This window comes from Carboxylicivirga sp. M1479 (assembly GCF_007097485.1).
GTDB lineage: Bacteria > Bacteroidota > Bacteroidia > Bacteroidales > Marinilabiliaceae > Carboxylicivirga.
The window spans coordinates 57,672-115,342 of record NZ_VKDE01000008.1 but is presented as its reverse complement, the minus strand read 5'-3'; the positions used below and the strand labels follow the sequence as shown (position 1 = coordinate 115,342).

Here is a 57,671-nt window from a genome sequence, read left to right as displayed (position 1 = left end):
TTAAACAAACATTACCACCAATTTAGCTAAATGCGTTGCATTGAATAGAAAGTAAAGCAGTTATGGTCATAGTAAATAATTTTAGGGTATTGAATTCGCCTTCATGTAAAAGCGTTAAGAAAATCATTAAACGAAGCGTTAAAAAGAAAAGCTGTTTGAACGCAGTGAGTTCTTTTCTTTCAGTGAAGAGCAATGATTTTTAGTTTTTCCATGTCAGCGACGGCTTTTTTTGTTTCCGTTTTTGCAGCTGTAGGCAAAAATGAAAAGCCCGTCGGCTTGAGACATAAGTAATGTAAATAGGGAGCAGAATTAATTAGTCGATTATTAGTATTAAACAAACTTAAAGACACCAACAATTCATCTGTGAACACCTTATCATTCAAATGGAGCACCTAATCATCAACAGGAAACCTAAATCATCAAAATCTAGCCCTCCTGTTACTAAACCACATGCCCCTGTTAATGATTTGAACTTCCTGTTAGATACATCCACCTCCCTGTTAACTACATTCAGCCTCCTGTCACGGATCTTAGCTTCCTGTTGGAACTGACACTTATAAAAACGCAAAAAGCCTGGCAAAACCAGGCTTCAAGTGTGATACTTTATCTTATTCTAATGTCCGAATACATTGCTCAACTTTAATCCGGCATAAATAGTGCGTGGATTGGTTGGTCCATAAACATAAGCTGGATCACGGTCAATTCCCGAATCAAAATCATCCTGGTATGAATTGAAAATGTTTTTCACACCAGCAAATGCTTTAATTGGCAGGCCACCAATTTTAAGATCGTATTCTGCCTTAAGGCCTAAGTCAAAAAATGTTGGTGTAGTACGTATTACCCCAGGATCCTCATCTCCAATAACAATTGGTGTTTCGCCAGGTAAAAGTTCTGAACCATAATAGGCAATTTTCATCTTACCTGTATAAGTACCACTTGCAATCAAAGTTAATTTAGATGTTGGATTATAATCCAATGAGAAAAATCCATAATCATTTGGTGTACGTAAGAAATCACTTTCACCCAACTCAACTGCTTCACCATATTCGCTGCTTTGAGTTGTATAACCAGCACGTAAGTAAATTTTTTCGTTAGGTGTAGCTGTTAGCTCTAGATTAACACCTTTAACAACCGCACCATCCTCGGTATTACTTCGAACATATGTTGTAATACCTGTTTCTTCGTCAAATTCAGGAGACTTTGAAAAGGCATCATCCAAGTTGGTATAAAAACCCTCTACCAAAAGCCCCACATTCCATACACCAAATCGATGGTTAAAATCAAATGAAGTCATGTATGAATGACTTGTTTCTTGCTTTAAGTTAGGATCATTAGCATACACCACTTTTCGCGAGCCTGAAGTTTCGATATGTAAATCCTCATCAAATACCTGAGGCGCCCTGTAGCCCTGTGAGTAACTTACACGCCATTGCAAGGCTGGCATCACATCCCACAATAAATTAACTCGCGGACTAAACACATTGCCATCGTTATTGCCTTCTTTATGATCCAGGTCAGTAATTTCATAACGGTCAAAACGACCACCTAAAGACGCTTTAACAGGCCCTATCTGACGATCATACTGGGCAAATACACCGTATACATTTTTATTCTGATCAGTAATAGTGGTATTTGGTACGTGCTCAAAACCACCATCTGGTAATGGATTTGAATAATCAGGGTAGCCTAATTTCTGGTCAAACATATCATCGTGTACCAGTTCGATACCAGTAACAAGGCTGTTTTTTCCAAAATCTGTTTTGAATTGTGTTCCCACGTTATAAGTCAATCCGTCGGTCTGTCCATAATCCTGTAAGCTTTGCTCAGCTCCGTAGTACGATGCTCGATCAACATTTTGAGTAGAGCCGTATACCGACCACATGCTCCCTGTTCCAATAAATCGCTCGTACGTGGCAGCCACTGTCGTAATCTTATGATCCACGGCTTCTGAAATATCTGCTTCATGATGAGGAGAATCAAACATATTACCACCTCTTCGCTCCTCATTAATACGCATAAAATCAAGAGTCACTTTATTTCTGTAATCAATACGGTGGTATAAACGAGCACCCATTGTCAGGTTCTCAATTTGAGCTATCTCAGAAAAGCCATCATCATTCGCATCGTAAGGGTCTTTATCACGATAAAAACCATAAAGTGCTAAGCCTGTTCTTTTGTCATCGCTTACAATGGTAGTATTCATATTTACCGAATAGTCGCCTTGCGCTTGACCATCACCACCTAATCCCACCGAATTATACTGAGTTGTTAAGTCGTATGAGTTCGACATTGGATCTTTCGTAATCAAATTAATGGTACCAGCCACAGCGTTGCTTCCATACAAAGCGGAACCTCCACCCCTTACAACTTCAATACGCTCAATCATACTCGATGGAATTAGCTCTAATCCATAAACACCAGCCAGATTACTAAATACAGCACGGTTGTTAATCAGTACTTGTGAGTGAGCGCCATCCAAACCGTTCATACGTACTTGTGTAAAACCACAGTTTTGGCAATTATTCTCAAGACGCAGACCAGGCACATAATTCAATCCTTCTGCAATGGAAATGGCTTGTGTATTCTCAAGTAACTTGGGTGTTAAAGTATTTACAATAGTCGAAGCATCTTTTCGCTTCTTTTCGTTACGATCTGCAGTAACAACCACTTGCTCAAGTCCAAGAACATCGGTTTCCAATTCAAAATCAATATTGGATACCACACCATTTTTAAACGTAACAAGCTGTTCACTTGGCTTATACCCCATTGCTTGAGCTTTAACAATAAATTCTCCTTCAGGAATGTAGCCGAACCCAAATTCTCCTTGTATGTCAGATGCTGCTCCCAAGGTGGTATTATTAATAGTGATGGTGGCAAATGGTAAGGGGTTTCCCTCAGATGTAATAACACCTTGAATGCTACACATAGGTTCTGGTGGCGGGGTTTGCGCCATTACAAGTCCAGAAACAATAAAAAGGCTTAATAGTAATAAAGCTTTCGTTATACGATACTTCATTGTTAGATAGGTTTAATAATCTGTTATTAGATTATGAGTTAATATTAGGTTGTGTGATAATTGACAAAATGATTTTACAACTCTGCTTTAACCTTAGTCTATAAGGATAAAACAAGTCACTAAATACTTAATAAAGAAAGATTTACTATGCCACAGGAGGAGCCCTGCCAGCATTATTATTTAATAGGCAGTCTGATAATTGAGCCTTAACATCTATGCTAATTACCTCAAGATATATCGGTAAAATATCACTCAGAAGCTTAGGCTTCTCTTCTGCTAAAATATTTTGCAATTGTTGGTAAAAAGCAAAATCAGCTGATGCATGTGAATGACCATCACAACTAGGGTGCGAATGGCTATACACTTTACCGTCGATGGTATGTGTGTGATAAAATAAGGCATTGCTTGCTATTTGTGCAGCAAACAGCATAACCATGAGAATGGCTAGGCTATTTAAGACCTTTTGGTATTTTATATACTTATTTATCACGATGCAAAAATGAAAAAATTCTTTAATTCCGCCAATACCTACATTTGGGGATTTTGCATTGGAATGTTATGTCATTAATGAGTTCTATATTAAGCTTACAGATACTTTAATAATTAAGAGATCATTAATGAATCAGATTAATTCAGCATATAATTTATTGATACAAGCTGCTGTTTTTATCTTTTTTTCAGCCTAAAAATGCTTTTTACCTTGAACATTTTTAATACTCTGCTGTCTTTTTATTACGATTGATTGTCAGGTTTTAAAAAACTGATTTACTTTGCAGCGCTTTTCGACTAGTTGTCAGTTAGCATGAAGCATTGTCAGTAAATAAAAGTTGGCGCAATAATTGATAAGTGAGAAGCCATTAATAAGAAAATAATAACATACTAAATTTTATAAAATGGAAATAGGAAGAAATAAATTCGTTACCCTTTCCTACGAGTTACGCACAAACGGCACCGAAGGTGAAGTAATTGAAAAAACGGAAGCAGATGCTCCGCTTGGCTTTGTTTTTGGCGCAGGTAAAATGTTGGAGATGTTTGAAAACAAACTAGAAGGTCTTGGAAAAGGATCTGCATTTGATTTTGAACTAAAAGCAGGTGAAGCATATGGTGAAGTTAACCCAAATGCTATTGTTGAAATTCCAAAGAACATTTTTGAAGTAGAAGGAAAAATTGACGAGGAACTTCTTACTGTAGGTAACCACGTACCAATGCAAGACGCACACGGCAACCGTTTAAACGGTTTAGTTCTTGAATTAGGTGACGAAAAAGTTAAAATGGACTTTAACCACCCATTGGCTGGCGATAACCTTTTCTTTAAAGGTGAAGTACTTGAGGTACGCGAGGCTTCAGAAGATGAGCTTGTTGAGTCATGTGGTTCTGGAGGCTGTGGCTCTGAATCAGGTGGTGGCGGTTGCGGCGGTGGCTGCTCATGCGGATAATTTATCCATTAAGATATTTTTAAAAGGGAGGTGTTATTCATCTCCCTTTTTTAATGCCAAAGAAATCCATATTCAAATTATTTTGGTATTTATCAAACCAAGCACATAGTCAAGTGGAGGCTAATTACTTGTAAATAGTGTTTGGTTTTTCTAATCATTTTCTTTTTTAAACTGATAATCATCAGCTCAACTACTTCATTCCATTACAAAGAGTAGTACTAAAAACCTTTAATACCTTGGGCATTCACTTATAATCGCTTATTTTTGCGCATCATTTTTTAACAAACCATAAATATATTACATCATATGTCTGCAAATTCATTTGGAACATTGTTTAAACTTACTTCGTTTGGCGAGTCGCATGGCAAAGCTGTTGGAGGAGTTATCGAAGGTGTATTGCCCAATACTGTAATTGATGAAGACTTTATTCAAAATGAATTGGATAGAAGACGTCCGGGACAATCATCGATTACAACGCCTCGAAATGAAGAAGATAAAGTACAATTTTTATCAGGCATATTCGAAGGAAAAGCTACTGGTACGCCTATTGGCTTTGTTATTTGGAACAAAGACCAACGTTCCAATGATTATGGAAATATTGCAGATGTCTATCGTCCATCGCACGCCGATTATACCTACCAAAGTAAATATGGTATACGCGACTACCGTGGTGGCGGACGCTCATCGGCTCGCGAAACCATTGCACGTGTGGTGGCAGGTGCCATTGCCAAATTAATGCTTCAACAGCAAGGCATTACTATACAAGCTTTCACATCAAAAGTCGGTTCAATTCAGCTAAGTAAGGAGTATCAACAACTTGACTTGGCCAATACCGAAAGTAACATTGTGCGTTGCCCGGATACTGAAACGGCCAATGAAATGATTACTTATATTGATACTATTCGCAAAAACAAAGATTCTGTTGGAGGAGTAATAAGCTGTGTAATTAAAAATGCACCAGTAGGCCTTGGCGATCCGGTATTTAACAAGTTACATGCTACTTTAGGTCAGGCCATGCTATCCATTAATGCGGTAAAAGGCTTTGATTATGGTTTAGGGTTTGGTGCAACCGATTTACTAGGCTCGCAGCACAACGATGAATTTTACATGGATGGTGATCGGGTAAGAACAAAAACCAATCGATCAGGAGGCATACAGGGAGGCATCAGCAATGGTGAAGATATCTACTTTAATGTAGCATTTAAACCCATTGCCACCATATTAATGGAACAAAACACTGTTAACAAAGATGGTGAAGAGATAAAGTCAACCACCCATGGGCGACATGATCCTTGTGTATTGCCGCGAGCAGTACCAATTGTTGAGGCCATGGCAGCCATGACCATTGCCGATCATATACTGGTCAATAAAATGTATAAATAATATTATAGAAAAAGGCTGTTCCAACGAACAGCCTTTTTTATTGCTCATAACTTCTATCAATAATTAAACACTTAGCCCAACAACACACATTCCCCTATCTCCGATTCAACATAGGAAAACCATTTTAACAGAGGCGTTTTTATGGTAATAGTAAAGCTTTAGATAGTTTAGCAAAAGTTATTAATGGAATTATTCTCCAATTTAATCTAATAAAACCACCCGTTAGTCACAAAGACAAAACTTACACAGCAGAGCAATCATTGTTTTGTATTATATTCGTTTAATCTTTCCTAACAGGTTGTTTTCCCCTTGCCCCGTTCTTACACTCTTTCCAAAGTGAACGGGGCTTTTTTATTCCCAAAATGCTTCCTTACCAGGGTACATGTATTTGGCTTTAGCTACATTAGGCGGAAATAAATAATACTCCACAATCGCTTTACAACAAACCACTCCTTTTGAATTAACTATTTCTGTCTCAATCAGCGCTGACTTAGCATTCTTTTCTTTAAGCTTAGCTTTCACTTTCACCTGACCTCCCAACACATAAAGCGGTTTCAGGTACTCAACATCTAAACGTTTGGTAACTCCAGCCGTATCCAACATCGCGTATATATACCAACTGGCTATTTCGTCCAGCAAAGTTGCTTGTATTCCGCCATGTACAACATTGGTATAACCTTCAAAATTCGTGGTAGCATCCCAAAAGGCGACCACTTCATGATCTGAGGCATAAAACTCTAAATGGAATCCTATTTGATTATTGGGCGAACAGCCAATGCAATTATATATCTCGCCTTTTTGTTTAATAAACGGATTACTAATCTTTTTAAACCCTTCCATTATTCCTTTTTTACATTATGTAGACTAAAATATTGAAACAATCGTAAAAGATACCTGTTTTGTTAATAATTATTAGCATTTACATTCAACAACTAGCATGCGTTAGCGTTAAATTTCTATACTTTTACGAATACTTAAAATCTAATTTTATAATCGACTAATCAAGCTTACAAACTATGAGAAACATAGCATTAGTATTACTGATAATTACAGCTCTCGTGAGCTGTAACAATAAAAAGGCTCAGGTGGGCCTGCCAGATATCCCCGTTTACACAGCTAAAACTGAAAACATAGCTCTGCATAAAGAGTTTGTGGGTCAGACCTATGGATTATTTGATATTTCAATCAGAGCCAGAGTTGATGGCTACCTTGAGGGTATCCATTTTGATGAGGGAGGAAATGTTAAGAAAGGGCAATTGCTATATTCAATCGACCCTGCTCCATTAAATGCCAAAGTAGCTGAAGCGTTAAGTGTTGTCGCCCAAGCCAAAACAAACCTGGTTAAAACAGAGAGTGACTACAAACGTTACAAACCATTAGCAGAGACTAACGCCGTTAGTCAAAGTGATTATGATGCCGCATTAGCTAATTTTGGTGCTGCCAAAGCCTCATTGGAAGCAGCGGAAGCATCGCTTGATTATGCCAAAATACAACGAGGTTACACTAAAATATACTCTCCTATTAATGGATTAATTGGACGCTCGCAAGCTAAAGTAGGCGATTACGTTGGACGCGAACCAAACCCAGTGGTTTTAAATACTGTTTCTCGCCTAGACACGATTCTTGTTCAGTTTCACCTAACCGAACTGCAATATTTAAGCATCATTAATTTTGCAAAAGCCAGAGAAGCTGTAAAAAACACACGTGAACAACAAAAAGCAGAGGTAGAACTCTTTTTTGCCGATGGCAGTAGACACCCTTACCTAGGAAAGGTCGATTTCGTGGGTAGAAATGTAGATCCTACAACCGGAACGCTAATGGTTCAAACATCATTTCCAAACCCGGAAGAACTTGTTCGTCCAGGGCAATTTGCTAAACTACGACTGACAATTGAGAATCCTAATGATGTGGTTATAATTCCAATTAAGTGCCTTCAAGAGGTACAAGGGAAATACAACCTTTATGTGGTAGATGCAGAAGATAAAGTTGAATACCGTTCCGTTGAAATAGGACAAACTTTAATGGACATGGTAATAATTTCATCAGGCCTCAATGAAAATGAGCGGGTTGTTATGGAAGGTCTTAACCGTGTTCGTACGGGAATGAAAGTAGCACCAAAAGAAAAAGAGTTTAAATCTGTACGCAGTAATCAGTAACAATTATGGGAAGTTTTTTTGTAAGAAGGCCCATAGTGGCCATGGTTATTGCCATTGTAATTCTTATTGTAGGAGGTCTTTCTGCACTGCAATTACCAATGGAACAGTTTCCGGATATAACCCCTCCAATGGTTCAGGTAAGAGCCAATTATACAGGGGCTAACTCACTAAATGTAGAACAATCGGTAGCGACACCTCTTGAGCAGCAGCTTAATGGTGTTGAGAATATGATCTACATGAAATCAACCAATGCCAATGATGGCAGTATGGCCATTAACATTTCGTTTGAAGTGGGTACCGACCCAGATATGAACACCGTTTTTGCTCAAAACAGAGCATCGGCAGCAACAGCCAAACTTCCAGAAGAAGTAAAGCGCCTGGGCGTTACTACTGAAAAAAGTATGAGTAGTATTGTAATGGCTCTAGCCGTTTATAGTGATGGACGTTTTGATCAGGAATTTTTAGGTAACTACTCCATCATTAACATACAGGATATACTAGCACGTGTTAATGGTGTTGGTCGCGTACAAGTGATGGGCGCCAGCGATTACTCAATGCGAATTTGGATAAAACCAGACCGCCTGTCGCAGCTCAACTTGACCGTTCCTGAAATTACAGCCGCCATTCGCGAGCAAAACATAATCGTTCCTGGAGGTAAATTTGGTGCCGAGCCTGCCCCCGTTGGAACAGAACACACTTACACTGTTACCTTACCGGATCGTTTGGTAACAGCAGATCAATTCGGTGAGGTAGCTATTCGCACTAACCCCGATGGAAGCCAGGTACTATTAAAAGACATTGCAACCATAGAGCTGGGAACAGAAAGTTACAATTCCAACGCTCAGTTTAAAGGCCAGCCATGTGCACTGATCGCAATTTATCAGTCTCCAGGCACCAACGCCGTAACCATGGGAGAGGAAATTCTTAAAACCATGGATGAACTTGGGCTTTCATTTCCTGAAGGTGTAACATACGATGTAGCTCTAGATGCAACGGCTCCAATTACTGCCGGACTTAAAGAAGTAGCTATCACGCTGATTGTTGCTCTTATTCTTGTTATTTTAGTGGTATTCTTATTTATACAAGATTGGCGAGCAACACTTATCCCTACCGTTGCAATTCCAGTTTCTTTAATTGGTGCTTTTGCCATTTTTCCAATGTTAGGTTTTACTATTAACACTCTATCACTTTTAGGACTGGTTCTGGCTATTGGTATTGTGGTGGATGATGCCATTGTAGTAGTTGAAGCTGTGCAGGTGAATATTGAAAAAGGCATGAATAGCAGGGAAGCTACTATTGCTGCCATGAAAGAGGTTACTGCGCCGGTTATTGCAACCACTTTGGTGTTAATTGCTGTATTTATCCCAGTAGCATCAATGGGGGGAATAACAGGTCGACTCTATCAACAATTCGCTATTACGGTGGCAGTATCGGTTTGTTTCTCATCTGTCAACGCCTTAACATTGTCTCCTGCCTTGGCATCTATACTGCTGCGTAAGACAGAGCCTTCATCCGGACTGCTCGGACGGTTTTTCAGTTCTTTCAACAAGGCCTTTGACAAAAGCTCTGTCAAATACATGAAAATAACCAATATCGTGGCGCGTAAAATTACACGTAGCATGATTTTTATTGGTGCAACAGTAGTTTTAATTGTTGTGGTTGGCCGTTTCATTCCAGGTGGTTTTATTCCAGAAGAAGACCAAGGTTATCTTTTTGTGAATGTACAACTCCCAGATGCTGCCTCATTACAACGAACCCAGGCAGTAGTTGACGAAGTTGAAACCCTCTTAAATGGAGTAGATGAAATCAGCAGTGTTGCTTCTGTATCTGGTTACAACCTTTTGTCAGGTAGTATGTCTACCAACTCAAGTATCATTTTTGTAACCTTAAAAAACTGGAGTGATCGAAAACTTAAAGCAAACCAGATTTCTCAAAAGCTTAATTTTCTATTTTACAAAGGAATCAAAGAAGCTCAGGTGTTTTCTTTTGGTCCTCCTGCCATTCCAGGTTTAGGTAGTGGCTCTGGTTTTTCATTAATGCTGCAAGATAAACAAGGTAATACACCTCAATATCTGGCAGAAGAAACTGCTAAATTCATCGCTGAGGTGCAAAAGCGACCTGAAATCGCCAATGTATTTACTACTTTTAGAGCGAATGTGCCACAACGCCGATTAAATATTAATCGCGACAAGGCATTGAAAGCAGGTGTTCAGCTAAACGATTTGTACACCACAATCAGTGCTTTCTTAGGAGGAGCATACATCAATGATTTCAACCGTTTTGGTCGTTTGTACAAGGCCTATCTGCAAGCTGCTCCTGAGTTCAGGTTAAACGGCGACCAACTAGATATGTTCTTTGTTAAGAATAAAGATGGAGCAAGCTTGCCTCTATCATCTCTAGTAACCGTTGAAAAAAGTTATGGCGCTGACTTCACTAACCGATTTAATTTATACCGTTCAGTTGAATTATCAGGATCACCTGCTGAAGGTTACTCATCGGCACAAGCTCTGAGTGCACTTGAAGAGGTAGCGCAAGAAGTATTACCTCCAGGAATGGGGTACGAATGGGCTAACATGTCTTATCAAGAGAAAAAGGCTGGTGGATCAGGCAACATTGTTTTTGTTTTTGCCTTACTGTTTGTATTCCTCATTTTAGCCGCTCAATACGAAAGTTGGTCCTTACCTTTTAGCATTTTGCTGGGAACGCCATTTGCCGTATTAGGCGCCATGGTATTTGTTTTATTCGCACGTTTCATTAGTCCTAGTTTTGAGAACAATGTCTTTATGCAAATATCTTTGGTAATGCTCATTGCCATGGCGGCAAAAAATGCCATCCTTATTGTTGAGTTTGCCAAAATTAAGTTTGACGAAGGCTTAAGTCTATTTGATGCTGCCATCGAATCGGCACGCTTACGATTCAGACCTATTTTAATGACAGCCTTTTCTTTTATTCTTGGCGTACTTCCACTGGTAATTGCATCCGGGGCTGGAGCCGAAGCCCGTAAAGTAATGGGAATGGCCTTATTAGGTGGAATGACAATCGCAACAATACTTGGTGTGGTTATGTATCCGATGCTATTCGTATTCATTGGAAAAATAGCCAAATACGAAGAAAAAAGAGAGCTTGCTAACCAAACAAAGACGACCGATGAAAATGACTAAATACATTCTGTTTTTTACACTTGGAATACTGCTTGTTAGTAGTTGTAAAATGGGTAAAAATTATACGCGCCCAGAAATGGAAGCACCTGCTAGTTTCATGTTTGCGTACGGAGATACAACTTATAACGAAACTTTAAGGTGGTGGGATCTATTTAATGACCCTATTCTGGATACCCTAATAAATAAAGCACTTGAGAACAATAAGGATTTGTTAGCAACGGCTCAAAATGTTGAGGCAGCCCGCTTACAAATGGCTATTCAAAAAGCTGACTTGTGGCCTCAATTCAACTATTCAGGATCTGCGGGGAGAGGTAATTTTCAAGGATTTAAATTACCAGAACCCACCGGTAACTTCAGTGCTGTAGCACAAGCCAGTTGGGAAATTGACTTTTGGGGTAAACTTCGACGAATGAACGAATCAGCCAAAGCTCAATACTTAGCGTCGGAATATGGATTAAATACTCTGCGCTTATCATTGATATCAATGGTGGCTGCAACCTATTTTCAGGTAATGGAATTTAATACAAAAGCATTGATTGCACAACAAACATATGCTATTCGCGACAGTTCATACCTGATATTGAAAGAACGCTTTGAGGCAGGTATTATTCCTGCCATTGACGTCAATCATTCGCGTATTCAAAAGGCGATTGCAGCAACTGCCATTCCTGTTTACAAACGAAATGCTGCGCGTTCGGCTAGCCTTTTAAGTGTTTTAATTGGTGAAAACCCCAAAAGCATTGAGTTAGAAAGTAACCTAGATGCCTACACTGAGGTACCTGAAATACCAGCTGGTTTGCCTGCCGACATCCTTAATCGAAGGCCTGATATTTTAATGGCGGAACAACAGTTGGTAGCACAAAATGCATTAGTAGGAGCAGCACAAGCGGCACGCTTACCATCCATCAGCTTAACAGGTATGTTTGGACTGGCCAGCGATGACTTAAGTACGTTTGCATCTGGCGATCCCGCATGGAGTATTGGTGGTAGTCTGTTAGGCCCAATTTTCAATTGGGGTAAAAATAAAAACCGAGTAAAGGCCGAACGAGCAAGAGCCGAAGCAGCAGTGTATCAGTATGAGAACACGGTTCTTAATGCTTTTAAAGAGGTTGAAGATGCCCTTATTAACATCGAAACTTTAAAAGAAGAAGAACTAGCCATTCGGGAGCACGTTGAGGCAGCTGTAGAAGCCGCAACGTTATCAGGCGATAGATACGATAAAGGTATTGCTAGTTACATCGAGTTTCTTGAAAGTCAGCGACAAGCATTTGATGCTCAAATGTCGCAAACAGGTAATAAACAAGATTTGTTAGAAGCTTATGTAAAACTCTACCAAGCATTAGGTGGAGGCTGGAAATAAGCTTTAAATATTCAAATACTAAAAAAGCGTTGCTCATTTATGGGCAACGCTTTTTTTATGACAATTGTATGTGCAATTTAATTCAACAATCGCTTACTCTCCCAATTGGGATAAGAATTGTCGAACAGCATCCACCGACTCCAATTTAAAGTTGGCACTAGTACGTTGAATACCAACCTTAACTGTAACGGCCTCTTTTGGCAGTTCGGTAAACATGTATTCGTCAGTCCAATCATCCCCCATGGCAATGATGTGGTCAAAGTTCTCGTTATGAATAAACTGATTAGCAGCAATACCTTTATTAATACCACCACTTTTCACTTCAATAACCTTGCTACCCTCCATTATCTCCAGATTTAGGTTACCCACTAAATCCAGCAACTCATCTTTCAACTCATTGGCACGAATAAGGCTTTGTTCTGGCTCGGCTTTTCTATAATGCCACACGAGTGAATAATTCTTTTCTTCGATAAATGAACCTGGCGTACGATCAACAACACGCTCCAAAACCGGACGAATTATTGGCATCCAATCATTATTAACCTTTGTAATTGTTTGCCACTCTTCACCATGTTTGCGAAGCCAAACACCATGTTCGCATATCAAATTAATTGGCACATCAGCAAACCACTTTTCTAGGGTATAACGATCGCGCCCACTAATAATTGTAACGGTATTTCGCTCGTCGGCAATTAAACGATTAAGAATGGTATATAACTCCTCGTTTGGCGTTGCCTCTTGTGGATTTTTATGGAAAGAAGTAAGGGTGCCATCGTAATCAAGGAAAATAGCACGTTTACCCGCCTTCTTATATTTATCATTAATCTCAGTAAACACCTTATCGGTAATTTTCTTGACAAGAAACTCCTTTTGAATACGCTTAACATTCTCTAAAGCATTAACAAACTCACCCGCCCACTTAAACACCGAATAACGCTGAATTCGCTCCTGCAGAAACTTCATTCTTTCTTTCTGCTCGTCAATAGGCATTGTAAGGGCGGTATGCAATGCCGCTGCAATTTCATCTTCATTAATTGGATTAATTGTAATGGCCTCTCCCATTTCCTGCGCTACTCCCGCCATTTCACTTAATACAATTACACCCGTTTGATTACCCCTCGAAGCCACATATTCTTTGGCTACCAAATTCATTCCATCGCGCAATGGTGTAATCAATGCCACATCTGACATATTATAAAGTTCTACCAAATTCTCAAATGGCATAGCTCTGTAAAAATACCACACAGGGGTATAGTTAATATTCCCATAGGTTCCATTGATATTCCCAACAAGCTCATCTACTTCCTTTTTCAGGTTTACATACTCTTCTACCTGTCCACGGCTTGGCACCGCTAACATTATCAGAGTTACTTTACCATGAAACTCTGGATACTTCTCCAGAAACTTACGAAAAGCTTTCAAACGTTGAGGGATACCTTTTGTATAGTCCAAACGGTCGATGGATAATACTAATCGTCGATCGGGAGATGTCATAAAATACTTCTCAAGCTCCTTATGCAAGTCCGATCGCTCTTGAATTGTCTTATGCATAACCATGGTCGAAGTTTTCCTAAACTTCTCATAATCGATACCCATTGGGAACGAATCGGCTTTTATAATTCGATTACCTGCATGAATCTGGTTAAAAGCTATTTCATATCCGTATAGTCGACGAACAGAACTTAAAAAGTGACGTTCGTAATCGTAAATATGAAAGCCTAATAAATCAGCACCCAGCATTCCCTTCAATAACTCCATACGCCACGGAAGAATACGAAATACTTCATAGGAAGGAAAAGGAATGTGTAAAAAGAAACCGACCGTTACATTTGGTTTCACAGACTTGATCATTTCAGGCACCAAAAGCAATTGATAATCATGCACCCATACAGTATCTCCATCTTCAGCAACTTCTAATACGCGATCAGCAAATCGTTGGTTTACGCGCTTATAGGTTTCCCAATTCTCAGGTGAGTAATCAACATATTGGGTAAAATAATGAAACAAAGGCCATACTGTTTTATTACTAAAACCTTCGTAATACTCTAATATCTCTTGCTCACTTAAGGGTACTGTTACACAACTCTTTTCATCTAATAATTGATCAATTTTTGTCGATTCATCATTTGATAACTCATCAGAATTAACGCCAGACCAACCTATCCATTTCCCACCATATTCGGTGTAAACCGATTTCATGCCAGTAGCTAACCCTCCAACACTTTCTATTAAACTGTATTCATTTTCTTCTTTTACTAAACTATATGGCAACCTGTTGGCCACAATGTGAAGTTTCGACATAGGCTTATATTTGATTTACTGAATAAGTTGATAAACAATTAATTACTTCTTTGAAATTTACTTTGTTTAGAAGTGGAATTTAATAGTACAAAAGTTGTTCTTAATGATTTTATAAAAGAAAACTGTAAATAGTAGTATTATTAAAAAAATACCTTTTTTTTTGCACTACAAGCAAATATACATTTTTATCACTTAATCTTTGTTTGTGGAAAGAAGTTTATTATTGAAATAGCATAAGTTGATTTGCGTATGAAGAACCTTGATTATGGTATCATTGGAAACTGCCGAAGCGCAGCGTTGGTTTCAAAAACCGGTTCGGTTGAATGGTTGTGTTTACCGCATTTTGCCTCTCCCTCAACCTTTGCAAAAATACTGGATGATGAGAAAGGTGGATTCTTTAGTGTTAGACCTACTGAAGAATATGAAACAGAACAGTTCTATATTCCTCGAACCAATATATTAGTAACCAAATTCACTTGTGCTTCAGGTGTTTTTGAATTGCACGATTTCATGCCACGATATCGAAACGAAGGTGGCGTTTATTACACACCGCCTGATATTGTTCGCTACATCAAACACATATCAGGGTCGGTAAATGTTGTTATTAATTTTGAACCAAAGTTAGAATATGCCTTACCCAATACAACTGTAGATGTTGAAGAGGAATACATAAAGGCTTACACTACTGATGGCGAGTACGACTCCATTTACCTTTATTCTTCGTTTGATAAAAAAAGCATTAAGAATAAACTACCAGTAACCATCAAGCAAAACGAATTTTTACTGTTAAGTTATAATCAAAAGTTACTGAAGCAAACAACAGATCGATCCTATTTAAAGCATCAAAGAACCAAAGTATACTGGCTCAATTGGTCTGATAAAACCACAAGTTTTAAAAAGTACGAGAACGAAATCAATCGTAGTGCACTGACTTTAAAACTTTTGAATTATCAAAAATCGGGCGCTATTTTGGCTGCTCTTACCACTTCTCTGCCAGAAACAATTGGAGAAGTTCGTAACTGGGATTACCGATTCTGTTGGATTAGAGATGCCTCCATGGTGGTTAAAATCATGACTCAGTTGGGGCATGAACGTATCGCTGAGCGCTATCTTAATTTTATCATTTCTCTAATGCCCGATAAGGGAGAGAAAATGCAAATCATGTATGGTATTCATGGTGAGAAAAACCTGCATGAGATAGAATTAGACCACCTGTCGGGATACGAAGGAACTAAGCCTGTAAGAATTGGCAACGCGGCCTATATTCAAAAACAAAATGATATCTATGGTATCCTCATGGATGTGATTCTTCAATATTTCGAACAGTTTAAAAGCACACTTGGAAACAGCGAAGACCTTTGGACGATCGTTCGGAATATTGTTAAAGTTGTTGATGAAAACTGGCAATTGCCTGATAAGGGTATTTGGGAAATAAGAAGTGAAGGTAAGCACTTTACCTTTAGCAAGGTACTATGTTGGGTTGCCATTGATCGAGCTCAAAAAATTGCTCATTTATTAGGCCGAGACACCTACGCAGCAGAATGGAAGCAGTTGGAGGAAGAAATTGCCGCCGACATACATAAAAATGCATGGTCGGAAGACAAGCATACCTTTACACAATCCTATGGATCAAACGATCTGGATGCAGCAGTTTTATTAATGGAATCATATGGTTTTGTTAAAGCGGATGATCAGCGTTATAAAAAAACTGTTTTGGCCATTCAAAAAGAGCTTGAGCACGACGGCTTGATGTTCCGCTATAAAAATGAAGATGATTTTGGCGAGCCTCAATCTGCTTTTACCATTTGCTCATTTTGGCTAATTAACAGCCTTTATAAAATCGGACTAAAAGATGAAGCCACGCGTAAATTTGAAGCTCTGTTAGCATGCTCAAATCACTTAGGTTTGTTTAGCGAAGACTTAGATTTTAAAACACGGCGCTTATTGGGTAATTTCCCACAAGCCTACTCGCATTTAGCTATTATTGAAACAGCAATAACCTTAGCGGGTGATGAAATATCAAAAGAAGAAGAAATTATGAAGACGATTAGACAATAATTTAATTCACAATCGTTTATAAAATAAGAAAGCCGGCTGATAGCCGGCTTTCTTATTTTATATGCAAAAGATAACAACTACTCTGCGCTGGCAGGTACTTGTCCTCTTAATCCCATAATATCCCTATCGAACATATACAAGTTATGATCGCCTAACAAACGTAATTTATCATTGATAGCAGCTACTGAAGCTTCTTCTTCAATTTGCTCTGTTACAAACCACTGTATCCAATTGTGTGTAGTAAAGTCTTTCTCATCTAAACAAACACCAACAACACCGCTAATCAACTCAGTAACATACTGTTCGTGTTCGTATACCTGAGCAAAAACCTCTGTTATTCCCTTATAATCAGCAGGTGGCTGCTCAATTGCAGGAATAATAGCTTTTCCTCCACGTTCGTTCACATATTTAATAAACTTCATCATATGAATACGCTCTTCCTCAGCCTGAGCATATAACCAATTAGCTGTTCCCTCGTAACCATTGGTATCGGCCCATACAGCCATAGCCAAATATAAATTAGACGAATAAGCCTCTTTTTCGATCTGATTAATCAGTATTTCTTCAACCTTTTTCTTAAGCATAACAGTAAAAAATTTAAAATTCTTCCTTAACAAAGATACACTTAATTAAACCATCAACTTAAAAGGGTGTTTAGCACTAATCTTATTTATAATGATTCCACACAAATTGCTCAAACTATTTGGAAGTCTGACAAAAATCAGCTTTTTTGCATGTCGGAATTTTAGGTCTTTTAATGTTCTATAGAACATTTTTAGTTCTAATTTTTTATTAATGAAATCTTTATTCCATTATGATTAAAAAAATATTAGTTGCTAACCGAGGTGAAATTGCCGTTCGCGTTATGAGATCATGTCGCGAAATGGGCATTAAATCCGTGGCAATATTTTCAGAAGTTGACAGAACTGCCAAACACGTTAGATATGCTGATGAGGCGTACTGTGTTGGTCCGGCCTCGTCTGCCGAGAGCTATCTTAATATTAAAAAAATACTTGAAGTAGCCGTTTTATCCAAATCGGATGCAATACATCCGGGTTATGGATTCTTATCCGAAAATGCGCAATTTGCTGAGGAAGTAGGTAAAGCAGGTATTATTTTTATTGGGCCATCAATTCATGCAATCAACACCATGGGCGATAAGCTTACAGCACGCCAATTGATGATTGATTCCGAGGTGCCTGTTGTACCTGGAACAAAAGAAAACATTGATGATCCTAATAAACTAAAGGCAACAGCTAACCAAATAGGCTATCCGGTTATGCTAAAAGCCAGTGCCGGAGGTGGTGGCAAAGGTATGCGACTAGTTCGCGAAGAAAAAGACCTGGTCAATGCCTACGAAATGGCTAAATCAGAAGCCCGTTCTGCCTTTGGCAACGATGCTGTATACATCGAAAAATACATCGAGTCTCCACATCACATTGAATTTCAAATAATGGCTGATCAGCATGGTAATTACGTTCATCTATTCGAACGTGAATGCTCTGTTCAACGTCGTCATCAAAAGGTAGTTGAAGAAACACCATCTCCTTTGATGACACCTGAATTACGCCAAAAAATGGGAGAACAAGCTATATCGGCAGCTAAATCAGTTGACTACGTAGGTGCCGGAACAGTAGAGTTTTTGGTTGATAACGATCATAACTTCTATTTTTTAGAGATGAACACCCGCTTGCAAGTAGAACACCCTATTACAGAACGTACCACTGGTGTTGATTTGGTAAAAGCCCAGATTAATGTGGCCAATGGCTTGCCACTTGAATTTAAGCAAGAAGATTTACGTCAGAATGGACATGCCATTGAGTGCCGTATCTATGCCGAGGATCATAAGAATAATTTTATGCCTTGCCCTGGTGTGATTAAAAACATTACTGAACCTATGGGATTAGGTATGCGAACAGATGGCTATGTGTACGAAGGTTACGAAATACCTTTTCACTACGACCCTATGATTTCGAAGCTTATTTCGTGGGCTCCAAGCCGCGAAGAGGCCATTGATCGTATGAAGAGAGCCCTGTATGAATATAAAATTACAGGTGTTAAAACATCGATCCCATTTGTTGCACGCATTATGGAGGCCGATGACTTTGTTAACGGCGATTACAACACTCATTTCATCGAAAAGAATATGGATTTTCTGATGACAGAGGAAGATGACTGCACCGATTATTGTGAAGACATTGCGTTGTTTGTTGCTTACCTTGATTATACCCAAAAATTAAAAGAGGCGGCTGACAAAACCAATGTAGCAACACCAAACCAATCGGCATGGAAAGAATATGCCCGACGCAAAAACATCTTACGCCTTTAAAAAACGAACTATGCCAATTGAATTAAAAATAGACACACGTCATGCACGGATAAATATACTGGAGCAAGACGGCACCAAATACAAAGTGGACATTGATGGTCGTGTATATAATTTAGACCTGCAGAAAGTTGAATCTGACACTTACTCCATTTTATTGAATGGACAATCCATTAATATGGAAATGATTCAAGGAGATACTCTCAACCATTACAAAGTAAACACCATAAGTAACTACTACGAAATTGAGGTAATTGACGCTGCCACACGCTATCGCAACGCTTCAAAATCAAGTTCTGACAGTGCTGAAAACACCATCTCCACACCAATGCCTGGTAAAATTGTGAAAATCCCTGTCAAAGAAGGCGATACAGTAGAAAAAGGACAGACGGTGATAATTGTATCGGCCATGAAAATGGAAAGTGAATACAAAAGCTCTGTTGATGGCGTGGTGAAACACGTTCACGTGAAAGAGGGAGACGCTGTTGAAGGTCATCAGCCATTAATTGAAATTGAATAACTAAGATTTGAAACAATGCACACTTTAGAAGAAAAATATAAGAAGTTTGAAGAACGCAACCAAGAAGCGGAAGCTGGTGGTGGCGAAGCACGAATTAAAAAGCAACACAAAGGTGGGAAACTTACTGCGCGCGAGCGTATTGATGTTTTTTTAGACGCTGGCACATTTGTGGAGTTGGACAAACTGGTTAAGCACCAATGTAATAATTTTGGTATGGAAAAAACACATTTTCCAGGCGATGGTTTTATTACAGGTTATGGTAAGGTTGATGGACGCCTAGTTTATGTATTCGCGCAAGATTTTACAGTTTTTGGTGGTTCCCTAAGTCGTTCCAACGCCGATAAAATTATTAAAATATCAAAGCTAGCACTTAAAATGGGTGCCCCTTTGATTGGATTGAATGATTCAGGAGGTGCCCGAATTCAGGAAGGCGTTCAAAGCCTTGCCGGTTATGGCGATATCTTTTACCTCAATGTAAAAGCATCGGGTGTAATACCTCAGATATCGGCTATTATGGGGCCTTGCGCTGGTGGAGCAGTATACTCTCCTGCCCTCACCGACTTTATTTTTATGGTGAAAGACACTAGCTACATGTTTGTAACGGGCCCTGAGGTAATTAAAACAGTAACTCACGAAGAAGTTACCAAAGAAGAATTAGGTGGGGCAATGACTCACAATGCCAAGAGCGGCGTGGCTCACTTTATGGCTGATGATGATGAACATACTTTAATGATGATTCGTGAGCTATTGAGCTTCTTACCATCAAATAACATGGAAGATGCACCAGTACTGCCAACTACTGATGATATCCGACGTGAAAATGAAGAGTTACAGAAACTCATACCTGCAGATCCGAACAAGCCATACGATATGCATGAGATATTGGCCGATGTGGTGGATAACAAACACTTTTTTGAAGTAATGCCGCATTATGCGCAAAACCTAATCACAGGCTTTGGACGCATGGCTGGTAGAACGGTTGGTATCGTGGCTAATCAGCCCAATTACCTTGCTGGAGTTTTAGATATTGAGTCATCAACCAAGGGCGCTCGCTTCGTTCGTTTTTGCGATGCTTTCAACATTCCGGTAGTTACTTTTGTCGATGTACCAGGCTTTTTACCAGGTACGGTTCAGGAGTATGGTGGTATTATTAAGCATGGTGCTAAGTTACTATACGCTTATGCCGAGGCTACTGTACCAAAAATCACCGTTATCACTCGTAAAGCATACGGAGGAGCTTATGATGTAATGGCATCAAAACATTTAGCGGCCGATATAAATTTTGCCTACCCAACTGCTGAAATTGCCGTTATGGGACCTGAAGGAGCCGTTAACATCATTTTTAGAGGAGAAACGGATGATATTGCCAAGGCTGAACGCGTTGATGATTATCGTGAGAATTTTGCCAACCCATATAGGGCAGCTGAGTTAGGATATCTGGATGAGATAATCTTACCGAAAGAAACACGATTCAAATTGATTCAAGCGCTTGAAATGACGCAAAACAAAAGTGAATCAGCACCATTAAAGAAACATGGTAACATGCCATTATAATAATCGTTTGCTTTAAAAATTACTGCTACCCGTAAAACATTTACGGGTAGTTTTTTTGTTGCAATGTTATGTTTTTCTAACTTAGTGTTAGATTTATATAACATTACACTAATATGATGAAACGAGACAGACTAAAAAAGGAAAACCTATTAAAAACATTTGGCACTTTGTCGATGGTAATTTTGGTGTGGTTATTAATTAGCAACGACCTAAAGTCATATCCGTGGCTAAAAACACTAATATTAGGACTTTTAGGAGTAATTGGTATTATTTATTTCTATAATTCATATAAGCGAGATAAAGAAGAAGAATTAGGATTAGCTACTGAGGATGAATTAAGTCGCCTACTTAAATATAAGTCTGGCTATTATGCCTATACATGGTCAATGTATGTATGGTTTTGCATCTTTATATTTAAAGATTACTTTCCAAACATTGAAACCATGATTGGAGGTGGAATACTGCTTTCTGCACTGTTATCATTCATAGCCAAAGTACTCGTAAGAATACAATTAAATGAAAAATAGAATAAAAGAATTGCGTGCCAGAGATAAGCTAACCCAACTTGACTTGGCGAAAAACGTGAATGTAAGAAGAGAGACGATAGTCTTCCTGGAAAAAGGAAAGTATAATCCCTCTTTAAAGTTGGCCTATGATATTGCTAAAATTTTCAATCTTAAAATTGAGGATGTTTTTATTTTTGAATAACAACAAAACGCTAATTAATCAACACAAACACCAATTCCAACATTCGTAAATGGCACTTCCTGCCACTGCCCATCAATAAGCTCTGTTAAGTGTGTATAACCAGCATCTACCAACATTTGTGCTACCTCTTCAAAGGCATTGGTAAGTTTATCAGGATGATGAGCATCTGAATTAATGGTGATAGCAACACCTAATTCTTTCATCTTTTTAAAATGCTCAGGGCCAGGGAATAAATGATCATCGCGATAAAAAGCTTTGGTATTAATTTCAACAATTACACCTTTCTCTTTCGCTAAAGCGAGCGTTTTAATCACTTCATCAACATACCATTGTTCTTGCTCATCAAAAAGATTAAATGTTTGGTTGTGCATCTTAATCTTATCCATATGCCCAAGAATAGTTGGTTTTGCATCTTCCAACATTTCACGTTGTAGCTCAAAATACCTTATGGCAGCGCGCTTACCATCTCCATCAAAAGAATAATCAAGACCTTTTTTAAACTCATCGGCAGGTGCATCAACAGCCCAATGTGTTCCATCTTGCATCTTACCAATATAATGAACAGAACCAACTGTATAATCCAAGTGGCATTCATTAATCTTCTCATGATTCGGTGCCGCAAGTCCTGGTATATAATCAACTTCCAGAGATTTGTAAACCTTAATCTGATCTTGATATTTTATTTTTAAAGCATCTATTTCTTTCTGATAACTCTCTAACTTGTAGGCAGGCATTGTCCAATCGGTAGGAAAAGGAACAGGCGCATGCGACGATATCCCCACAGCATCCATCTCTAACTCAATTGCCTTAATAATGTAATCTTCTATTTTCCCCGCACCATCACAATATTCACAATGACCATGATAATTTGTCCATCCCATATTTCATTAAAATTTCAAAGGTTTAATCTTCCAGTCAAATATACTTTTAATCTCTAAGTAAATTTGAATAATAATCTTTAAACTAAAGTAAAAATGATCATTTTTTTTAATCAAACAATTCTTTAAATCAAAACATGAAATCGCACTGATTGTTTAACTTTGCAGCTGCAAAATTGAAGAACATGGGTTTTATTGATGAAATAAACAGAAGACGCACATTTGCCATTATCAGTCACCCCGATGCGGGTAAAACAACACTGACTGAGAAGCTACTATTATTTGGTGGTGCCATACATGTGGCAGGTGCTGTGAAATCGAACAAGATAAAGAAAACTGCTACCTCCGATTTTATGGAGATAGAAAAACAAAGAGGTATTTCGGTGGCAACATCGGTAATGGGTTTTGAGTACGACGGTTACAAAGTTAACATCTTAGATACGCCAGGTCACCAAGATTTTGCCGAAGATACCTTTAGAACTTTAACGGCTGTTGACAGTGTAATTATTGTTGTTGATGCTGCCAAAGGTGTGGAGGCACAAACACGCAAGCTAATGGAGGTTTGTCGCATGCGTAACACGCCTGTAATTGTATTCATTAATAAGCTGGATCGACCTAGTAAAGATCCTTTTGACCTATTGGATGAAGTTGAGGAAGAGTTAAAAATAAAAGTTCGCCCTTTAAGCTGGCCTATAGGTAACGGTCCGCAGTTTAAAGGTGTTTACAACTTATTTGACGAGAGCTTATACCTATTCGAACCCAACAAACAAGTGCTGGAAGAAGGCATCTCCATCAAAGATTTGAGTGACTCGGCATTAGAAGAGCAGATTGGTGAAGATTCAGCTGAGCTAGCGCGCGAAGAGCTGGAATTAGTAACGGGTGTTTATCCTGATTTTGAATCGGAAACATACATGAATGCGCAAGTGGCACCCGTATTTTTTGGTAGTGCCCTTAACAACTTCGGTGTAAAAGAGCTTTTGGAGTGTTTCCTTAAAATAGCCCCATCGCCTCAGCCATCGCAAGCCGAAGAGCGAATAGTGGATTCTAAAGAAGAGAAATTCAGTGGTTTTGTTTTTAAGATTCATGCTAACATGGACCCTAACCATCGTAACCGTTTAGCTTTCTTAAAAATATGCTCTGGTAAATTCGAAAGAAATACCAACTATCATCATGTTCGCCTAGGCAAAAACATGAAATTCTCAAGCCCTACAGCTTTTATGGCTGAGAAAAAAACCATTATAGATGAAGCTTACCCTGGTGATATTGTAGGTATCCCTGATTCGGGTAATTTTAAAATTGGCGATACAGTAACGGGTGGTGAAAAGCTTAATTATAAAGGCTTGCCTAGTTTCTCCCCTGAATTATTCCGCTACATAGAAAATGCCGATCCAATGAAATCAAAGCAGCTGGCTAAAGGTATTGATCAGTTAATGGATGAAGGGGTTGCTCAGCTGTTTGTAAGTCAGTTTAATGGCCGCAAAGTTATTGGAACTGTTGGAGCACTACAATTTGAAGTTATTGAATATCGTCTGCTGCACGAATATGGTGCTAAATGTCGCTATGAACCAATAAACTTGCACAAAGCTTGTTGGTTAGAAAGTGATAACAAAGAAGAGCTGGAAGACTTTAAAAAACGTAAATTACAATATATGGCCAAGGATAAATTTGGTCGTGATGTATTTATGGCAGATTCGGCTTATATGCTGCAAATGGCTGAAAGTAATTTCAAGAACATTAAATTTCACTTTACTTCAGAGTTTTAAAATTACACTACATATTTCGAGGCGGGTATTTAATTATACTCGCCTTTTTTATTGCTAAAAATTACCATTTGGTCTTTCTTAAATTTTAAAAATGAATTAAATTTAAAGAAACAAGCCCATACACCATGACAACAGACTGCGATAAAAAACACAAAGGAGCTCCCCCAAGCAATTATCACTTATCGGTTGGAAGCCAAAATGAAAGAAAAATAACTGTAAAAAAGGAAGACTTAGCAACCTACCTCAAAACAGGACAAGTACCATTTATTTCTACTGCTGCGATGATTGTTTACATGGAACAGTGTTGCGTAGCTTTGATCGACCCGAATTTACCCGTGGGTTATGACACAGTAAGCACAGAAATGAATGTACGACACCTTACAACTGCACAAGTGGGAGAAGAAATCATATGCAAAGCCCACCTTAAGTTTATGGAAGGGAAAAAGCTCTTTTTTGATGTTGCCATGATCAATGGCAAAGGTGAATCCATTGGACTAGGAGCTCACGAACGTTACATTGTTTGTCACAAAACATTTGTTGACGAGCATACGGTATAAAAAAAGACCGGGCAAACTGCCCGGTCTATATTATTTTGTATCCTTGTGTCTATTAGAAATTAAAGCCAGTCATAACTGGCATTTCTCCAACCTTATATTCTTCTTCTTTATTCCATTTACTTACATCACTGGCCCATCGCAGTATAACCAACTGTCCATCATTAGTTAATGCCATTAAACGACCAGTTCTTCCATCATAGTCAATGCCATTAAATGCTTCGCTTGAATAGTCTCCAGTTATAATAATATCGGTTGACAATCCTTCTTCTGGAGATGCGTATATCGTATTAGAACATAAATGCCCATATACATAAAACACAATTCTACCATCTCTAGACATTGTTAATGGATTGTCTGAGCTACCCTTTGACGCACCTAATAAAAGGTTAATTGGCTCATTGGTGATATAAGTCGTATCTACTAGCTCCAAGGTTTCTTCATCGAAAGAAATAGTATCAGTTTTAAATTCTCTATCTAACTTCACCAAAGCCTGATCTACTCCATCGCAATAGACCCACACCTTACGGTCGATGTCGACGGCCATGTCAATTGGATTATCGTAAGCTAAATCGATGGTATCAGCTTTTACTTTGTTACTCATATCAATAACAATCACTTTAGCACCTGTTTCATCGCCCTTACAGGCAACGTAAAGATACTTACCTGAACTAACCATCTTTTGCGGCTTGTCAGCAACCTCATAGGATTCAACTATCGTATTATTCACAATATCATAAGCCGAAACCATGGCATCATCATGAGCAACATAAATAACAGTTTCCTCAGCCGGAGATACATCTGTAGGGTTTGTAAAGCTATCGATATTACCTATAGACTTAAAACCATCCAAATTAATCATTTCAATGTTACCATCGGTAGGTGAAGTTACATAAGCAATTCCTTTCTGATATACAGAAGTCTTTCGTGTGGCTATCGACGTTGCTCCAGAACCAATACTTGCGCCACTATTATTAGCTTGATAATAATCATTGGTGCATTGCTCGCGCTCGTAGTTATAATAGCTAATGGTGCTATTGGTTGTTCCTTTGTTTAAAATATATGCACCTTGATGATCTTCCAGGTTATAGATAGTAACATCATTACAACTCGTTAATCCCAAAGCGGCAGCAACACCTATAGCAACAAATAATTTCTTCATATTTTCTTATCGTATAATCGTCATCTTAAAAAAACAACCAAAGATATTATTCCTTTTCCAATAATCTTAACTATTAATCAACAGAATATAAAAAAGGTCGGTAAAAAACCGACCTTTAGAAAACTTTCCTCACAAATGAGGACTATGTTAGGGTGTTAATCTTCGAATTCAAAAGCTACTGAGTTAGCTAAAACACCAACTGTATATTTGGTAGTTTCCATTCCTTTATTTGAGTACACAAGCATATCTGTTTCAGTTGAATACCCAGTACTTCCGCAAACCCATAGATTATCTGTCTCCGGATTCACATCCAAACCATAAACTTCAAGATATTTATCGCCCAAAGTTAAGAATGCATTTTGCTCATCAATTTCCGTTGCCATATAATCAACATCAAAAATAGATTTCCCTCTAGCAAAATACAATGTCATTTTATCAGCACTCACAGCTAAACGTTTAGCACTAAATGATGAAGATGGAGAAGAAAAATCAAAGTTCTCGACCATTGAATTCGCTGTATTGATCTTTGTTAGTCCTTGCCCAGTAATGCCAACGGCATTCCAATTACTGTCATATTCTGTAACACCTCCACAGTAAACCCAAAGGTTGTTCGCGGCATCAGCAACCATATCGCGAGGACAGTTTAATGTTGTTATTGATTTCTCAATAGTTTTTGAGTCTAAATTAATAACGTCAACGCTTGTACCGTCATTACTCCAGCCTCCACTACAAGCTACATATAGTTTTCTTCCTATAATTACCATTTGCTCAGGACCGTTGGAAACTGTTATACGCTCCCCTTCTTCTTCCAAAGTTTCCAGGTTAATGGTAATGACTTCACCATAGGAATTGCCGTTTGACACATACGCGTAATTACCATCAACAACAACACCTCTTGGATATCCCACATTGGTTATTGCCATAACGTGTTTCATAGTTTCATTATCTACGACCTCAATGTGCCCTTTTTCATCAGTAGCAGTAACGGCAATTACCAAGTAATCATCTGAGGCAGCAATCGACTGTGGGTAAGATCCCAATGGAATTTCATTATTGGCCTTAAAGTAAGCATCATTAACCACTTCGTTAGTTTTAATATTTACTAAGGAAACAGAACCACTTGTTGAGCCTTCATTTAATACAAAAACCACATCATCCAAGTCTTTACCTTGTTCATCATCATCGTTATCACAGGCTACTGTAGCTATTATTAGCATTGCTAATAATAAAACTTTAAATAGATCTTTCATCTTGAGTATATTTATAAAATTAAACTTAATCCAACCGAATAATTACGCCTTGGTTGGGCATATTGATATATTAATTGATAGTTAGTATTAAAAACATTGTGAACAGATATTGATACCTGTAACTTATCATACTTCATTAAGGGTTTTACATGTGCCATTATATCTGTAATAAAAAAACGATCAACAGTATAACCATCTGGTGTAGTGCAATCTGACTGGAATGAGTTATTAATAGTTAAGTCAAATATTTTATCGGAATATGTAGCCCAGGCTCGCAAAAGGTGCTTGGGTTTATAATACAGTATTTCTTTATAATTGCTTGCATCCGCATCGTTAAACTGATGCTTACCATAGCCATAAAGCAATGCTGCAGTAATTGTGTGATTAGCGCCATTTCTCACGTAACTAACTTTTGTTTCACTTCCTAGCGATTTAACTTTACCGGTATTAATAGGCTTAGATGCACCATCATCAGGAACCCACATTAACATCTCTTGGTTGTAGGCCGTGTACAGTGTTTCATCTATAGTAATATTCTGTTCCAAAGTATTCCAAATAACATACGAAAGACCTACCTCACCGTTAACACCTCTTTCTGACTTAAGATTCTGGTTTCCACCAGGCTCCCAATATCGTTCATTAAATGTTGGACGGCGGTAATGGCTTGACACCTTAAACCTTAAATCTAATTGCTGGGGAACTATAACCATTTGACTTGCGAAAGCAAACATAATTGGTGGATGAGTAACGCTATTCCACTCTTTACTCAGAAGAATTGAGGTACTGGAGATGCCATGTTTGAAAGTTGTATTTAATGATACTCCTAACTCATGCTCCTTTTTATCACCAAAATAATTATATGACTTGCCTTTGAGGTAGTTATATCGCAGCCCCGTTTCGAAACAAAATTTTCCTACACTATAACCCGCATATACAGAATTTAGATGACGCTTCGAACCTATTTCATTAATGAGAACTCCATTATTCGTATAGATGAGTTCGTCGTTAATAAAGCCTGATAGTGCTTCTAATCGCCAATAATTAGAATAGTGCTTCCAATTCAAAAAGGCTTTAAAAGTAGAATCCTTTTGATTAGATGTACTGACTAAATCGCCGGGTCCCATGACTGGAGGAATGTTGTAATCTTTAAATTGGTACCAAAGACCAACATTAAACAAGTGCTGTTTTATTTTAAATCCCAAATTATGAATTGTACCATACTCATGGACATCAGCATTTTGCATTGTTTTTTCAGGCGTACCATGGTCCAGATTATCTTCGAAAGTAAAGTTGTTCTTCGAGTCTGAAAAAAATAACTGTCCAGAGTAGCTTAAATTATTGTTTGATACTTGAGCATTAGCTCTTGCTTTATATGTTTCAAAACTACCATACACCCCACTAATCGCAACTGAAGAGCTATCTTTAAAACTGGGTATATTATTCAGTTCAACAGCTCCACCTAATGTACCACTTCCATATTTTGCACCAGCAGCTCCGTTAATTACCTTAATCTGGTCGAAAGCACCAACATTTAACATGCTTAAATCAGCTCCACCAGTAGTAAGTGAATTAACCGGTAACCCATTCCAAAGCACACTCGTATGATTAGATCCTCCGCCTCGTAAACGTATACTGGCAATACCGCCATTGTAACCGCTTGAAGTAATCATACCAAAGGTTGTTTTCGCTAATAACTCTGAAAGGTTTTGGTTTTGGTAGTTTACAATTTGTTGCTTGGGAACGTCAATGTAGCTATCTAGCTCACTATTCCGACTTAAACGGGGCTTAACAATTTCAACCTCAATAATATTGATGGTATCAATTGAAGCCGTCAACTGAGCTGAAAGCTCACTAAAACACCCATTAAGCATAAAAGCACACCAGAGCATGCACTTTAAACACAATAATGAGCGAAATACATTAGCTATATCTCTAAAATTCAACAACATCAACAGTTTACTCCTCATTCTATAAATTGAGTTAATTAAACTGTTCTGACAAAACGGGGCTTTGAATACTTTTACGTATTAATCGCCATGCATTTATTCCGAATGACACGAACAATTGAATAATCTTTGGCAGGTCTTCTGACTTATCCCACTATAATCGCCTTCCCGTTCCCCAGAACAGTGGCTTTGATGATTATAGTAATTCTGGTTTTACCCAGATAGGACTTACAGCAGCGGATACTGTTGCCGATTCTCACGGCATTCCCTATTATCACTTAGCACCGATAGATGCTGTGTGAACCAAATCGAGTGCAAAAGTAATGTAATTGAACTAGGGAAAAAATATATTGGAAATAAAAGTTAGACTCTTTAGACTTATTTTAAATAAAAAAAAAGACCAGCACTACCGCCAGCCTTTCTATTATTCAAATACTATAATCATTTTCAATGACAACACTTAACCTCTTGTGTTTCCGCTTTAAATTCAGGGCTTATATATGGGATACCCAAATTTAAACCACGCAAAATAAACAACAGGCCTAGTATGATGATAAAAACAGGAATTGCTTTACGAAGTTGATGCAGAAAACGACTTTTAATGATATTAGCAAAGTAGGCTACTGCAAACATCAATGGCAAGGTTCCCAAACCAAAAAACACCATAAACAATACACTGTCGCTTATGGAGATAGAAGTAACAGCTCTTGATATGGCAACATAAACCAGTCCACATGGCAAAAAACCATTAAGAATGCCAATAACAAATAGATTACTTAATTTCTTTCTATTGAGCGAATCGCCTATTTTTTTCTTCAACGAAGAATAAATGGATGTGGAAACTTTATTACTTGATTTAGGCATTTTGATGACACCAGGAAGTATAACTGATAATATCATAAGCACACCACAAGCAATGGAAACCCATTGTTGCACCCCCGATAATTTCAAACCCGCTCCAAGTAAACCAAAAATTAGCCCCAACAAACCATAGGTAATGGCACGACCAACATTATAAAGCACTGCTCCCGTTGCCTTTTGTGTTGCTGATTTAGTTGGCAAAGGTAAAGCTAAGGCCAAGGGGCCACACATACCTACACAATGCAAACTCCCTAAAAAACCAAATACAAATCCTTCTATAATATGCATCTTATTATTAGTCTATGTAAATATCTTGCTTGGTTAAATATGCTTGATTATTGGCTTGCCATTCAATTATCACCTCATATTTACCGTTTTTAAACTGAGTCTTTGGAATCGTCATAGCATAATCATCGTTTAATTGAATTTCCTGCTCCACATCTAACTCCTTGTTTGAGGGACGATAGAAATGAATAAGACCTGTTATGCCATTCGCATCGGCTATATCATTTGGAAAATGGATATTTATTTCGCCATTGGATGATATTTTTACTTTGGTTACTAAAGCATTATAGTTTTTAATCTTCTTAATCTGATCATCATATTGCAGCTCTTTAGGATAATAATCTTCGGTAACCATATCTATTTTCTCACGGGTAGATAAAAACACCAAGGTAAGAAATCCCATAACGCCCGTTACAATAACTAATATAATGGCGTGTCCCCAATTAAACTTCATAGTAAAAATTATTATTTGTGATTTAAACTGTAGCTACGGCCCAACAAAAGTGGTATGAATTGTTTCAATAAGGTCATCACCATTGTATACTCCCAATACAACTTTGGTACTAGAGCCCGATAATTGTTCTTTTTGTAATTTTAATAAGAAGACACCTTGAATCTTCTCCTGCTTTTTTACCAACATGGTATTACCAGCTAATTCTACTTCGCCTTGTGGTTCAACCAAGCGTATACTTAAGTTACCCTCATACTCCGTTTTATTTACAATTTTATAATTGTAAATGTTCGAGTAAGTTGTATCATCAATTTTCTGATATAAGGAACCTTGCACACGCAATATGGTTGTTTCGTAGCTTGAACGTAAGGTAAACAACACCACCATAGCACCAATTAAAGCCGTTGTTAATGCAGTGTAGGCAATAATACGTGGTGTCCAACGAAAGCTAGCCCCATTTGATATATTGTTTTGAGAGGTAATTCGAATTAAACCTTCGGGTAGTTGATAGCGTCGCATGGTACTGTCGCAAGCATCCATACAGGCAGTACAGTTGATACATTCTAATTGTATACCATCACGAATATCAATACCCGTAGGACATACACTTACACACTTATTACAATTAACACAATCACCTTTACCGACTGATAATCGATCCTCATCTTTGCGCATTGGCCCTCGTCCTTCTCCTCGCTTAAAATCATAACTTACCATTAAGGTATTATTATCAAGCAAAGCCCCTTGTAAACGTCCATAAGGACAAACCAAAGAACACACCTGCTCACGAAAATAAGCGAATACAAAATAAAAAGCTCCGGTAAAAATCATGATAGCCATAAAAACACTAATATTATCTGAGGGCGTTCCTACGATGTATTCCATTACTTTATCTGAACCCACAATATAAGCCAGCATGGTATGTGTTATTGCCCATGATATCGCTATAAACAAAAAGTGCTTAAGCAGCATGCGCCAAACTTTATCAAAAGTATCCTCTCCTTTTGCTCTTATCCGTTGCTGATCACCACTCCCCTCAATCCAATATTCAATTCTTCGAAATACCATTTCCATAAAAATGGTTTGAGGGCAAGCCCAACCGCACCAAATACGACCATACACCACTGTAAAAGTAACAATGGAAATAATAATTGTAATTAAGCCGATAACAAACAAATGAAAATCCTGTGGCCAAAAAACCACTCCAAATAACACAAACTTGCGCTGTATAATATTAAACAGTAGCAAAGGCTCACCACTGGCTACTTTAATGTGTGGTGCAACAAATAAAAAAGCAAGAAGAACATAAGCGACAATAGAACGGATGGTATAGAACTTTCCTTTAGGCTGATTGGCATACACCCAGTTACGCCTACCTTCTTCGTTCATAGTAACTATGCGGTCACGAAAAGAATCGTTGTGTTCATTATTCATCTATCTGGATTTGTAGATTTTAAAACAAATGACTTTTAATGCAGATCAATCGTTTTTTAATAAATTCTTGTTTCGAACTTTAAACAAATAAAGCTAACATTTTTTATGATGCTAGCTTTATAATATACAATCAAATACCGAAGTACGATTATTAATTTAACCTATACTGGTTTAATAATCACTCTGCATCAGGCACATATTTTTCTCCCTCTGGAGCTTTCGGATTAGGAGGGTTGGTTCCCACCAAAGTGGTAATGTAACTAGCCACTTGATGAATTTGTTTTTTCGATAATTGACCTTTCCAGGCAATCATCCCCTTTTCAACCACACCATTATTAATAATGCGCGTAATATCCTCAAAGCTACCACCATGTATCCAGTATTCATCGGTTAAGTTAGGTCCAACCAATCCCTGTCCTTCTGCTAAGTGACAAACAGCACAATTGGTTTTAAACACCTTAGCTCCTTTATCCAAGCCAGCAGCATCGGCCAAAGGAACCGAAAAATCAATATCCTCCATTTCAATGCTAATTCCTGCAGCCTCTTCTTCTTCCTCAGGATTGGCTGCCAATAGCTCATTTTCGTACTCCGCAATTTGCAAATCGCCATCTCCGTAAAAATGGTATTTCGCCAAATAAACGTATGCAAAGAACATGGAGAAAATAAAGATAAATGTTAACCACCAAGGTGGGTTATTTGCTAATTCACGTATCCCATCAAACTCATGTTCTGGCACAAAATTATCATTTGTTAACGGGTCTATTTCAGGTAATTCCTGTTGTTTTTTATGCTCTTCCATAGATGTGAAGTAATATTTTAATGAAGCACACAAGCCAACTTATGTGCCTCAATAATTTTTATGAATGATTAGATGATGGCGTTTCGTCGGCCCTATCTGTGGCATAGTTCGCTACCTCATCAATGTACTCTTTTTTCATGCGGATAACCATGTAGGTCACCACTAAAAAGAATGTGAAAAAGATGATGAACGAAATAATCGGATAAATTTCCACGCCCGATATCGATTCTAAATAATGTCTTACAAGTTTCATAATCTTCTCTATTCGTTAACTATGGCATTTACCTCAGGTGCTACCTTATAAATATCGGTACCCAGGCGTTGCAGATAAGCAATTAATGCAATAATCTCTTTTTCACGAGCCGTTTCAATTCCTGCCGCTTTAAGGCCTGTTACAATCTTATCAGCTTGCTTATTGTAATCATCAATCGCCAATTCATCATAGCCTTCAGGATAAGGTACACCAAGCGTTTGCATGGCCCTTATTTTAGCAGGCAAATCAGAAATATCCAAATCATCACTAATTAACCATGGATATTTAGGCATAATTGAATTCTCATTTAGCTTTTGCGGATCCAACATGTGGCTATAATGCCATGCATCTGGTTTGTAAATTTTACCAGTCATCACACCTTCACGGGCTAAATCAGGACCAGTACGTTTAGAACCCCATTGGAATGGATGGTCATAAACAAACTCACCTGCCTTAGAGTATTCACCATAACGCTCAGTTTCAGAACGGAATGGACGAACCATCTGTGAGTGACAATTGTAACAACCCTCACGCAGATATATATCGCGCCCTTCTAATTCAAGCGGCGTATATGGCTGTACAGTTGATATGGTTGGCACATTAGACTTAATTAAGAATGTTGGAATCAACTCTATAAATGTTCCTACCAAAACAGTAACTAGGGATAGCACCATGAACTGAACAGGCTTACGCTCTAACCAGCCATGTAACTTCTCTCCTTTTTTACCCTTGGTAATATCTTCAATTACTGCACTAGCTTCCTCATTGGCTGCCACCTTACCCTTTGCCGCTGTTTTAAACAGGTTAATGGTCATTAATACTGCACCCAATAAGTAAATAACCCCACCAAAAGCACGCATGTAATACATTGGACGTATTTGCGTTACCGTTTCTAAGAAGTTTGGATATGCCAACAAACCTTCTTCGGTAAACTCTTTCCACATAAGGCTTTGGGTAAAACCAGCCCAATACATCGGAATGGCATAAAACAATATACCCAAAGTACCAATCCAGAAGTGAGCATTGGCTAATTTCTCAGAATACAATTTAGTTTTAAATACCTGTGGTACTAACCAATATAGTACACCAAAGGTCATAAAACCATTCCAGCCTAAAGTACCAATGTGCACGTGTGCTACTGTCCAGTCTGTAAAGTGACTAATGGCATTTACTTCTTTCAACGACAACAAAGGCCCTTCGAAAGTTGCCATACCATAAGACGTAACGGCTACTACCAAAAACTTAAGTGTTGCACTCTCTCTTACCTTATCCCATGCACCACGTAATGTAAGTAAGCCGTTAAGCATACCACCCCACGATGGTGCTAGCAACATAATTGAGAAAACAGTACCCAATGACTGAGCCCAGTCGGGTAAAGCAGTGTATAATAAATGGTGCGGTCCGGCCCAAATGTATATAAACAAGAAAGACCAAAAGTGCACGATCGATAAGCGATAAGAATAAACAGGACGATTGGATGCCTTAGGGATGAAGTAATACATCAGTCCCAAATAAGGTGTTGTTAAGAAAAATGCAACTGCATTGTGCCCATACCACCATTGTACCAAAGCGTCCTGAACACCAGCATACCAAGAGTAACTTTTCCATAAGGAAACAGGTAACTCAACAGAGTTAACCACATGCAGAACAGTAACAGTAATAAAAGTTGCCAGATAGAACCAAATGGCTACATATAGGTGCTTTACACGGCGCTTTACAATGGTTCCAAACATGTTCCAACCAAAAATGAGCCATACAACAGCTATCATAATATCAATAGGCCATTCTAACTCAGCATACTCCTTACCGGTTGTAAAACCAAGTGCCAAAGTAAGTGCTGCCAGCACAATTATAAGCTGCCATCCCCAAAAATGCACATAACTTAGTATATCGCTAAACATGCGTGTTTTAAGCAGGCGCTGCATGGAGTAATAAACACCCATAAAAATACCATTTCCGACAAATGCGAAAATGGCCGCGTTGGTGTGAATAGGTCTAACCCTACCAAAAGTTGTGTATTCCAGATCAAAATTAAAGATTGGCATAGCCATTTGCAAAGCCGCTAAAACACCGGCTGCCATACCTACCAATCCCCAAATAATGGTGGCATACATAAAATATTTGACAATTTTATTGTCGTAATAAAACGTCTCTTGCTTCATGTGTTCAACATTTTTCAATATTCAACAAAACAAGTACTAAGCCTTTGCTTGCTTACCTGTTTTACTGAGATTTTGGATTTTATTATTACTTTTTCTTTTCTCTTCTTGCTGATCAAATAAAATGCGTACCGAGGGCGAATAATCATCGTCGTATTGACCAGTTTTTACAGCCCATATAAAAAGGCCTAAAAACACTAATGCTACACATAAACTGGCTACTACAAGTACAATAATTATCTCCATCCTCTTTCAAATAATTTGAAACATGGCAAAAATAGAAAATATATTAAGATTTTAAGGTCTTATTATTTATATTTCACTTGCCAAGTTTTCGCCTTTAATGACAATCAGTACAATATGATTGTTTAACATTTTTTAGTTTTTTTCCCTATTCAGTGCTATCCTATTCATTATCAAGAGTGATTTTAAACAAAAAGTTACGCATTGCAAACATCATAGGCCTTTGCGCCTGCCACTCAACATGACTGAAATACTGGTAAACACAACCACAGACACACTACTTAATGGCATAAGAATAGCAGCAAACAACGGACTTAACCGTCCCGAAACCGCAAACGACAAGCCCACTACATTATATAAAAAGGATATTATTATGGCGACATAAACAATTTTAAGGGCCGAACGTGAGAAACGTATAAATTTAGGCAGATGCATTAACTCTGATGCACTGATAATGGCATCGCTGGATGGAGAAAACTGATGAACATCATCGGCCACGGCAATTCCCACTTGTGCTTCTTTTAAAGCCCCAACATCGTTTAAGCCATCTCCAACCATCATAACTGTTTTCCCTTGTTTCTTTAGCTGCGAAACGTAGGACTGTTTATCCTTTGGCGTTTGGTAAAAATGAATCCTATCCTTATGATTCACAATTTCGTTTAATACCCCTTGCTCGGCATCGTTATCTCCTGATAATATATGTACTTCAGTAAATTCCTGAACCGTTTTAACCATACTTTGCCAATTGGGGCGGTAATAGTTTTTAATGGTATAAAAGCCAAGCACCTTATCATCCAATTTAATGTAAACCTGTGCCGATTGATTTTTTGCATCACTCCTTGCTCCAACAAATTGCGCCGAACCCATTTGAATGTATTGATTCATAACCATGGCTTCTACTCCGGCTCCCTCTACCTCTTTAAAATCCAATACATCAAAAGTACCCACTTTTTCGAGATGCTTAACTAAGGCTCTGCTTAAAGGATGGCGTGATTGGTAGGCCAAAGATTTAACAATAGATTGGGTATATTGATCGAGTTCAGCTCCCTCAAACTGTACTTCAAAGTGATCAGGATCCGTCAATGTACCTGTTTTATCAAAAACCACAGCATCCACTTTGGTCAACTTTTCAATAATGGCTGTTAGCTTCAAATAAAAATGGTTTTTACCGAGTATACGACCTGCATGACCAAAAGCAAAAGGCACCGAGAGCGCCAAGGCACATGGGCACGCAATTATTAATACCGATGTGAAAGCCATCACTGCTTTGCTGCTGTCGTACAAACTCCAATAAATACCAGTCAGGGTACTTATTAGAATAATAGCAATGGTAAAATATTTACTTACCACATTTAAGGTATTCGATATCATGGATTCTTGCTCCTCAGCATCACTGCGCTCTTTCCACAGTTCAGCCAAGTAACCTGTTTCTGCTTTTTTCTCCACTTCCAGCAGCAGAGCATTGCCAATCACGCGCCCACCTGCATAAATCAGTTCTTCTTTTTCTTTACGAACGGGTACCGACTCACCCGTAATAAAGCTATAATCGATGGAGGCACCCAGTGATAACAGCTTGGCATCGGCAGGTATAATTTCACCATTACGCACTTGAATTTTATCACCTGTTTGCAACTCGCTAATGGGTACAATTTCTTCTTTGTTATTGGCTATACGTGTAATACCCAATGGAAAATAAGAACTATAATCATTATCAAAGCTTAGCGCTTCATAGGTTTTTGCCTGATACCATTTCCCTATTAATAAGAAGAAAACCAAGCCAGTAAGTGAATCTAAATAACCCGAACCATTATCAGTGGCTATTTCAAACAAACTTCGAACAAATATGGCTATTATACCCAGGGCAATGGGCATATCAATGGAAACAATGCCACGTTTAATATTCTTCCATGCCGTGATAAAATATTCATTACCCGAAAAAAACATCGCCGGGATAGATAGTAAAACACTAATCCATTTAAACCAGGCAATTATTTCAGGATTAAGGGCAATATCATCAGATAAGTAATCAGGGAAACTTAACAACATGACGTTACCAAATAAAAACCCTGCTACCCCAAGTTTTACCAGAAGTCGTTTACTACGTTTAGCTGTTTTCTTCTGTTCCTCCGTTTTAATATGCGGTTTATAATTGATCGATGCCAGCAAGCCCATCAATTCACTCAGCTTAAGCTCATCTTCATTAAAAGTAATAGCGGCCTCTCGTCGATTAAAATTAACGGTTGATGATATCACTCCTTTGTGCAAACGGTGCATGTTCTCAATCAACCAAATACACGAACTACAGTGAATAGCAGGCACGTATAACTTTATTCGACTAATGTTACCATCGTGAAAATCAAGTACTGAACGCTTAATATCTTCCTGATCAAGGTAATCGTAATAGTCAATTGGCGCTTTTTTATTGCGGATGCCGGGTGCCTTTTCAATATCGTAGTAGGCTCCCATATCATTGTCTTTGAGTATATCGTATACCATAACGCAGCCATCGCAACAAAAATCTTTATCGTCGTGACGTACCCACGATTGTGAGGGGCTTCCGCAATGGTAGCATGTTTTTGACATGGAGGTGTATGTTATGTGAGTTTGGTAATATAAAAAGAAAAGAGGGGAATTTGTTTAAGCTTATTCCTTTAAAAACTAAAAAAACCTGACAGGTCTGCAATACCCATCAGGTGTTTCATTTTATAAACTACTTAACATTACTACTTACATTCCAACACCTACCTCCTAAACACATATTTATATGTATTATCCTTTTCACCTTTTTCTCCAAAGAAAGTTCCTTCCAGTGTAATACTTCCTTTATTATCAAAAGTATAAACCTCTTTTCGAGCTTCCCAATCAGGTTTATCTACAATGCGATAACTAATGTGCAGCTTTCCATCTTTAAAGGCAGCTCTCCCAATGGCTGCATCCAACCAATTGCCACCACCAGCTTTTATAAATACAGGCAAGAAATTATTATTCTGATCGACATTGAGCTCCTTTACTTCCCACATATGCCATTGACCATCACCATGATTATTGGTAAAAACAGACTTGATTTTAAAACCCGTTGCTGTTTTTATAAAATGACAGGTTTGCTTCGCTACCGAATCGGCCCATGGCATATCTACAGTTGATTGGGAAGCATCCATATTCCAAGTACCAAGTGCCCATTTGAGAAGCCCCATCGTACCTTCCTTTTTAAATTCCGCCTTTTTCACAACTGTCATTTGTATAATTTTCCAATCCTTACCATCCTTGATCATCATTCGTGTCCCAGAATCATCTCCTTCTTTAAAAGTAACAAGTGCTGAGTTTTTACCCACATGAAATCTATAATCACCCTTCTCTGGGTATTCGGTAATGGCTTGTGGATTGCTCTTAAATTCTTCTTTCACCATTGCGCTTAAGGATTCCCACGAAGTATGCTCCATGTACTGATTGGGTATCACCACCGCCCAATAAATTATTGGAGAGTGCATCCAGGTGCTTTGCCATTTATCAAAATCACGTTGCATAAAATACATGGTTTCGCTTTCAATCACTTGCTTAATCGCTGCCTCGTCTTTACTTAGCTGCGCCATAATAGCTGGCGATATCAGCATTAACAATACTATTGTAATTGTTTTCATCTTCCCATTTTTTAATGAATACCACTTCTTTTCAAGGGCTATAATCTACAATAGGGATGATCGTTTGTCAAATTTGGATACTTAAACAACTTCAGCACAGCTGATCCTACAACTGTTTTGTGAAATAATTTATCTATTTTACAAAACTATAGTTGTTTAAAACCAATCCTGTCCTAAACGATTTACTTAAGCCTTAAATTGAACCTAGAATTCAATATTTGAGATCTATTTTGAGGATATTTCAAAAAAGAACCCCTTGTTTTACAATTTCCACTCTCGATATTGGTTCATCAAAGGGTTTATCAAGCCATTTTTGGAGATCTATTTTCACGAAAAGATTAAGCCTAATAAAAGCCACCAAATTGGATAATTGCCAGCCATATTTAGAAATTTCTTTAAGGGCTTTTAGGACTAGAATTGTAATTAGTTCTACTTTAACAGATTAAAAGAGAAAGCTTTTAATTAGGCTAAGATATAGATATTTAGTATCTTAGGGGTGTGAAACAACGAAAGCTATGGGTAACGAAATAGTCATCTAAACAACCGACAAAATTATGGTAAAACACTTCATCAACTCTCAGAGCGACTGTGTTCTTACCTTCATAAATTTCATCAATCTTTTCGCACCAGGACCAAAGACAATTTTGATAAAGCACAACAATACGTGGAAGGCATAGTCCTTAGCGACTTAAATAACATTGAGCGTATCAGTGAAACTTTAGATACGGACTATCATAAATTACAGCACTTTATAAGTGAATCCACTTGGGATGCCAGAGCTGTAATTGACCAGGTATCCATGAAAGTTAGTGACATGATGCCACATGATACACTTACTGGTTTGTTAATTGATGAAAGTGGTTGGGTGAAAAAAGGGACAAAAAGTGTAGGTGTAGCACACCAATATTGTGGAAATGTGGGTAAAACAGCCAACTCTCAGGTAGCAGTTTTTGGTTGTTTGTGTAATAAGAAGTACGCTGCCTTAGTTGACACCAGGCTTTATCTTCCAAAAGCCTGGATTAGTGATAGGGCCCGCTGCCAGGAAGCGGGGATACCTCATGAAGAACAAGTATTTAAAACTAAACCAGAGCTGGCGTTGGACATCATTAAGCACCAATTGTCAATGGGTGTCAAGTTTGACTATGTCGGAGGAGGCGGTTTGTATGGAAACGATATAGCTCTTGCCCGTGGCGCCAATTCGTTAGGTTGCATATACATGTTTGATATCCATTCAACCCAGCAAGTCTACCTTGAGAAACCGGAGTTGTACTTGCCTGAACGAAAAAGCAAGAAAAGACCTGCTCCCAAACAGCTGAAAGCCAGCACTGAATCGATTAAGGTTAAAGAGTATCTGAAATCGCTTGCAGCCTCAGATTGGCAGAAGATAAAAATCAGACATTCGGCAAAAGGCATACTAAAAGGACTGTTTCATTATCAAAAGGTTTACATCTGGGATAAAAACATTAACTCCGTAGAGGAGCGCCTTTTGGTCATTTCAAAACGACAAACCAAAGAGGGAGAAGAAATAAAGTACTCATTTACAAATGCCACTCTTGCACTGTATACAGAGAAATCACTGGCTCAGATGCAGGCACAACGCTTTTTTATAGAACACAATTTCAAAGAGCAGAAGCAAATAATTGGCCTTGATCAATTTCAAACCAGGAAGTGGCTGTCATGGCATCACCAGGTCGCACTCAATATGCTAATAGGTAGCTTTATGCTAAAAGAAAAGCTTCAATGGAAAGACGATATCCCTTTATTGTCGGCACGAGACATTATGGACTTTCTGGTATTTAAGTTCTACAAAGAGATGACTGAAGACAGGTTAATTGACCAGATCATGCAACGGCATCGTAAGAGGCAGAAAGATATAAACTACTGTTATTCAAAAGATGAAAAGTGGTAAAGTAGAATTAGTGCTGTCCATATCTGAATCATCACAGCATTTTCACTCGTTCCGATAAAAGATTTAATATGGAGCAGCTGTTTTATTTCTCTAAAAAATATTTCTATCTGCCACCTGCTTTTGTATAGTTCACTTATAGTGTTTGCTGTCCACAACATCTGATTCGTGATTACTTCAATTACTTGCTTGTTCTCTTCATTCCAGATGGCGACTCTTCTGAGTTTCTTCGGATACTTCTTTTTGGACGTCTTTCCAGTGAGTTCAATAATCTCATCTTTAAGGATGTTCATATGTCTGTTCTCTGGTAGTTCATTCTCTTTTATTGTCCGAAACTGGATATTGTCTTTATGTCTAACGACAAAGTAGACGCCTTTGCTGTCCCAAACATTGAGTAATGAAAAATCATTATAAAAACGATCTGCAACAATTACACTGCCTTTTAGTAACGGTACGTCATATGCACCTTTATTATCCGCTGTTTTACCATCAGTTATATTTACGTAGGCGGGCAAGTTTCCGTCATAATCAAGTAGTGTATGCATTTTCACAGCACCTTTGGAAGTCTTGTATTTAGCCCAGTCAAATAAGCTTAAAACAAAGACTAATTGTGGAAGAATCCAGAAGGAATATTTTTGATTTGATTCTGAATTTCCGTTGCTTAAACCCGGTTTGCTGTCCTATACGAGAAAGTAATTGATAATAGTAATCGCGAAATAAAGTCCAGTCTCTATTTTTGTTTTGATAACTAACTGTTGATTTAGAAGGGGCTCTTTGTATACCCAGGTGATTTAGATTACCTGTGGCGGAACGTAAACCATTACTAATATCACGGACCGATTGACTTTTTGCAAATTGACAAAATAGCATCGACACTAAATGAGTCCAGCTGTCATATCCGTTTTGATGCTTATCGGTTAACTTTTCTGAAACAATTTTTTTGAAACTTGTACGATCCAGTTTTGATATGATTTGGGAGAATAAATTTAAATTTGTCATGAGAGAAAGTTGTTTTTGTTGTGCAACTCAAAGATACTTTGAGATACTTAAATTCTTTCTCTCGTTTTTAATCATTTAGGACGCTATTGGTTTAAAACCAAATATTTATGAAAGCTTCTATTCTAAAGCTCGTTGTTATGGCAATTTCTCTCTCAATAGCAATTCAGCTATCAGGCCAAAACGATCAATACCCATTTCAGAATCCAAATCTGAGTAATGAGCAACGGGTTGATGATTTATTACAGCGTTTAACATTGACTGAAAAGGTATCGCAAATGCAGGATATATCGCCTGCCATTGAGCGATTGGGCATCGAAGAATACAACTGGTGGAATGAATGCCTGCATGGAGTAGCCAGAGCCGGACGAGCCACCTCTTTTCCTCAAGCGATAGGAATGGCGGCCACCTGGAATACCGACTTGATACATGAAGTGGCCGGTGTCATTTCAGATGAGGCGCGGGCTAAGTTTAACTACAACATACAAAAAGGACAGCGCAACCGCTACCAAGGCTTAACAATGTGGACACCCAATATCAATATATTCAGAGATCCCCGTTGGGGAAGAGGGCAAGAAACCTATGGCGAGGATCCTTACCTGACAACCCAGTTGGGTGTTGCGTTTGTTAAAGGACTTCAGGGTGATGACAGTGACTATTATAAAGTTATAGCCACTCCCAAGCACTTTGCGGTGCATAGTGGCCCTGAATATAACAGACATAGTTTTGATGCATACACCAATAAAAAAGACCTGTGGGAGACCTATTTGCCAGCCTTTGAAGCAACAGTAAAAGAAGGAAAAGCACACTCTGTCATGTCGGCCTACAATCGGTATTTGGGAGAGTCGGCAACCGCAAGCCAATTATTACTCACCGATATTTTAAGAAACCAATGGGGCTTTGAGGGTTATGTGGTATCAGACTGTGGTGCTGTATCGGATATTTATAAACACCATAAGATTGCAGAGACAGCTGAAGAAGCCGCTACCCTTGCTGTAAAAAATGGCTGTGATCTAAACTGTGGCAACACCTACAATGCATTGACTAAAGCTGTTGAACAAGGACTTCTGACAGAAAAAGAGATTGACACTGCATTAGGCCGCTTGTTATTAGCCCGCATGAAACTGGGATTATTCAACCCTATTGACCAAATGCCCTACGCACACATCGATGAAACACATTTAGAATCAGAAGAGCATCAACAACTAGCACTGCAAACAGCTAAGGAGTCAATGGTATTGCTGAAGAATGATAAGCAGTTATTACCTTTTAATGATGAACCAAAATCCATTGTTTTAATCGGACCTAATGCCAATGATAATCAGTTTTTACTCGGCAACTATTTTGGCGTTCCATCCAACAGAACGACTATTCTGGAAGGCATGCAGAACAAAATACCCAAAGGCAGCAACCTTCATTACTTTAAAGGTGTTAACATTGCCGATGATCAAGAGATTTTTGACATCATACCTACGCAACAGTTTACAGGTGGCATAAAGGCTGAATATTACGATAATGCAACATTAGATGGAGCACCTATTCAAACTGATCAAATAGAAAACATTGATTTTGAATGGGGCGGTGCAGCACCTATTCCTGGTTTAAAGCCAGGAAACTTCTCAATCAGGTTTACAGGAACAATTAATCCAGATGAAAATGGTGAATATGCTTTGGCTGTGGATGAAGTTGGAGGGCATTACCAATTATATATCAACGATGAACTTTTTGCACAAACCAAAAATGGAGATTCACCAACAGTTCAGTTTAAAAAGGATAAAAGCTATACTTTTCGTTTAGACTATCATTGTACGAATGAATGGATATCGTCTATTCAGCTACGGTGGAACTGGGAAGCTGTCAAAGGCAAAGACTATATGATGGATAAGGTGAAACAATCTGATGTGATCGTCTTTGTAGGGGGCATATCGACCAGGCTCGAAGGAGAAGAAATGCCAATTGATGTAGATGGCTTCTACAAAGGAGACAGAACCAACTTACTCTTGCCAAAGGCTCAACAAGATTTGTTGAAAGAATTAAAAGCCACAGGTAAACCAGTTATTTTTTTATTAACAGCCGGAAGCGCCATGTCAATTAACTGGGAACAGGAAAACCTGGATGCCATATTAAATATTTGGTACCCTGGTCAGGCTGGTGGCGATGCTGTTGCTGATATACTATTTGGTCATTACAATCCTTCAGGATGCCTGCCTCTCACCTACTATAAATCGGTAGATAACTTACCTGATTTTGAAGATTACAGTATGAAAGAGCGGACCTATCGCTATTTTACCAAAGATGTACTTTATCCATTCGGATATGGATTATCCTATTCCTCTTTTAATATTCAAAAACCCATTTTGGCAAAAAAACGAATGGGTACAGATGATTCTAACACCGTTACTGCTGAGGTAACAAACACTGGTAATTACGATGGTGATGTGGTGATTCAGCTTTATATCAAAACTAAAAACCTGCAAAACAATGCTCCACTCAAGTCACTCAAAGGATTTCAAAAAATTCACTTAAAACAAGGCGAAAGCAAAACAGTGACATTCAGTTTAGGAAAAGATGAATTACATTTGATCAACGAAAATGGTGAGCAAGTATTTTTTCCGGGCAACTACGAAGTGTTAATTGGCTTAGATTCCAATACAACAAACAGTGTACAATTATCGATTCAATAAAAGGAGTAGCTACCTCACATCTATTAAAATTGACCGATAACTAAGTTAACTACGTTGGAGCACGCCCTGACACACGGCTCAAATAGAATAACTTACACCACTCACCTCACCTCACAATCGCAATTACGAGGCAAGCATCGGCGAATTAAAACCATGTCAAACTAAATCTCTTTTTAAAAAAAATAGGTAAAACACCTATGTAAATTTAAGAATCCTAACACTCGAACATTTAGTAATATACTGGTTGACGATTAAAGAGCTACTCATAATTTCGTCCTACGAATATCTAATCAAAAGGCACTTATATGAGATTAAGCTTTTTACTTGTATTTTTAATAGCTTATTACACGTTATATTCACAAAACATCATGGATTTTGCAAATATTTCTGTTGCAAAGGAAACGAATACACAAGAGATTACAGGAGGATTTGGTAGTCAACTGGCAAAAAAAGTAAGTTTTGTAGATTTTAACGGTTTCATAACTAATGAATTTTTCATTCCTAAAGAAGGTGCTACTACCTTTAATAACCATTATTTCAATCTTTTCTTCTCATCGCAACTAAATGAATATATTTTCATTGAATCTCAACTGGAATATGAACATGCGGGTAAAGATATTGTTTTAAGATATGCCTATGCAGATTATAAATTTTCGAATGCTTTTGTTATTAGGACAGATAAATTCCTTGTTCCCGCAGGAGTATTTAACGAATACAAATACCGGGAGTACATCTCAAAAACAGTTAGCCGAGCATGGGTAAATCGTGAAATATCGCCATCGACATGGGGTGAGGTTGGTATTCAATTAAGAGGTACTGTCAAGATAAATAACATCAAACCGTATTATTCAAACTATGTTGTCAATGGTTTACATGGTGAAACAGGAGACAACATTCGGGGCATGAGAGGCAACGATCGTGACACTAAAGGTGGAAATACGACTAAAACCTTCGGCGGTGCTCTAGGGCTTAGAAATTTAAGACCCAATGTAGTACTACATTATTACTCCGGAAGGCATACAACTGACAATGTATTGAACTTAGAAATCTATGATGCATCATTTTATTATACGGCATCCAAATATAGTATCTGTAGCGAGTTACCCAAGGCAACACAAGACAACTATACTACAGATGGTAAAATTATTACAAATAATAAACTAAGATTCTATTTACAAGCAGGCTTATTTGTTTTAACAAAGGTAGAATCAATAATTCGCTACGATCAAATTGACTTTGAAGAAGAAAGAGCTGACAATCGCAAAAGATCATCCATTGGTCTCATTTACTATTTGTGTCAATCAGAGGCATATAAAGTAAATAATGAAAAAATTAATTCTGACTTGGACTCTGACACAGACGAATTAATAGGGCTTCAATTAGCAATTGGTTTTTAAAAAACTGATATAAAAACAGTGCTACTAAGCTTACATTTATACATTATTATATTAAGTAACAAAGGACAAAGTGTGAAAAAACTAGAAGAATTAAAAGCATTATACATCTTTAATTTTACTAAACTATTTAATAGGGAGTATCAGTCAAATATAAAAATTGGAGTTATTGGTAATTCACAAGTATTACTTTCACTACAAAAAATATCTAAACTAACCAATAACTCTTTTGATGTAAAAAAAATATCTCAACAAACATCCATTGAGGAATGTAATATCATTTACATAGCATCTTCGCAAAATTAGGAACTTACAGATGGTTAAATATACAATCAACAATGCACCTATCCTTTTAGTAAGTGACGAATTACAATTGTTAAACAAGGGGGCGGAAATAGCTTTTAATATAGAGGGAGACAAACTAAAGTATTACATCAACAAATCAAATCTCGAGTTAATGAATTTAAAATATAGCAGAAAACTTTTGCATTTGGGTGAGGTAATTGATATGTAATACTACTAATCATTGGTAATACTACATCATGCATATCAGTTAGTGGTTTTATAGACAGGGCGAATGAATAATACTCATCCCCCTGTCTATTTATGCTTTCATAAAAAACTTGAGGGCAAAGTCATTGTTATCCTACGCTATCGAACAATAGGAACCATACGACATTAGCTCCTTATTCGAAATCAATGCATACTTGAATAATTAACACCATATTTAACATAGATCATGAATAAAAGCATCATTAAAAAATATAGATTTTACTCCTTGCTATTTGGCTTGGTGATCGGTATCACATTTCGTTTTATTACCCCACTCTTTGTTAGCTTTAAATCTAAATACTCCGATTTCATTTTTACTTGTTTGTGTATAGTTGCTGGGGTACTTGTTGGCTACGTATCCTACATCATTGGTAAAATAACCCTTATTCAAACCATCAAAAAGATAAATGAATATACAACAAAGGTAGCCAGCGGTGATTTTCAGCAAAAATTTAGTTTGAATTCTGATGATGAAATAGGAGAATTAACAAGTTCGTTATCGCAAATGATTGATAAAATCAGAGGAGTGATCCTCTGCATTACTGAAGAAGCTACCGCAATAACAAATGCAAGTCAGAAAATCAGCACAAATGCTAAAGAATTGTTTGAAGGAGCAGACCAGCAAGCCGAAGCATCTGATTTAATTACCAATAACATTAATCAAATTTCAAAACGAAGTTACAAAAACTATGCATATGCCATTCAAACGGATAAATTGACCTCACAAGCTATGACTAGCATCAATGCTTTATATCAAACGGGTGAAGAGAGTATAAATTCAATTAAGAACATTGTATCAGAGGTGGATATAATAAACAAATTTGCTTCTCAAACCAATGTTTTAGCAATAAATGCATCAATCGAAGCAAAAAGAGCTGGCATTCATGGCAAAGGATTTAATGTGGTTGCTAATGAAGTTAGAAGTCTTGCTAATAAAAGTCAGCTGGCGTCCTATGACATTGGTATTATTACAAACGATATTAAATCAGTGTCATTGAGATCCAATCAGTTACTAAATGAATTACTCCCCAAAATTCAAAAAGCATCAAAGCAAGTACAGGGTATAACACAGGCAAGCAAAGATCAACAAACCGCTATTGAAGAAGTTAACTTTGCGGTATGTGAAATGAATGAAGTGATGCAACAGAATAAATCAAATTCGAAATACTTTGCTGACAGCTCTTTAAAACTCGAACAGCAAGCGGAGCAATTAAAAAATGTTATTAGTTTTTTTAAGGTGTAATGCTTTTAATAAATATTTTATATGACAATCAATAATTTAGTACCAAAAATATAACCTTTCCTGAAAATCGGACAGTTTAAATTTTAAACCGTCAAAACCAATATGAAGAAAGTGCTAAATACAGTGAACAAAATCGTAAAAGTCTTGAAGAAAATTGAAAGCAACAATGAGGCAAAAAGTTTGTGCAAGGTGTACAATATAACCAAGGCTAAATTCAACAATTGGCGCAAGAAGTATTCCAGAATGGAAACTCATCAATTGCAACGCATAAAGGAGCTTGAAGAAGAGAACCGGACGCTCAAGAAAATGTATGCAGACATAAGCCTTGATAATTCCATGCTCAAAGATTTCGTAGTCATGCTCAAGGATTTACTAGGAAAAAAGAGTTAATGACCTGCTAAAAAAGCACGTGTAGTGTACTTTAATGCAAGCAATTCTATCGGTATTGACACGACACTTGAACAAAAAATCCTACAAGCTCAATATGAGATTATCAAAGCAAGAGTGAATCGTCAACCTTACCATTACAGTGATTGTTATCAATGTTGTCAAAACATATCATGTTTGAAAAGACAATTTCTAAATGGTACTGTAGCAAAAGCAGCATCAGCATGTAGCAAAAGCCCATCTATACTTATATTCTACTGCTCTAATGGGTAACCATCTCATCAAAGTTCTTTGTGAGCTCTAAAGCATCATTATGGTTTCCCAATATTGGGTCCTTACAGGCAATTGATATACCTTTACAGTCGGAGAGAATATGCATATTACTTGTCTTACACTTTTTTCTTCCATGGTAAGCAAGTGCTTCCCCGCCACATTTATCAGGAGTATGTGTTCCGTCTAGCTAAACAGATGATCTAATAGTGATGATTTATATTTTTTTAGTAATACTTGACAAAGCTTATCCCAACTACCATCTTTACACCATTTACGCTAATGGGCATAAATGCTATTCCAACTATACTTTACTCTGAAAAATTGCTTTATTGGTATTTCACGCCATTGACAGCCTGTTTAAGGCATATACAATTGCTTTGACAACTTGGTGTAGTATAACTTTAGTATCGTCCCATGAATTACCAAGAGCTAAATATGGTCTTATGTTTTTTTTTATTTGAGCACTTATACCAATATTACATTGAAGTTAGCGTTATTCTTCTTCTCTTTTAAGCCAATGCTCCGTTAAAAAGTATCGCCGTAGCTATGGCTACGACTCTATTCTTAGCCTTGCCTTAGCTAAAAATAGCTAAAACAATTTAACGCTAAATTCAAAATAAAATTGGTATTAACACTTGATAGATATTAATTAAATACACTAAATATTTATCTGCATATCAATTAACCAAACATCTTAACTAATTCCATTTCAAGCCCTTAGTAAGTCTTGTCATTAAATACTAGCCAGCTATCAATATCCAATTCATTGTCGTTTAAATAATCATGAAATTTCATCCTAAATACGCCAGCGAAAAATTCGTATTGCACAGTTGTAAGGACGCACTAAGCAACTTCGCCAGGCTTGCTTATTAGAAATTCATTCTGCAAACAGTTTTACATTTTTTGGTGATAATAATAGGTAATATACCTATAATATTTAAGAATTTTCCAGCCCTTAATTTAAAGGCAATAACTCTACTTTTGTTTGATTATTTTTCTAATATAAATATAAAAAGAATAATAATTGAGCCAAATCACACAGTACATCAATTAACTAATTAGCAATTTACATCTTATAAAATCATTTTACTTATAAACTTATTATGAAACGAACAATACTACTTCTTTGTGCCATTTACATAGGTCTGGCAAGCAATGAGGCAAAGGGGCAAACGGCCGCTTATAAGGCACTCTTTCTTTACAACTTTTCAAAAAATATTGATTGGCCACCTATGAGTACTGATGATGAACTAGTTATCACAATTTTAGGCGATCAAGAAATTAGTGCAGAATTGCAGAAAATTACCAAGACAAAAAAGGTAGGCAACAAAAACATTAAAATTCTTTCTGCTGCCAGTATAAGCGATGTTCAAAACTCACACATTGTATTTTTGGGTTCCAATAAGAGTTCATTATTAAAATCCTTGAGTTATAAAAAGGAGAAAGAACCAGTATTGTTGGTTGCCGATAAAGGAGGGCTATGCAGTCAGGGCGCAGCAATCTCCTTCCTTACCATCAATGGTAAATTAAAATACGAGATTAGTCCATCTATCATCGCAGCCCATAATCTAAAGGTGAGTCACAAGGTAGTGAGTTTAGGTATAGAAGTTCAGTAAATTATTTTAATATCAAGAAATGTTAAGAATCAAATTTGTTATAGCTGCGTTAATTTCATTGCTTTTAAGTTCAGTTACGGTTGCTCAAAACGAAGAAGGAATTGGGTTAACCAAGGAGAAAGTATTATCAATGAGCTCAGAGGAACTCAGTGATTTACCGCTTGAAGACTTGATGGCTGCCATCGAAATTGCAGGCGTTTCATCCCTTGATGAACTCTATGAATTATTATTAAATAAGAATGTGACTTCCGCATCTAAATCGTCAGAGAATTTATTTGACTCCCCTCTCTCAACAACCGTTTTAAGTTATGATGAAATAATACGCTCTGGTGCTACCTCTATTGAAGAAGCAATGCGATTGGTACCTGGTATTATTGTGCGTGAGAAAACTAATGGTAACTACGATGTTCATATCCGGGGGCTGGATAATATACCATCGAAAAATCTGTTGCTGTATTCCGAAAACACCAGTACCCTGGTTATGATTAACAGACGCCCGGTATTTAATTACGCCATGGGTGGTACATTATGGGAAACACTGCCAATAGGACTTGGTGATATTAGTTGTATTGAGGTGGTACGCGGCCCTTCTGGTGCCTTGTATGGACCTAATGCCGTATCAGGGGTTATTAACATTGTTACCAAAGAACATACCGATTATAACAAGCTTTTATCAGGTAATATGCAGGCTGGTAGTTTGAACACCTATATTGGCGATTTAGCTTTCCGAAAAAAGGTAAATGAAAAACTGTATGTTGGGCTTACAGGTAATTATAACCACCGCAACAGAAGCACAGAGGAGTTATACGTATTTAAAGAACAAAAATTCTTTAGTAAAAGTGAGTATGCCGAATTGAAGGACAAAAATGGGAATAGCTACTTCGATCCTAACGATAATATTAATGTAATGTACGCGGAGCCATCACTGGCCAGAGAAAATTATGGTGCGAATGCTTTTATTGACTACCGTGCTTCTGACACGAGAATGGTGAGTTTATCAGGTGGTTATCAATATTCAAATATATTAAGCTCTACCATGGGTGATAACCCTGCATCAGCATCTGGACGTGAGTCAAGCACAGCTTATTTGGATCTGAGAGGCTTGGTACATGGTTTTGATATTCAAGCTAACTATATGTTTGGGGTACAAGATTTTTACGTTGGCAATGAGGGTTTTAAAAATGATATGGGGCAGTTAAATGCAACTGTTGAATACGACCTGAACTTTGGGAGCTTAGGTGTGCGCCCGGGCGTGAACTACACCTCTGTTTTTTATAACGACGATGCGTATCTAAGCCAGACAGGCACTGGTTTTCTTAATGGGAAAAGTCAACTTGACATTATGGCTGCCAGTCTCCGTCTAGATTATTATGCAACAGATAATTTAAGGTTTGTAGGTGCCTTTCGTACGGAGAACTACTCTCATCAGCCTGCTAAATGGACGCCATCGTGGCAATTAATCAGCCAATACAAGCTAAACGATAATAATAATGTGAGGTTTGTATATGCTCGTTCTAATAAGTCACCATTTCTGGTTGAAACACACTCTAATTATATTTGGGACAGAACTCACTTACCTAAGCCCGACTATATGCACTTTACAGGTAATAAAGACATGAGTCTGATGACTCTGAATATGCTTGAACTTGGTTATCGTACGCGGCCTACTAAGAACATTCTGCTTGATTTGGAACTATATTACTCAAGCGGTTCTAATTATACCGTGCTATCACCTGACAGTATAAATATGTCAGCACCGGCTGCCTTGGCAGGTATGATGCCCACATTGATGGGTTCCCCGATAGTATCAGCATATATGAATTATCGAAATATACCCGTTGAATCAATACAAACAGGTGCTTCATTAAACGTTGACTGGGTTATTAATGCCAAATTGATCGCCAAGGCCCATGTAACTGTTCAGCAAACGAAGCTGGATAATCATAACCCGATAACAAGAGATGAGATCTTAGGCACACAAGCCTATGAGCTATATCACATCAATGAGGATGGAACACCAGAAGGTATATTTGTAAATGAAATGGGTAGAATGGCTTTATCAGGTGAGCTTCCGGCAGCGCCTGACTATGCGGTTGTCTCAGCAACTTCTGACTGGCAGCCAGACAGGTCGTTATTTAAGAATGATTTTAAGCATAAATCAACACCCGATTACTGGGGAAGTATAGGTATTGATTACCGCCCTACAGATAAAATCAGCATCTTTTCAAACTGCTATTTGTACGGCAAGCAAGTATTTATGAATCAATATGACAGCTACACTATTAATGCGAAGGCACTGCTTAATGCTAAAGTATCGTATAAAGCCAGCGATAAACTTACCATGTATATTAATGGCAGAAATATTCTAAATATGAAAGCACAGGAATTTGCTTTCCTTGACGAAGTGCCAGGGATGGTACTTGGGGGAGTAAATTTTAGTTTTTAACCACCATGTTTTCTTTTTTAAAGAGTCATTCTTTTTAGGATGACTCTTTTCTCATGAATTTATTTTTTGTTTCTGTCATTATACTATAACAATAGGGTGCGTAAAATAAAAAGCAACATATAAAAGCCCCATTAACAAATTAAAAATGAAGAGCCTGTATGCTCAGACGACAAACAATGACACTCAAAGTCTGTTGTACCCTCTGGCATTCACAAAAAGCCCGTTTTTCACCATAAATATTTTGAAATTAATCACTAACTCCCCAAAGGTTATTACCTATGAATCACCATACACTAAAGAGCACGATTTCCTTGTCTGCTCTGTTATTCCTTTTTTATTCGCTCTCCTTCTCTCAGGAGCAGCCTCAGTTTGAAATGCAACACTATACTGATACCCTGTCAGGCAAACTCTACTGGAACAAAAATGTTCCTTTTTCACTAAAACTGGTAAACCCTCTCAACAATGATGAGGTTGTGGTAGCGCCTGCACAAAAGCAGGAGATCTATTTTGATTCAGAAGGTTTAAACACCATTCGCTCCCCGTGGCTCATCAATCCGCAAACTAAAAATATGGTATATCCACAAACAGAAGTTGTCTATAAAATATTTGCTGACGGCTTGCCACCAGCATCAAAGCACAGCCTTTTAAATGCACCAAACTATCATAAGGATGGTAAAACCTACTATGGTACAGATCTTAAAATAAATATTAACACTAAAGATGCCACCTCAGGTGTAAAAAACCTGTATTACTCCATTAATAATGAAGAGTATCAGCTATACTCTAACAACATTGGCATTGAGCGTGAAGGAGAATATACATTAAAGTATTTTGCTGTAGATAATGTGGGAAATGCTGAAGGGGAGCAGACTATTGAATTTATGGTAGACAATTCAGCCCCTCAAACGTTCCACTCTGTTACGGGTATTGATACAAAAAACAACATCATTTCAGTGAACTCTAAGATTCTATTATCTTCAGAAGACAAGGCCAGTGGTGTAGCTGATATTTTTTACTCCATTGATGATAACAAGCCCCAAAAATATTGTGGCGAAGTTATTCCTGTTAAAGACCTTAATGACGGTGAACATGTTTTAAGCTATTACGCCACTGATAAGGTAGACAACATTGAGGATAAAAAGGTTTTCAAGTTTTACCTGGACAATACAGCTCCAATCCTCTCGTCAGATGTACTGGGCGACAGATTTGTTTTTGAGGACAACATCTATTTCTCAGGCCGAACAAAACTTAAGCTTACAGCTATTGATAATAAATCAGGCGTTAAAGAAATACGATATTCCATTGACAACAAAGACTATACTATTTATACAGAACCATTTTACCTACCCAGCAATGAGGGCTTACACAAAGTTAAGTACTATGCCATTGACAATATAGATAATATAACTGGCACCAGGGGTGAAAATGGTGTACCAACACCCGAGCAGTATAAGCATCTGGTAGTTAGAGAAATTTATTCAGACCTGGTAGGTCCATCAATAAACCATCACTTTTCTGGTACTTTTTTTGCTACACGCGACACTGTTTTTATTTGTAAAAAGACTAGCATAAATCTTACAGCCACCGACAAAGCATCTGGTTTACAATTCATAAGCTATAGCATTAATAAAAACAAAGAGGAAATCAGGTATAAAAAGCCATTTACATTAGAAAAACACGGGCTACACAATATTGAGTTTTTCGCTTATGACAATGTAAATAACAGAAATAAGAGTTCTTTCTATTGCTATCTGGATGAAGAGCCTCCACAGATCCAATATACGTTTGGGATACCGCCAATTGGACATAAACAATTGAAGGCTAAAGAGTATAAAGTATACCCTTCATACCTCACCATCTTTTTAGCGGCTAATGACTTAGTTATTGGAGTTGACAAAATCTATTACTCATTAAACGACGGGCCGGAACAGCTGTATATCAAACCTATTGAAGGATTTATAAAGGGTCAGGTCAACACCCTTAAAATTATTGCCTTTGATAAATTGGAGAACAGTAGTGTGGAAGAGATTGATTTCTTTATCTCAAATTAATATTCTGCCATGCACAATTATAAAATCATAGTAGTTATTGCCGGATTACTTTATTGCCACTGTAGCTATGCGCAAGTACTGGATCCTATAGCTCTTTCGAGGCAGGATTCAGTAATGGTCAAAAAAAATCAGGAAGCAATTTCTGTACATTTAGCATCAGCTGAAAAAAGGGAAGCAAGTGATTTTATGAATCAAACAGCCTTGCTTTATTGGGAGCATAACCAGTTTAGAAAGGCTATTGAATTTTATAATGAATCGTATAAAATAAATGCATTCCTGAATAATGAAAACGGCATGGCAATGATTAACAGCAACCTGGCACTGTTACATGCAGAACTGAAAGAATATGACCTAGCTTTGGATAATTTTTTCACCACCTATTCCATCCGGAAAGCAAAAGGAGAAAAGGTTGGAGCAATATCTGCTCTCATAAACATGTCGATTGTCAATAACAATCTTTTTAAATACGACCAGTCCATTAAAATGTTAAAAGAGGCACTAGACATGTCCCGTGAACTGAATGATATTGAACAAATGAAAAGTTGCTATGGGATGCTGTGTGAAAGTTACGAGAAAGCAGGCCGGGTAGATACGGCTATGTATTTCTTTAACCTTTACAGAACTTTTCATGAAATATCACAGGACAAAAAGGTTGGAGAGGCAATGCATAAGCTTGAAAACGAAAGACTACGAGCTGAACTTGCAGAAGCCAGGGAAGCAGAAAAAGAGTTGAAGTTACTAAGAAATACTTCTGTGATTGAAAAAAAGGAAGATGAAATTAAAGAGGTTACGAAGGAAAAAGATAAGTTACAGGATGATTATACCAAAATGGAGCTACAACTAGCCTTAGCAGAACAAACAACCTATTTAAAAGAAATAGAAACCAAACACGAACTGGAATTAAGAAGGAAAAAGATTATTGGCATTTCAACTGCTACCATTTTTCTTATACTCGGTCTGATGTTTTTATGGCGTGCATACAGAAGTAAGGAAAAGTCAAATGTGATCATCAGCCATAAAAATAATTTGCTAAGCAAATTAAATACAGAGAACGCGGAGTATATTAAGAAAATTAAGTTACAGAGAGATGAAATTTCAATTCAAAGCCAATTAGTGACACAACAAAAGGAGCAACTACAGGATGTATACAGAGATTTAACAGACAGTATTCAATATGCCAATCGTTTAATGAAGGCGATTTTTCCTTCACAATTAAAGATATCGAAGATAGTTGATGATTTCTTTATATTAAATAAACCCAAAGATGTGATTAGTGGTGATTTCTTTTGGATTAACCGGATTGGTGACAAAATTATTTTTGCAGTAGCCGACTGCACAGGGCATGGTGTTCCTGGAGCTTTTTTAAGTGTACTGGCTAACACAATCCTTAATGCTATAGTTATAAGGCAAGGTATTACACAAACTTCTGCCATCCTTAATCGAATGAGACAGGAAATGGTTTTTGCACTTATGCAATCGGCTTCTGACGTTGAAATACTAGATGGACTGGATATTGCTCTTTGTTCATTTGATACTGTAACCAAAGAACTGGAATACTCCGGGGCACATAACCCCCTATATGTTATCCGTGATGATACCTGCATGCCAATACCCGGGTCTAAAGCCCATAAGGATGAAGTTAAGAACAAAACACTCTATGAAATCAAGGGTGACAGGATGAGTATAGGCAGATGTTTAAGGGTGGGGGAATTTGCTGCTCATCGTTTTTCTGTCATGCCCAATGATACTATTTATCTCTTCTCTGATGGATTTGCAGATCAGTTTGGTGGTCCCAAAGGGAAGAAATTCTTATACTCCCGATTAAGGAAATTACTTTTGACAAATAATGCCAAATCGTGCCCGCAACAAAAGAAAGAAATAGACTCTGAATTTGAAAACTGGCGAGGAGATATTCCTCGTGTGGATGATGTTCTTTTATTTGGCGCAAAATTACTATCGAGTAGTATTGACAATTAAGGGTCGATTGAAGCTTACATCTCTTTTAGTTCATTTTTCTATCAACCCCTCCCCACAAAGAATTAGAGTATATTGATAGTAAAGAACATCTAACACGTTAGGAATATGTCAGATAAATCACGCTTGTTATTAATGGTTTCTTCCATAACATTACTTTTAGTGTAACGCTATTTCAGGAATAGACAAAGTGCTAATACCAAGCTTAAAATAAGCTGGTATTACAACGAAAGATTTGAAATGATAATGGAAAAGGGAAAAGAAATTGATAAAATTCTTGAACTCCCCAAAATCATAAAGCAATTATATGGATGGGAAGCAATGATTTAAACGTTGTGACTAGAATATCATATTCAGATAAAGACAAATTCAGCATTTAATTAATTTTCAATACATTAAAAGAGGTACATCCAATTAACTTGGTGTTCCTCTTTTAGGATTTATTTTCTATTTTATGTCACTAGCCTCCGAAAGTCGGAATTTTAAATAGCCCT

The 57,671-nt window shown here is 37.6% G+C and carries 44 protein-coding genes and 1 riboswitch; of the genes, 24 read left to right on the top strand and 20 right to left on the bottom strand.

What is annotated here, in order from left to right; all coding sequences use genetic code 11:
- Window positions 1–613 precede the first annotated feature (613 nt).
- Together FNN09_RS07195 and FNN09_RS07190 are read right to left on the bottom strand one after the other, a co-directional pair.
- Window positions 614–3,016 (bottom strand): TonB-dependent receptor, encoded by a 2,403-nt coding sequence (locus FNN09_RS07195; RefSeq protein WP_143300942.1) that lies wholly within the window; start codon window positions 3,014–3,016, stop codon window positions 614–616.
- 145 nt (window positions 3,017–3,161) lie between these two features.
- Window positions 3,162–3,452, bottom strand: coding sequence for a hypothetical protein (locus FNN09_RS07190; protein ID WP_221932442.1), 291 nt, complete (start codon window positions 3,450–3,452; stop codon window positions 3,162–3,164).
- A 457-nt stretch (window positions 3,453–3,909) separates the two neighbouring features.
- Between FNN09_RS07190 and FNN09_RS07185 the strand changes: the two genes are divergently transcribed.
- Both FNN09_RS07185 and aroC read left to right on the top strand, forming a co-directional pair.
- The gene (locus FNN09_RS07185; protein ID WP_143300938.1) at window positions 3,910–4,452 is read left to right on the top strand and encodes a peptidylprolyl isomerase; all 543 of its coding nucleotides are present in this window, start codon (window positions 3,910–3,912) and stop codon (window positions 4,450–4,452) included.
- A 306-nt stretch (window positions 4,453–4,758) separates the two neighbouring features.
- Complete coding sequence (gene aroC / locus FNN09_RS07180; RefSeq protein ID WP_143300936.1) at window positions 4,759–5,835, top strand: chorismate synthase; 1,077 nt, start codon at window positions 4,759–4,761, stop codon at window positions 5,833–5,835.
- A 351-nt stretch (window positions 5,836–6,186) separates the two neighbouring features.
- Here aroC and FNN09_RS07175 read toward each other — a convergent pair whose 3' ends face one another.
- On the bottom strand, window positions 6,187–6,675 hold the full coding sequence (locus tag FNN09_RS07175; RefSeq protein ID WP_143300935.1) for a PaaI family thioesterase: 489 nt from the start codon (window positions 6,673–6,675) through the stop codon (window positions 6,187–6,189).
- Between the two features lie 176 nt (window positions 6,676–6,851).
- Here FNN09_RS07175 and FNN09_RS07170 point away from each other — a divergent pair, with 176 nt between their 5' ends.
- The 3 genes from FNN09_RS07170 to FNN09_RS07160 are packed head-to-tail and all read left to right on the top strand — an operon-like array spanning window position 6,852 to window position 12,512.
- Window positions 6,852–7,991, top strand: coding sequence for an efflux RND transporter periplasmic adaptor subunit (locus tag FNN09_RS07170; RefSeq protein ID WP_143300933.1), 1,140 nt, complete (start codon window positions 6,852–6,854; stop codon window positions 7,989–7,991).
- A 5-nt stretch (window positions 7,992–7,996) separates the two neighbouring features.
- Window positions 7,997–11,152 (top strand): efflux RND transporter permease subunit, encoded by a 3,156-nt coding sequence (locus FNN09_RS07165; RefSeq protein ID WP_143300931.1) that lies wholly within the window; start codon window positions 7,997–7,999, stop codon window positions 11,150–11,152.
- The gene (locus FNN09_RS07160) at window positions 11,139–12,512 is read left to right on the top strand and encodes an efflux transporter outer membrane subunit (RefSeq protein ID WP_143300929.1); all 1,374 of its coding nucleotides are present in this window, start codon (window positions 11,139–11,141) and stop codon (window positions 12,510–12,512) included. Before FNN09_RS07165 ends, FNN09_RS07160 begins: the two co-directional genes overlap by 14 nt.
- Window positions 12,513–12,605: 93 nt before the next feature.
- Here the strand turns inward: FNN09_RS07160 and FNN09_RS07155 are convergent, their stop codons facing one another.
- Window positions 12,606–14,813 (bottom strand): bifunctional alpha,alpha-trehalose-phosphate synthase (UDP-forming)/trehalose-phosphatase, encoded by a 2,208-nt coding sequence (locus tag FNN09_RS07155; RefSeq protein WP_143300927.1) that lies wholly within the window; start codon window positions 14,811–14,813, stop codon window positions 12,606–12,608.
- A 249-nt stretch (window positions 14,814–15,062) separates the two neighbouring features.
- Here FNN09_RS07155 and FNN09_RS07150 point away from each other — a divergent pair, with 249 nt between their 5' ends.
- On the top strand, window positions 15,063–16,871 hold the full coding sequence (locus FNN09_RS07150; protein WP_143300925.1) for a glycoside hydrolase family 15 protein: 1,809 nt from the start codon (window positions 15,063–15,065) through the stop codon (window positions 16,869–16,871).
- A 77-nt stretch (window positions 16,872–16,948) separates the two neighbouring features.
- Here FNN09_RS07150 and FNN09_RS07145 read toward each other — a convergent pair whose 3' ends face one another.
- Window positions 16,949–17,455, bottom strand: a complete 507-nt coding sequence (locus FNN09_RS07145; RefSeq protein WP_143300924.1) for a ferritin — start codon at window positions 17,453–17,455, stop codon at window positions 16,949–16,951.
- A gap of 230 nt (window positions 17,456–17,685) precedes the next feature.
- Between FNN09_RS07145 and accC the strand changes: the two genes are divergently transcribed.
- The 5 genes from accC (at window position 17,686) to FNN09_RS07120 (ending at window position 21,979) form a co-directional block, all read left to right on the top strand.
- Window positions 17,686–19,200 (top strand): acetyl-CoA carboxylase biotin carboxylase subunit, encoded by a 1,515-nt coding sequence (gene accC, locus FNN09_RS07140; protein ID WP_143300922.1) that lies wholly within the window; start codon window positions 17,686–17,688, stop codon window positions 19,198–19,200.
- 10 nt (window positions 19,201–19,210) lie between these two features.
- Window positions 19,211–19,717 carry a biotin/lipoyl-containing protein gene (locus tag FNN09_RS07135; protein ID WP_185968919.1) on the top strand — a complete coding sequence of 169 codons (507 nt, stop codon included), beginning with the start codon at window positions 19,211–19,213 and terminating at the stop codon, window positions 19,715–19,717.
- A gap of 15 nt (window positions 19,718–19,732) precedes the next feature.
- Complete coding sequence (locus FNN09_RS07130; protein ID WP_143300918.1) at window positions 19,733–21,271, top strand: acyl-CoA carboxylase subunit beta; 1,539 nt, start codon at window positions 19,733–19,735, stop codon at window positions 21,269–21,271.
- Between the two features lie 116 nt (window positions 21,272–21,387).
- Window positions 21,388–21,798 carry a hypothetical protein gene (locus FNN09_RS07125; RefSeq protein WP_143300916.1) on the top strand — a complete coding sequence of 137 codons (411 nt, stop codon included), beginning with the start codon at window positions 21,388–21,390 and terminating at the stop codon, window positions 21,796–21,798.
- Window positions 21,788–21,979, top strand: coding sequence for a helix-turn-helix transcriptional regulator (locus FNN09_RS07120; protein ID WP_143300914.1), 192 nt, complete (start codon window positions 21,788–21,790; stop codon window positions 21,977–21,979). Before FNN09_RS07125 ends, FNN09_RS07120 begins: the two co-directional genes overlap by 11 nt.
- A gap of 14 nt (window positions 21,980–21,993) precedes the next feature.
- Here the strand turns inward: FNN09_RS07120 and FNN09_RS07115 are convergent, their stop codons facing one another.
- A complete protein-coding gene (locus FNN09_RS07115) occupies window positions 21,994–22,860 on the bottom strand; it encodes a histidinol-phosphatase (RefSeq protein WP_143300913.1) in 867 nt (288 codons plus the stop codon).
- A 182-nt stretch (window positions 22,861–23,042) separates the two neighbouring features.
- On the opposite strand from FNN09_RS07115, the gene FNN09_RS07110 reads away from it, so the two are divergent.
- Window positions 23,043–24,620, top strand: coding sequence for a peptide chain release factor 3 (locus FNN09_RS07110; RefSeq protein WP_143300911.1), 1,578 nt, complete (start codon window positions 23,043–23,045; stop codon window positions 24,618–24,620).
- 125 nt (window positions 24,621–24,745) lie between these two features.
- Window positions 24,746–25,177, top strand: a complete 432-nt coding sequence (locus FNN09_RS07105) for a thioesterase family protein (RefSeq protein ID WP_143300909.1) — start codon at window positions 24,746–24,748, stop codon at window positions 25,175–25,177.
- A 52-nt stretch (window positions 25,178–25,229) separates the two neighbouring features.
- On the opposite strand, the gene FNN09_RS07100 is transcribed toward FNN09_RS07105, so the two are convergent.
- The 12 genes from FNN09_RS07100 to FNN09_RS07045 all read right to left on the bottom strand — a co-directional run bounded on the left by FNN09_RS07100 (window position 25,230) and on the right by FNN09_RS07045 (window position 39,655).
- Window positions 25,230–26,336: a YncE family protein gene (locus FNN09_RS07100; RefSeq protein ID WP_143300907.1), complete on the bottom strand. Its 1,107-nt coding sequence runs from the start codon at window positions 26,334–26,336 to the stop codon at window positions 25,230–25,232.
- A gap of 155 nt (window positions 26,337–26,491) precedes the next feature.
- Window positions 26,492–27,586, bottom strand: a complete 1,095-nt coding sequence (locus tag FNN09_RS07095) for a YncE family protein (protein ID WP_143300905.1) — start codon at window positions 27,584–27,586, stop codon at window positions 26,492–26,494.
- An 11-nt stretch (window positions 27,587–27,597) separates the two neighbouring features.
- Window positions 27,598–29,553 carry a TonB-dependent receptor plug domain-containing protein gene (locus FNN09_RS07090; protein WP_143300904.1) on the bottom strand — a complete coding sequence of 652 codons (1,956 nt, stop codon included), beginning with the start codon at window positions 29,551–29,553 and terminating at the stop codon, window positions 27,598–27,600.
- A 92-nt stretch (window positions 29,554–29,645) separates the two neighbouring features.
- A riboswitch (cobalamin riboswitch) is annotated at window positions 29,646–29,855 on the bottom strand.
- A 124-nt stretch (window positions 29,856–29,979) separates the two neighbouring features.
- Window positions 29,980–30,681, bottom strand: a complete 702-nt coding sequence (locus tag FNN09_RS07085) for a sulfite exporter TauE/SafE family protein (RefSeq protein WP_143300902.1) — start codon at window positions 30,679–30,681, stop codon at window positions 29,980–29,982.
- Between the two features lie 7 nt (window positions 30,682–30,688).
- Entirely contained in the window at window positions 30,689–31,132 is a 444-nt protein-coding gene (locus FNN09_RS07080) for a FixH family protein (protein ID WP_143300900.1), read from the bottom strand.
- A 33-nt stretch (window positions 31,133–31,165) separates the two neighbouring features.
- Window positions 31,166–32,563, bottom strand: coding sequence for a cytochrome c oxidase accessory protein CcoG (gene ccoG / locus FNN09_RS07075; RefSeq protein WP_143300899.1), 1,398 nt, complete (start codon window positions 32,561–32,563; stop codon window positions 31,166–31,168).
- Window positions 32,564–32,741: 178 nt separating this feature from the next.
- A complete protein-coding gene (locus tag FNN09_RS07070) occupies window positions 32,742–33,362 on the bottom strand; it encodes a c-type cytochrome (RefSeq protein ID WP_143300897.1) in 621 nt (206 codons plus the stop codon).
- Window positions 33,363–33,420: 58 nt separating this feature from the next.
- Complete coding sequence (locus FNN09_RS07065; protein ID WP_221932441.1) at window positions 33,421–33,615, bottom strand: hypothetical protein; 195 nt, start codon at window positions 33,613–33,615, stop codon at window positions 33,421–33,423.
- An 8-nt stretch (window positions 33,616–33,623) separates the two neighbouring features.
- Window positions 33,624–35,777 carry a cytochrome-c oxidase, cbb3-type subunit I gene (gene ccoN / locus FNN09_RS07060; RefSeq protein ID WP_143300893.1) on the bottom strand — a complete coding sequence of 718 codons (2,154 nt, stop codon included), beginning with the start codon at window positions 35,775–35,777 and terminating at the stop codon, window positions 33,624–33,626.
- Between the two features lie 36 nt (window positions 35,778–35,813).
- Window positions 35,814–36,020: a cbb3-type cytochrome oxidase assembly protein CcoS gene (gene ccoS, locus FNN09_RS07055; RefSeq protein ID WP_143300891.1), complete on the bottom strand. Its 207-nt coding sequence runs from the start codon at window positions 36,018–36,020 to the stop codon at window positions 35,814–35,816.
- A gap of 210 nt (window positions 36,021–36,230) precedes the next feature.
- Complete coding sequence (locus FNN09_RS07050) at window positions 36,231–38,600, bottom strand: heavy metal translocating P-type ATPase metal-binding domain-containing protein (RefSeq protein WP_143300889.1); 2,370 nt, start codon at window positions 38,598–38,600, stop codon at window positions 36,231–36,233.
- A 158-nt stretch (window positions 38,601–38,758) separates the two neighbouring features.
- Complete coding sequence (locus FNN09_RS07045) at window positions 38,759–39,655, bottom strand: hypothetical protein (protein WP_143300887.1); 897 nt, start codon at window positions 39,653–39,655, stop codon at window positions 38,759–38,761.
- Between the two features lie 586 nt (window positions 39,656–40,241).
- Between FNN09_RS07045 and FNN09_RS07035 the strand changes: the two genes are divergently transcribed.
- The gene (locus FNN09_RS07035) at window positions 40,242–41,564 is read left to right on the top strand and encodes an IS701 family transposase (RefSeq protein ID WP_143300885.1); all 1,323 of its coding nucleotides are present in this window, start codon (window positions 40,242–40,244) and stop codon (window positions 41,562–41,564) included.
- Here FNN09_RS07035 and FNN09_RS21330 read toward each other — a convergent pair.
- Together FNN09_RS21330 and FNN09_RS21570 are read right to left on the bottom strand one after the other, a co-directional pair.
- Entirely contained in the window at window positions 41,540–42,181 is a 642-nt protein-coding gene (locus FNN09_RS21330; RefSeq protein WP_221932444.1) for an IS4 family transposase, read from the bottom strand. The genes FNN09_RS07035 and FNN09_RS21330 overlap by 25 nt on opposite strands.
- On the bottom strand, window positions 42,144–42,560 hold the full coding sequence (locus FNN09_RS21570) for a DUF4372 domain-containing protein (protein ID WP_221932440.1): 417 nt from the start codon (window positions 42,558–42,560) through the stop codon (window positions 42,144–42,146). The genes FNN09_RS21330 and FNN09_RS21570 overlap by 38 nt, the downstream gene beginning before the upstream one ends.
- A gap of 137 nt (window positions 42,561–42,697) precedes the next feature.
- On the opposite strand from FNN09_RS21570, the gene FNN09_RS07025 reads away from it, so the two are divergent.
- The 10 genes from FNN09_RS07025 (at window position 42,698) to FNN09_RS06980 (ending at window position 57,180) form a co-directional block, all read left to right on the top strand.
- A complete protein-coding gene (locus FNN09_RS07025; RefSeq protein WP_185968917.1) occupies window positions 42,698–45,241 on the top strand; it encodes a glycoside hydrolase family 3 C-terminal domain-containing protein in 2,544 nt (847 codons plus the stop codon).
- Window positions 45,242–45,546: 305 nt separating this feature from the next.
- Entirely contained in the window at window positions 45,547–46,638 is a 1,092-nt protein-coding gene (locus FNN09_RS07020; protein WP_143300881.1) for a hypothetical protein, read from the top strand.
- Between the two features lie 18 nt (window positions 46,639–46,656).
- A complete protein-coding gene (locus FNN09_RS21565) occupies window positions 46,657–46,941 on the top strand; it encodes a YfiR/HmsC family protein (RefSeq protein ID WP_366520166.1) in 285 nt (94 codons plus the stop codon).
- 10 nt (window positions 46,942–46,951) lie between these two features.
- Window positions 46,952–47,149: a YfiR family protein gene (locus FNN09_RS07010; protein ID WP_143300879.1), complete on the top strand. Its 198-nt coding sequence runs from the start codon at window positions 46,952–46,954 to the stop codon at window positions 47,147–47,149.
- A 225-nt stretch (window positions 47,150–47,374) separates the two neighbouring features.
- Window positions 47,375–48,430 (top strand): methyl-accepting chemotaxis protein, encoded by a 1,056-nt coding sequence (locus FNN09_RS07005; protein ID WP_143300877.1) that lies wholly within the window; start codon window positions 47,375–47,377, stop codon window positions 48,428–48,430.
- A 102-nt stretch (window positions 48,431–48,532) separates the two neighbouring features.
- On the top strand, window positions 48,533–48,820 hold the full coding sequence (locus FNN09_RS07000; protein ID WP_143300875.1) for a transposase: 288 nt from the start codon (window positions 48,533–48,535) through the stop codon (window positions 48,818–48,820).
- A gap of 1,373 nt (window positions 48,821–50,193) precedes the next feature.
- On the top strand, window positions 50,194–50,706 hold the full coding sequence (locus FNN09_RS06995) for a YfiR family protein (protein WP_143300874.1): 513 nt from the start codon (window positions 50,194–50,196) through the stop codon (window positions 50,704–50,706).
- Window positions 50,707–50,725: 19 nt separating this feature from the next.
- Window positions 50,726–53,152, top strand: coding sequence for a TonB-dependent siderophore receptor (locus FNN09_RS06990; RefSeq protein ID WP_143300872.1), 2,427 nt, complete (start codon window positions 50,726–50,728; stop codon window positions 53,150–53,152).
- Window positions 53,153–53,430: 278 nt separating this feature from the next.
- Window positions 53,431–55,203 (top strand): hypothetical protein, encoded by a 1,773-nt coding sequence (locus FNN09_RS06985; RefSeq protein ID WP_143300871.1) that lies wholly within the window; start codon window positions 53,431–53,433, stop codon window positions 55,201–55,203.
- Window positions 55,204–55,212: 9 nt separating this feature from the next.
- On the top strand, window positions 55,213–57,180 hold the full coding sequence (locus FNN09_RS06980; RefSeq protein WP_143300869.1) for a SpoIIE family protein phosphatase: 1,968 nt from the start codon (window positions 55,213–55,215) through the stop codon (window positions 57,178–57,180).
- The last annotated feature ends 491 nt before the right edge of the window (window positions 57,181–57,671 follow it).

Coding starts and splice junctions, on each gene's coding strand:
- FNN09_RS07195 (WP_143300942.1), bottom strand. CDS start 3,016: ATGAAGTATCGTATAACGAAAGCTTTATTACTATTAAGCCTTTTTATT.
- FNN09_RS07190 (WP_221932442.1), bottom strand. CDS start 3,452: ATGGTTATGCTGTTTGCTGCACAAATAGCAAGCAATGCCTTATTTTAT.
- FNN09_RS07185 (WP_143300938.1), top strand. CDS start 3,910: ATGGAAATAGGAAGAAATAAATTCGTTACCCTTTCCTACGAGTTACGC.
- aroC (WP_143300936.1), top strand. CDS start 4,759: ATGTCTGCAAATTCATTTGGAACATTGTTTAAACTTACTTCGTTTGGC.
- FNN09_RS07175 (WP_143300935.1), bottom strand. CDS start 6,675: ATGGAAGGGTTTAAAAAGATTAGTAATCCGTTTATTAAACAAAAAGGC.
- FNN09_RS07170 (WP_143300933.1), top strand. CDS start 6,852: ATGAGAAACATAGCATTAGTATTACTGATAATTACAGCTCTCGTGAGC.
- FNN09_RS07165 (WP_143300931.1), top strand. CDS start 7,997: ATGGGAAGTTTTTTTGTAAGAAGGCCCATAGTGGCCATGGTTATTGCC.
- FNN09_RS07160 (WP_143300929.1), top strand. CDS start 11,139: ATGAAAATGACTAAATACATTCTGTTTTTTACACTTGGAATACTGCTT.
- FNN09_RS07155 (WP_143300927.1), bottom strand. CDS start 14,813: ATGTCGAAACTTCACATTGTGGCCAACAGGTTGCCATATAGTTTAGTA.
- FNN09_RS07150 (WP_143300925.1), top strand. CDS start 15,063: ATGAAGAACCTTGATTATGGTATCATTGGAAACTGCCGAAGCGCAGCG.
- FNN09_RS07145 (WP_143300924.1), bottom strand. CDS start 17,455: ATGCTTAAGAAAAAGGTTGAAGAAATACTGATTAATCAGATCGAAAAA.
- accC (WP_143300922.1), top strand. CDS start 17,686: ATGATTAAAAAAATATTAGTTGCTAACCGAGGTGAAATTGCCGTTCGC.
- FNN09_RS07135 (WP_185968919.1), top strand. CDS start 19,211: ATGCCAATTGAATTAAAAATAGACACACGTCATGCACGGATAAATATA.
- FNN09_RS07130 (WP_143300918.1), top strand. CDS start 19,733: ATGCACACTTTAGAAGAAAAATATAAGAAGTTTGAAGAACGCAACCAA.
- FNN09_RS07125 (WP_143300916.1), top strand. CDS start 21,388: ATGAAACGAGACAGACTAAAAAAGGAAAACCTATTAAAAACATTTGGC.
- FNN09_RS07120 (WP_143300914.1), top strand. CDS start 21,788: ATGAAAAATAGAATAAAAGAATTGCGTGCCAGAGATAAGCTAACCCAA.
- FNN09_RS07115 (WP_143300913.1), bottom strand. CDS start 22,860: ATGGGATGGACAAATTATCATGGTCATTGTGAATATTGTGATGGTGCG.
- FNN09_RS07110 (WP_143300911.1), top strand. CDS start 23,043: ATGGGTTTTATTGATGAAATAAACAGAAGACGCACATTTGCCATTATC.
- FNN09_RS07105 (WP_143300909.1), top strand. CDS start 24,746: ATGACAACAGACTGCGATAAAAAACACAAAGGAGCTCCCCCAAGCAAT.
- FNN09_RS07100 (WP_143300907.1), bottom strand. CDS start 26,336: ATGAAGAAATTATTTGTTGCTATAGGTGTTGCTGCCGCTTTGGGATTA.
- FNN09_RS07095 (WP_143300905.1), bottom strand. CDS start 27,586: ATGAAAGATCTATTTAAAGTTTTATTATTAGCAATGCTAATAATAGCT.
- FNN09_RS07090 (WP_143300904.1), bottom strand. CDS start 29,553: ATGAGGAGTAAACTGTTGATGTTGTTGAATTTTAGAGATATAGCTAAT.
- FNN09_RS07085 (WP_143300902.1), bottom strand. CDS start 30,681: ATGCATATTATAGAAGGATTTGTATTTGGTTTTTTAGGGAGTTTGCAT.
- FNN09_RS07080 (WP_143300900.1), bottom strand. CDS start 31,132: ATGAAGTTTAATTGGGGACACGCCATTATATTAGTTATTGTAACGGGC.
- ccoG (WP_143300899.1), bottom strand. CDS start 32,563: ATGAATAATGAACACAACGATTCTTTTCGTGACCGCATAGTTACTATG.
- FNN09_RS07070 (WP_143300897.1), bottom strand. CDS start 33,362: ATGGAAGAGCATAAAAAACAACAGGAATTACCTGAAATAGACCCGTTA.
- FNN09_RS07065 (WP_221932441.1), bottom strand. CDS start 33,615: ATGAAACTTGTAAGACATTATTTAGAATCGATATCGGGCGTGGAAATT.
- ccoN (WP_143300893.1), bottom strand. CDS start 35,777: ATGAAGCAAGAGACGTTTTATTACGACAATAAAATTGTCAAATATTTT.
- ccoS (WP_143300891.1), bottom strand. CDS start 36,020: ATGGAGATAATTATTGTACTTGTAGTAGCCAGTTTATGTGTAGCATTA.
- FNN09_RS07050 (WP_143300889.1), bottom strand. CDS start 38,600: ATGTCAAAAACATGCTACCATTGCGGAAGCCCCTCACAATCGTGGGTA.
- FNN09_RS07045 (WP_143300887.1), bottom strand. CDS start 39,655: ATGAAAACAATTACAATAGTATTGTTAATGCTGATATCGCCAGCTATT.
- FNN09_RS21570 (WP_221932440.1), bottom strand. CDS start 42,560: ATGACAAATTTAAATTTATTCTCCCAAATCATATCAAAACTGGATCGT.
- FNN09_RS07025 (WP_185968917.1), top strand. CDS start 42,698: ATGGCAATTTCTCTCTCAATAGCAATTCAGCTATCAGGCCAAAACGAT.
- FNN09_RS07020 (WP_143300881.1), top strand. CDS start 45,547: ATGAGATTAAGCTTTTTACTTGTATTTTTAATAGCTTATTACACGTTA.
- FNN09_RS07010 (WP_143300879.1), top strand. CDS start 46,952: ATGGTTAAATATACAATCAACAATGCACCTATCCTTTTAGTAAGTGAC.
- FNN09_RS07005 (WP_143300877.1), top strand. CDS start 47,375: ATGAATAAAAGCATCATTAAAAAATATAGATTTTACTCCTTGCTATTT.
- FNN09_RS07000 (WP_143300875.1), top strand. CDS start 48,533: ATGAAGAAAGTGCTAAATACAGTGAACAAAATCGTAAAAGTCTTGAAG.
- FNN09_RS06995 (WP_143300874.1), top strand. CDS start 50,194: ATGAAACGAACAATACTACTTCTTTGTGCCATTTACATAGGTCTGGCA.
- FNN09_RS06990 (WP_143300872.1), top strand. CDS start 50,726: ATGTTAAGAATCAAATTTGTTATAGCTGCGTTAATTTCATTGCTTTTA.
- FNN09_RS06985 (WP_143300871.1), top strand. CDS start 53,431: ATGAATCACCATACACTAAAGAGCACGATTTCCTTGTCTGCTCTGTTA.
- FNN09_RS06980 (WP_143300869.1), top strand. CDS start 55,213: ATGCACAATTATAAAATCATAGTAGTTATTGCCGGATTACTTTATTGC.